44 protein-coding genes, 2 pseudogenes and 1 riboswitch are annotated in these 57,407 nt (G+C 60.3%); of the genes and pseudogenes, 15 read left to right on the top strand and 31 right to left on the bottom strand.

The genetic code is table 11. The features are described from left to right. The first annotated feature begins 173 nt into the window (after window positions 1–173). Window positions 174–1,007, top strand: coding sequence for an IS3 family transposase (locus OU26_RS07510; protein WP_237743739.1), 834 nt, complete (start codon window positions 174–176; stop codon window positions 1,005–1,007). A 163-nt stretch (window positions 1,008–1,170) separates the two neighbouring features. On the opposite strand, the gene OU26_RS07505 is transcribed toward OU26_RS07510, so the two are convergent. After that, entirely contained in the window at window positions 1,171–1,479 is a 309-nt protein-coding gene (locus OU26_RS07505) for a helix-turn-helix domain-containing protein (RefSeq protein ID WP_026646933.1), read from the bottom strand. Beyond that, window positions 1,476–1,841 (bottom strand): type II toxin-antitoxin system RelE/ParE family toxin, encoded by a 366-nt coding sequence (locus tag OU26_RS07500; RefSeq protein WP_026646934.1) that lies wholly within the window; start codon window positions 1,839–1,841, stop codon window positions 1,476–1,478. Before OU26_RS07500 ends, OU26_RS07505 begins: the two co-directional genes overlap by 4 nt. Window positions 1,842–2,171: 330 nt before the next feature. Between OU26_RS07500 and OU26_RS10220 the strand changes: the two genes are divergently transcribed. Beyond that, on the top strand, window positions 2,172–2,345 hold the full coding sequence (locus OU26_RS10220; protein WP_155809203.1) for a hypothetical protein: 174 nt from the start codon (window positions 2,172–2,174) through the stop codon (window positions 2,343–2,345). A 129-nt stretch (window positions 2,346–2,474) separates the two neighbouring features. On the opposite strand, the gene OU26_RS07490 is transcribed toward OU26_RS10220, so the two are convergent. Next, the gene (locus OU26_RS07490) at window positions 2,475–2,837 is read right to left on the bottom strand and encodes an FxLYD domain-containing protein (RefSeq protein WP_026646936.1); all 363 of its coding nucleotides are present in this window, start codon (window positions 2,835–2,837) and stop codon (window positions 2,475–2,477) included. A gap of 51 nt (window positions 2,838–2,888) precedes the next feature. Continuing rightward, entirely contained in the window at window positions 2,889–3,179 is a 291-nt protein-coding gene (locus tag OU26_RS07485; RefSeq protein WP_026646937.1) for a hypothetical protein, read from the bottom strand. A 77-nt stretch (window positions 3,180–3,256) separates the two neighbouring features. On the opposite strand from OU26_RS07485, the gene OU26_RS07480 reads away from it, so the two are divergent. From OU26_RS07480 to OU26_RS07470, 3 genes are all read left to right on the top strand, one after another. After that, a complete protein-coding gene (locus OU26_RS07480) occupies window positions 3,257–4,633 on the top strand; it encodes a helicase-related protein (protein WP_160257606.1) in 1,377 nt (458 codons plus the stop codon). A gap of 100 nt (window positions 4,634–4,733) precedes the next feature. Next, the gene (locus OU26_RS07475) at window positions 4,734–6,407 is read left to right on the top strand and encodes a DUF262 domain-containing protein (RefSeq protein ID WP_051591948.1); all 1,674 of its coding nucleotides are present in this window, start codon (window positions 4,734–4,736) and stop codon (window positions 6,405–6,407) included. A gap of 479 nt (window positions 6,408–6,886) precedes the next feature. Beyond that, a complete protein-coding gene (locus OU26_RS07470) occupies window positions 6,887–7,144 on the top strand; it encodes a MerR family transcriptional regulator (RefSeq protein ID WP_051592983.1) in 258 nt (85 codons plus the stop codon). A 147-nt stretch (window positions 7,145–7,291) separates the two neighbouring features. Here the strand turns inward: OU26_RS07470 and glnA are convergent, their stop codons facing one another. The 4 genes from glnA to OU26_RS07450 all read right to left on the bottom strand — a co-directional run bounded on the left by glnA (window position 7,292) and on the right by OU26_RS07450 (window position 12,094). After that, window positions 7,292–8,728 (bottom strand): type I glutamate--ammonia ligase, encoded by a 1,437-nt coding sequence (gene glnA, locus OU26_RS07465; RefSeq protein WP_026646939.1) that lies wholly within the window; start codon window positions 8,726–8,728, stop codon window positions 7,292–7,294. 269 nt (window positions 8,729–8,997) lie between these two features. Next, window positions 8,998–9,780 (bottom strand): DUF4191 domain-containing protein, encoded by a 783-nt coding sequence (locus OU26_RS07460; protein ID WP_026646940.1) that lies wholly within the window; start codon window positions 9,778–9,780, stop codon window positions 8,998–9,000. Between the two features lie 80 nt (window positions 9,781–9,860). Next, window positions 9,861–11,342 (bottom strand): dihydrolipoyl dehydrogenase family protein, encoded by a 1,482-nt coding sequence (locus OU26_RS07455; RefSeq protein WP_026646941.1) that lies wholly within the window; start codon window positions 11,340–11,342, stop codon window positions 9,861–9,863. Window positions 11,343–11,491: 149 nt separating this feature from the next. After that, the gene (locus OU26_RS07450; protein ID WP_026646942.1) at window positions 11,492–12,094 is read right to left on the bottom strand and encodes a DUF3043 domain-containing protein; all 603 of its coding nucleotides are present in this window, start codon (window positions 12,092–12,094) and stop codon (window positions 11,492–11,494) included. Window positions 12,095–12,257: 163 nt separating this feature from the next. Between OU26_RS07450 and OU26_RS07445 the strand changes: the two genes are divergently transcribed. Further along, on the top strand, window positions 12,258–13,625 hold the full coding sequence (locus OU26_RS07445; RefSeq protein WP_026646943.1) for a dipeptidase: 1,368 nt from the start codon (window positions 12,258–12,260) through the stop codon (window positions 13,623–13,625). 109 nt (window positions 13,626–13,734) lie between these two features. Here the strand turns inward: OU26_RS07445 and OU26_RS07440 are convergent, their stop codons facing one another. The 6 genes from OU26_RS07440 to OU26_RS07415 all read right to left on the bottom strand — a co-directional run bounded on the left by OU26_RS07440 (window position 13,735) and on the right by OU26_RS07415 (window position 24,315). After that, complete coding sequence (locus tag OU26_RS07440) at window positions 13,735–14,580, bottom strand: energy-coupling factor transporter transmembrane component T family protein (protein ID WP_026646944.1); 846 nt, start codon at window positions 14,578–14,580, stop codon at window positions 13,735–13,737. A gap of 34 nt (window positions 14,581–14,614) precedes the next feature. After that, the gene (locus OU26_RS07435) at window positions 14,615–16,105 is read right to left on the bottom strand and encodes an ABC transporter ATP-binding protein (protein ID WP_026646945.1); all 1,491 of its coding nucleotides are present in this window, start codon (window positions 16,103–16,105) and stop codon (window positions 14,615–14,617) included. Window positions 16,106–16,219: 114 nt separating this feature from the next. Further along, a complete protein-coding gene (locus OU26_RS07430) occupies window positions 16,220–16,834 on the bottom strand; it encodes an ECF transporter S component (RefSeq protein ID WP_026646946.1) in 615 nt (204 codons plus the stop codon). Window positions 16,835–17,059: 225 nt separating this feature from the next. After that, a complete protein-coding gene (locus OU26_RS07425) occupies window positions 17,060–18,181 on the bottom strand; it encodes an Mrp/NBP35 family ATP-binding protein (RefSeq protein ID WP_026646947.1) in 1,122 nt (373 codons plus the stop codon). 65 nt (window positions 18,182–18,246) lie between these two features. Further along, window positions 18,247–20,919, bottom strand: coding sequence for an NAD-dependent DNA ligase LigA (ligA, locus tag OU26_RS07420; protein WP_026646948.1), 2,673 nt, complete (start codon window positions 20,917–20,919; stop codon window positions 18,247–18,249). A 90-nt stretch (window positions 20,920–21,009) separates the two neighbouring features. Next, window positions 21,010–24,315: a tetratricopeptide repeat protein gene (locus OU26_RS07415; protein ID WP_026646949.1), complete on the bottom strand. Its 3,306-nt coding sequence runs from the start codon at window positions 24,313–24,315 to the stop codon at window positions 21,010–21,012. A gap of 104 nt (window positions 24,316–24,419) precedes the next feature. Between OU26_RS07415 and OU26_RS07410 the strand changes: the two genes are divergently transcribed. From OU26_RS07410 to OU26_RS07400, 3 genes and pseudogenes are all read left to right on the top strand, one after another. Beyond that, entirely contained in the window at window positions 24,420–26,597 is a 2,178-nt protein-coding gene (locus OU26_RS07410; RefSeq protein WP_237743740.1) for a hypothetical protein, read from the top strand. 133 nt (window positions 26,598–26,730) lie between these two features. After that, window positions 26,731–28,277: pseudogene (locus tag OU26_RS09535) on the top strand (aryl-sulfate sulfotransferase). An 84-nt stretch (window positions 28,278–28,361) separates the two neighbouring features. Continuing rightward, entirely contained in the window at window positions 28,362–29,162 is an 801-nt protein-coding gene (locus OU26_RS07400) for an ATP-binding cassette domain-containing protein (protein ID WP_026646951.1), read from the top strand. Window positions 29,163–29,218: 56 nt separating this feature from the next. Here the strand turns inward: OU26_RS07400 and OU26_RS07395 are convergent, their stop codons facing one another. The 9 genes from OU26_RS07395 to OU26_RS07355 all read right to left on the bottom strand — a co-directional run bounded on the left by OU26_RS07395 (window position 29,219) and on the right by OU26_RS07355 (window position 43,212). Continuing rightward, window positions 29,219–30,385, bottom strand: coding sequence for a pyridoxal phosphate-dependent aminotransferase (locus tag OU26_RS07395; RefSeq protein WP_026646952.1), 1,167 nt, complete (start codon window positions 30,383–30,385; stop codon window positions 29,219–29,221). Between the two features lie 111 nt (window positions 30,386–30,496). After that, window positions 30,497–31,264: a polyphosphate--glucose phosphotransferase gene (gene ppgK / locus OU26_RS07390; protein WP_026646953.1), complete on the bottom strand. Its 768-nt coding sequence runs from the start codon at window positions 31,262–31,264 to the stop codon at window positions 30,497–30,499. Window positions 31,265–31,494: 230 nt separating this feature from the next. After that, a complete protein-coding gene (locus tag OU26_RS07385) occupies window positions 31,495–32,508 on the bottom strand; it encodes a glycosyltransferase family 2 protein (protein WP_026646954.1) in 1,014 nt (337 codons plus the stop codon). A gap of 211 nt (window positions 32,509–32,719) precedes the next feature. Further along, window positions 32,720–33,025, bottom strand: a complete 306-nt coding sequence (locus OU26_RS07380; protein WP_026646955.1) for a YhbY family RNA-binding protein — start codon at window positions 33,023–33,025, stop codon at window positions 32,720–32,722. A gap of 63 nt (window positions 33,026–33,088) precedes the next feature. After that, window positions 33,089–34,444, bottom strand: a complete 1,356-nt coding sequence (locus tag OU26_RS07375; RefSeq protein WP_026646956.1) for a metal-dependent hydrolase family protein — start codon at window positions 34,442–34,444, stop codon at window positions 33,089–33,091. A gap of 126 nt (window positions 34,445–34,570) precedes the next feature. Next, window positions 34,571–36,871: an energy-coupling factor transporter ATPase gene (locus OU26_RS07370; protein WP_026646957.1), complete on the bottom strand. Its 2,301-nt coding sequence runs from the start codon at window positions 36,869–36,871 to the stop codon at window positions 34,571–34,573. Between the two features lie 90 nt (window positions 36,872–36,961). After that, complete coding sequence (locus OU26_RS07365) at window positions 36,962–37,576, bottom strand: ECF transporter S component (RefSeq protein ID WP_026646958.1); 615 nt, start codon at window positions 37,574–37,576, stop codon at window positions 36,962–36,964. Between the two features lie 5 nt (window positions 37,577–37,581). Continuing rightward, a riboswitch (FMN riboswitch) is annotated at window positions 37,582–37,734 on the bottom strand. Window positions 37,735–37,859: 125 nt separating this feature from the next. Beyond that, entirely contained in the window at window positions 37,860–41,666 is a 3,807-nt protein-coding gene (locus OU26_RS07360; RefSeq protein WP_237743741.1) for a DEAD/DEAH box helicase, read from the bottom strand. Between the two features lie 118 nt (window positions 41,667–41,784). Beyond that, complete coding sequence (locus OU26_RS07355; protein ID WP_026646960.1) at window positions 41,785–43,212, bottom strand: C1 family peptidase; 1,428 nt, start codon at window positions 43,210–43,212, stop codon at window positions 41,785–41,787. Window positions 43,213–43,351: 139 nt separating this feature from the next. On the opposite strand from OU26_RS07355, the gene OU26_RS07350 reads away from it, so the two are divergent. Further along, window positions 43,352–44,332: a GmrSD restriction endonuclease domain-containing protein gene (locus tag OU26_RS07350; RefSeq protein ID WP_026646961.1), complete on the top strand. Its 981-nt coding sequence runs from the start codon at window positions 43,352–43,354 to the stop codon at window positions 44,330–44,332. Window positions 44,333–44,456: 124 nt separating this feature from the next. On the opposite strand, the gene OU26_RS07345 is transcribed toward OU26_RS07350, so the two are convergent. The 8 genes from OU26_RS07345 to OU26_RS07310 form a co-directional block, all read right to left on the bottom strand. After that, the gene (locus OU26_RS07345) at window positions 44,457–46,139 is read right to left on the bottom strand and encodes a serine/threonine protein kinase (protein WP_026646962.1); all 1,683 of its coding nucleotides are present in this window, start codon (window positions 46,137–46,139) and stop codon (window positions 44,457–44,459) included. A 137-nt stretch (window positions 46,140–46,276) separates the two neighbouring features. Continuing rightward, the gene (locus tag OU26_RS07340; RefSeq protein WP_420312130.1) at window positions 46,277–46,702 is read right to left on the bottom strand and encodes an XRE family transcriptional regulator; all 426 of its coding nucleotides are present in this window, start codon (window positions 46,700–46,702) and stop codon (window positions 46,277–46,279) included. Between the two features lie 119 nt (window positions 46,703–46,821). Further along, entirely contained in the window at window positions 46,822–47,814 is a 993-nt protein-coding gene (locus OU26_RS07335) for a D-2-hydroxyacid dehydrogenase (protein WP_026646964.1), read from the bottom strand. A 90-nt stretch (window positions 47,815–47,904) separates the two neighbouring features. Next, window positions 47,905–48,384 (bottom strand): D-aminoacyl-tRNA deacylase, encoded by a 480-nt coding sequence (dtd, locus tag OU26_RS07330; RefSeq protein ID WP_026646965.1) that lies wholly within the window; start codon window positions 48,382–48,384, stop codon window positions 47,905–47,907. Between the two features lie 33 nt (window positions 48,385–48,417). Further along, window positions 48,418–49,089: a hypothetical protein gene (locus OU26_RS07325; RefSeq protein ID WP_051592986.1), complete on the bottom strand. Its 672-nt coding sequence runs from the start codon at window positions 49,087–49,089 to the stop codon at window positions 48,418–48,420. 113 nt (window positions 49,090–49,202) lie between these two features. Beyond that, on the bottom strand, window positions 49,203–50,510 hold the full coding sequence (locus tag OU26_RS09720; RefSeq protein WP_026646967.1) for a proline-rich domain-containing protein: 1,308 nt from the start codon (window positions 50,508–50,510) through the stop codon (window positions 49,203–49,205). After that, window positions 50,507–51,061 carry a hypothetical protein gene (locus tag OU26_RS07315; protein ID WP_026646968.1) on the bottom strand — a complete coding sequence of 185 codons (555 nt, stop codon included), beginning with the start codon at window positions 51,059–51,061 and terminating at the stop codon, window positions 50,507–50,509. Before OU26_RS07315 ends, OU26_RS09720 begins: the two co-directional genes overlap by 4 nt. Before the next feature lie 240 nt (window positions 51,062–51,301). After that, a complete protein-coding gene (locus OU26_RS07310; RefSeq protein ID WP_026646969.1) occupies window positions 51,302–52,345 on the bottom strand; it encodes a LacI family DNA-binding transcriptional regulator in 1,044 nt (347 codons plus the stop codon). Between the two features lie 245 nt (window positions 52,346–52,590). On the opposite strand from OU26_RS07310, the pseudogene OU26_RS09530 reads away from it, so the two are divergent. From OU26_RS09530 to OU26_RS07285, 5 genes and pseudogenes are all read left to right on the top strand, one after another. Next, a pseudogene (locus tag OU26_RS09530) lies at window positions 52,591–54,365 on the top strand (glycoside hydrolase family 13 protein). A 53-nt stretch (window positions 54,366–54,418) separates the two neighbouring features. After that, a complete protein-coding gene (locus OU26_RS07300) occupies window positions 54,419–55,786 on the top strand; it encodes an ABC transporter substrate-binding protein (RefSeq protein WP_011743336.1) in 1,368 nt (455 codons plus the stop codon). Between the two features lie 118 nt (window positions 55,787–55,904). Next, window positions 55,905–56,369 carry a D-aminoacyl-tRNA deacylase gene (locus tag OU26_RS07295; RefSeq protein WP_026646970.1) on the top strand — a complete coding sequence of 155 codons (465 nt, stop codon included), beginning with the start codon at window positions 55,905–55,907 and terminating at the stop codon, window positions 56,367–56,369. Between the two features lie 193 nt (window positions 56,370–56,562). Continuing rightward, on the top strand, window positions 56,563–56,823 hold the full coding sequence (locus OU26_RS07290) for a type II toxin-antitoxin system RelB/DinJ family antitoxin (protein ID WP_026646971.1): 261 nt from the start codon (window positions 56,563–56,565) through the stop codon (window positions 56,821–56,823). Beyond that, the gene (locus OU26_RS07285; protein WP_026646972.1) at window positions 56,816–57,097 is read left to right on the top strand and encodes a type II toxin-antitoxin system RelE/ParE family toxin; all 282 of its coding nucleotides are present in this window, start codon (window positions 56,816–56,818) and stop codon (window positions 57,095–57,097) included. The genes OU26_RS07290 and OU26_RS07285 overlap by 8 nt, the downstream gene beginning before the upstream one ends. The last annotated feature ends 310 nt before the right edge of the window (window positions 57,098–57,407 follow it).

Raw genomic sequence — 57,407 nt, 5'->3', positions numbered from 1 at the left:
ACTCGGCTCACATCACATTGAACACAAACACGCGACAACGGCTCCACCCGGGCCGCGGACAACCGCACGCCCGAGCGGAACGAGCTGATCGAGCCGAGGAGGCGCAACAGGCAGTTGGAGATGGAGGCGGACGTTTCAGAACAAGCGGCGCCGGTATTCGCACGAAGGCAGGCGTGATACGGGCCAACGCCGCCCGCTGCCCGATATCGGCGCGATGCAGGATACTGGGCGTTCCCCGTTCCACCTACTACTGGATGATCGGGCATCCCGGGACGGAGCGTGCGGATCCGATCGCCGGCGACGTGCGCGCGGTCCGGCGCGACAGTCGCGAACGCTACGGCGCCAGGAAGATCAAGGCCGCCCTGGAGCGGAGGGGCGTCACCGCCTCCAGGAGACGCATCGGCGGCATCATGCGCGAACAGGGCATGACGAGCGCGTACGCGCGCAAGCGGCCCAAACCGCACAAGACACGGGCCGACGAGGCCGGACTCGCGAACCTGCTGGACCGCGAGTTCGACGGCTATGCCCCACGCACGCATCTGGCGAGCGACCTGACGTACGTGAGAGTCGGGGACGGATGGGCGTACGTGTGTCTGCTGGTCGACCTGGCGGACAGGGGCATCGCCGGCCATTCCGTCGGACGGACCCGGAACGCGGGCCTGGTGCTGGGCGCGTTCGCCACCCTCGGCTTCCCGCTGACGGATATTCAGGTGTTCCACACCGACCGGGGCGGCGAGTTCGACAACACGAGGATCGACGAGCTGCTTCGCGTGTTCGGCATCAAGCGGTCGCTGTCGCGCAAGGGCAACCCCTACGACAACGCCGTGGTCGAGTCGACGAACAGGCTGTTGAAGAAGGAGCTCGTGTACCGGAACCACTACACCACGATCGAGCGACTGAGGCGCGACCTCAACGACTACGTGTGGTGGTCCGACAACCAACGACTCCACTCCACCCTCGGATACCGGAGTCCAAAAGAATTCACCGAACAAGGACTCGTCCTCTAAGGAACTGTCCAACACACCGTTGCCAATCCATCGAGGGCTAGGTAAAGGAAAGGCCCACGGCCTTATAGATAAGGTCGTGGGCCCTGGGCGCGGGACGACATGGGGACTTTCATGATCTTCCCGCCGCGTGCCGACCAACCGGGGATGGCGCCGGATGCGGGTCTCAGACGAGCCGCAGCTCCTTGCCTCCGGGCAGGGAGGCGGTGACGTGCAATGTTCCGCCGATGCCTTCGAGATAGCGTTTCAGCGTGTCCACCTTGATGTGGTCCACGTCGCCCGACTCGATGACGCTTATCCTCTTCTGGCTGACCCCCAGGGCCTGCGCCAATCGCTTCTGGGTGACGTGTTCGGCCTTGCGGGCCTCCTTGAGCTCGTAGAGCCGGATCTCCTCCAACATGCGCCGTTTCTCGGCGTCGACCTCGTCGCGGGTGATGCCGCTGTCGGCCATGAACTGCTCCGGTGTGTAGCTCATCGGTCCGTCTCCTTTCCGTACCGCTCCTCCAGCCATACGAGATAGCGCCGTTCGGCTTCAGGTATGGCCTTCCGATACCATTTGTCCCATTTCCGCTGCTTGTCTCCGCCTACCAACATGATCGCCTTCCGCTTCGGATCGAACACGAACAGTATGCGCACCTCGCTTCTGCCGGAAGATCCGGGCCTGAGCTCCTTCATCGAGGGGATGAGGCTCGACCCTTTTATCTTGCCGACTATCGGACGTTTGAGGTCAGGCCCCTGCTCCTCCAGCAATGACACGGCGGCGAGTATCTGCACCCGCGATTTATGGTCAAGCGTGTTCAGCCAATCGGCTATGGGTTCCAATTCAACTTTCCACACACCCACAAATATACCCTATAAGGTATGTCTCCGCAAATCGGCGAAACAGCAAGGACATACCGCAAAAACCACACGAGAACACATCGCCAAAGGCGACGCCCCACACCCGAGGCCGCATGGTATCCGGCACCGGCCCCGCGGACGACAAGGCATGACGGCATCACGGGCGAACGCATGGGAGAAAAGACCGAAACAACGCTAGAGTGGACGGCATGGGAGGATGATTGGTCATGCCAGAGCGAACCGCCGCGACGCATAGCCTTCCCTGATCGGGCTGCGACACCGCAATTCCGAAAACAGCCTGTCACGGTTTGCAGGTCGGCGGAGAACGTGCCCTGTTACATCGAGCTCGCCGATGCCAATCAGGAGGTCCAACCCGACCCCTCCATTGGCATCCTGGAGGGCTTCCGGCTTGTCGATGAGGAGAGCCCGGTCACTTTGGAGTTCACCGGCGGATTCGACAAGTCCGGCCAGAAGTTCATGCACACGTTCACACTGCGATAGCTCTGACCCATACGAGCGTCGGAATCATCCTTTTCCAGCTCCCCGTGTCCACCCCATCGCCCACGTGAAAAAACGCCCGCATCCCGCCTTTCGGCATGGGTGCGGGCGTTTGGCGCCTTCGGACGCCATCTATCGCAGGTCGAGCGGTGCGCCGTCGACGGCGAGCTCGTAGAGCTTGCCCGCCGAATCGCTGGGCTCCCAGCTAACCCCGGTGACCTTGACCTTGACGCCCTTCTCCAACTGGTCCGGGGAGACGATGTAGGAGGCGGCCCAGGTGCCGCCCGCCGGCGTCGGCGACTGCGCCTGGGGGTAGGTCTCGCCCACGCTGTTGCCGTCCTTGTCGAGGATGGCGATCGTGGCGCTCAGATGGTAGACGGTGGACTTCAGACCGTTCCTGATGGTGAACGTGCCCTGCGCGTACCCGTCGCCATCCACGCCGTCGCTATGGCTGTCCACGATGATGAAGTAGTCGAAGTCCGGCGCCGCCTCCATGCCCAGGACCTTACGGAGCCCGACGCTTGGACTCTCCGATGACGCGGTGGCCTAGATGGCGTCCATCTCGTCGATGGTCGCGCATTCCGCGTACTTGCCGAAGTCGACGGCGTCGGCGGAGAAGTCCCTGGCCGTGGCCTTCGCGTACTTCTCCGCATCCTTCGGCCATACGGCCTTGCCCATCTTCACGGCGGCGGCCTTCGCCTCCTTGGCGACCTTGGCGGCCGCGTCGGACGCGGCCACGCCGTCATGGCTGTAGTATTCCAGATTGAATTCATCCATGGCGTCGTTGAACGGCTTGACCAGCTCCTCGTAGTACTTGGCGGACTCCTTGCGCGTCATCAGCTTGGCGGACGTGCCAGCGGACGAATCCGCAGCCTTGGCGCCGTTCCCCGATGTGCCCGCGGCCGTGCCGCATCGTGGTGATTTGCCCCAAGAACGGCTTCGAATCGTGGGAGAAGGAATGGGTTGCCACCTTCGGCGAGAAGCTGCCTTTGAGCTGCTTCTCGCTGGGAGACCCCGCCATAGCGGCAATGTCGACCGAGCGCAGGCGAAACGCGCTGTCGCTCGACAGCGGCGCATGCAACCTGTTCACGTTCAACTACGAGTCGCTCTCGGGCTACGTGCGGGAGCTGCACGCCATCATCCCCGACCAGACCCTGCTCGTCTTCGACGAGGTGCACCGGGTGAAGGCCATCGGCGGCAGGCGCGCGGAAGCCGCGCTCGAGGCGGCCGACGGTGCTAAGTTCGTGATCGCCCTTACGGGAACGCCCATCCCGAACACCTACCAGGACATCTACAACCTGCTGCACATCCTGTACCCCGATGACTATGACACGTTCTTCGGCTACGAACCGGGCGAGCTCCGCGCGCCCGATGCAGACCTCCAGGCAAGCCTCAACGACAGCCTGGCACCCTTCTTCTGCCGAACGAACAAGGACGAGCTCGGCGTGCCGCGCCCGGAGCCCGACGAGATTGTAGAGATCGAAGCGACGCCCGACGAGGACACGCTGCTGCGCGTCCTGTACGCGTCTTGCCCCAACGCGCTCGCGAGGATCATACGCACCCTGCAGCTCGAGAGCGATCCCGAGATGCTTTGCTCAGCCGTGGACCCAGGCGACCTCGAGTACGTGCTCGACCAGGTCGGCGACGACTACTCGGATATCGACTACGTCGACTTCTCTCAGACGTTCTACGAGGCCATCGAGCGAAGCCGCCCGAGCTCGAAGCTCGTGGCGTGCGAGCGGCTCGTGGAGCGCATCGTCGCCGAAGGCCGCCCCGTCATAGTATGGTGCATCTTCGTCCGCAGCATCGCCAACCTCCGCCGCGACCTCGCCGCCATGGGGATTCCGGCAGAGGCGATCTACGGCGCCACGCCACAGGAAGAGAGGCGCGAGATTCTGAACGACTTCCGCGCGGGGCGCTTCAGGGTGCTCGTGACCAACCCGCAGACGCTTGCCGAGTCGGTCTCCCTGCACAGCGTCTGCCACGACGCGGTGTATTTCGAGTACAGCTATAACCTGGTGCACCTGCTGCAGTCGAAAGACCGCATACACCGCCTTGGCCTGCCCGACAATCAGAAGACGCGCTACTACTTCATGCGCGAAAAGTTCATGCGCGACGGCAGGGAGCTATCCCTCGATGCCGTAATCTACAATCGCTTGAAGGAGAAGGAGCAGACGATGCTCGACGCCATCGACCGCGGCTGCCTCGAGGGCGGCCACCTCGATGACGAGGACCTGCGCATCATCTTCGAGCGCCTGCTGGGAGAAGATGCCAAGAGCCTGGAATACTAAGAGGCCGAATGGCGCATTGACGATATTGGCTCATAAGTGATAACTGCGAAGGATAGATAGGGCTTTAAGGATGGATGCAGGAAAAGCAACGATAAGCGGCGTGTTCAACGGATCGCGCCTGCTCGAAATACCCTTCTACCAAAGGGCGTACGTCTGGGGAGAAGAGCAGTGGGAGCGCTTCCTCGGCGACATGGAGTTCGTCACCGCCTCGAAGCGGCCCTACTTCCTGGGCTCCATCATCCTGAAGCAGGAGTCTTCCGGCAATACCTGGTCGGAGGTATCCGAGGTGCGCACCGTCATCGACGGACAGCAGCGCCTCACCACCATGATTATCTTCTTCAAGGCGCTTTGCGCGAAAATCGGCGCCGGCAAGCTGTTCGAGCGGGACTTCATCCTTGAGACCGGCGACGTCGCTCTGAGCCACGGTAGATACGATAGAGACGATTTCAAGAAGGTCGTTGATGCCAAGGGCAGCGAGCCGATTGACGGCTCGTCGGCCATCATTGGCGCCTACAACTACTTCCTCAAAAACATCGACTCGGAACAGGTCGACAGGAACGCGATCAAGTCGAACGTTCAGTTCGTTTGCATCGATCTCACCGAGGGCGAAGACGAGCAGCAGATATTCGACACCATCAACTCGCTCGGGGTGCGCCTGACGACGGCGGAGCTCCTCAAGAACTACTTCTTCAACCACGAGAACGAGCAGGCGTTCAAGGAGTGCTGGGAAGATGTCTTCGAGCCCACGGCGGAGAAGAGGGAATATTGGGAGCAGGAGGTCGTTACCGGGCGCATCAAGCGCACGCTCGTCGATCTGTTCTTCGACGCGTTCCTCCAGATCCTGGTTCAGAACAAGGAGCGCGGCGTCACGACCGAGGACAAGCTCTTCTATTCGCGCACGTCCAACCTCTTCCAGTCCTACAAAGACTTCATCGCCAGGTACTGCGATGGGAGCAAAGATGAGGTGCTGGGTGCCATGAAGGCCTACGCCGAGGTGTTCGAGTCCACGTTCGACCCCACCTGTTGCGACAGGAACGTCTCCTCCGCGCCGTCCGCCGAGCGCATGAACGTGCTGATATTCGGTCTTAAGAATTCGACGCTCATCCCATACGTATTGTACGTCCGCAAGAACGTGGAATCGTCGGATGAGCAGGCGAAGATCTTCGCCACGCTCGAGAGCTACATCGTCCGCCGAATGCTGGTCAGGGCGACCACCAAGAACTACAACAGGCTGTTCACCTCGCTGATCCTAAACGAGGCAAAGGACGCCGCTGCGCTGAGGACTGCGCTTGCCGCCGACGCGGAGGCGACCACCTATATGCCGAGCGACCCCGAGGTGCGCGCCGCGTTCGGCGAGTCGTGCCTGTACAACCTCCAGTCCAAAGGCGTCCTCTATCTGCTGGAAAGCGCCATCAGACCGAGCATGAGCAGCACCGCGCTTCTCGGATTCAACCAGTACACCCTCGAGCATATGATGCCTAAAAAGTGGCGCAACAAGTGGGGAGCCCTTGATGACGAGGCTGCTACGCGAAGGGACAGGAAGCTCCTCACGTTCGGCAACCTCGCCATCATCACTCATTCGCTCAACGCCTCCATCCGCGATGCCGAGTGGGTCGTCAAGAAGCAAGGGAAAGGATATAAGGACGGTCTGGCGCTCTGCGCCGCCGGCCTCGCCACCATGGATGGCGTCCTGGAGAAGGAATCATGGGGCGAAGAGGACATCGACGAGCGCGCGGAGTGGCTTGCCGACAAGGCCCTGACCGTCTGGTCGTAGCCTCTCCCGCGCCCCATCCCGAAAATGCTCACGTCGTCGTTGACGCGGGCTTCAGGTGCCTCTGGCACAGCCGGGGGCACCTTCATTCGCGGCTCTTCCTCCGCTGGCGTATCAACCCCCTCGCCAAGCGCCAGGAAGAATCTCATAACGACTTCGATCCTCTGCTGCAGGGTCTCGCTCAGTTCTCCGTAGGAGGCAGCCAACCGCACTTCCTTGGCCAGCTCCGTCATCGAAGCCCTCAGCGCCTTCGCACGTTCACGGGGGTGCCGATCGCCTGCACCGGGCATTCTGGCCGGTCAGAACATCGTGGTGAACGGCCATCTCCTAGCTTGACATCCTCTCCCGCTTGAAGGCGGGGATTCCCGTCGCCGGTCGGACTCCCTGAAGGACTTCCGGCCGGCGGAGCGGGGTCGCAGCGATCCAGCCGGATGCGCCGGAGCCGCAACGCCGTTGAATCCTCGCGACGCATAGCCGCTGCTATGACGGAATCGAAGAAGACACTTGAATCCGAGGGCACTACGGCCAGACCGAAGGAAAAGCCCTACGTGCCCATCGAAAACCGCCCGCTGCTGGGTGTGGATGAAGTGGAGGCTCTTACGGGCGTTCCCGCCAAAATCATCCGGGCCAACGTGCGCAACGGACTGCTGAAGGCGTGCCTGGCGGGCAGCACGACGATGCGCATCCGACGGCGGGATTTGAACGAATGGCTTGACATGTTGCCAGCGTGGCGCGCCTAAAGGAAAACCCCACTCGCGCCCGATTGTGGACGAAGTGGGGTTCTTCAGAACACCATAGGTGCAGCATAGGTGCAGCATAGGTGCAGTGGGCTATTCTGGATACCGCGAAAGCCCTACTGCCGGCTATGTTCCGCCCCTATGCGGCCGTCAGATGTGGAAGTACAGCTCGTACTCCAGCGGGGTCGGAGCCAGACGAGCCTGGTCGATTTCGCCGCGCTTGATGCCGATCCAGGTTTCAATCAGGTCATCAGTGAAGACGTCACCCGCGGTAAGGAAGTCATGATCTTCCTCGAGGGCGTCCATGGCTTCAGCCAGAGAGCTCGGAACCTGCTTGATGCCTGCGTGCTCTTCCGGCGGCAGCTCGTACAGATCCTTGTCGACCGGTGCCGGAGGCTCGATGTGGTTCAGGATGCCGTCCAAGCCAGCCATCAGCTGTGCGGAGAAGGCGAGGAACGGGTTGCAGGACGGATCCGGAGCGCGGAACTCGATACGCTTCGCAGCCGGGGAGGTGCCGGCCAGCGGAATACGGATGGCGGCGGAACGGTTACGAGCGGAGTAGACCAGGTTGACCGGCGCCTCGAAGCCCGGAACCAGACGGTGGTAGGAGTTCAGGGACGGGTTGGTGAAGGCCAGCACAGAAGAGGAGTGCTTAATCAGGCCGCCGATGTACCAGCGGGCGAGGTCAGACAGACCACCGTAGTTCTTCTCGTCATAGAACAGCGGCTTGCCATCCTTCCACAGGGACTGGTGGCAGTGCATGCCGGTGCCGTTGTCGCCTGCGATCGGCTTCGGCATGAAGGTTGCGGCCTTGCCTGCCAGAGCGGCGGTCTCGTGAACGACGTACTTGTACTTCATCAGGTCATCGCCTGCATGCTGCAGGGAGTTGAAGCGGTAGTTGATCTCCTGCTGGCCAGCGCCGGCGACCTCATGGTGGGAACGCTCGAGGATCAGGCCGACCTTCTGCAGGTTGGCGACCATGTCGTCGCGCAGATCCTGGGTGTGGTCGATCGGCGGGACCGGGAAGTAGCCGCGCTTGACGCGATTCTTGAATGCGATGTTCGGAGTGCCGTCGTCTTCGGTGTCGACGCCGGAGTTCCACGGAGCTTCGATAGAGTCGACCTCGTAGAAGGAGCGCTGCATGCTGTTCTCGAAGCGTACCTTGTCGAAGATGAAGAACTCGGCTTCCGGAGCGAAGGAAGCGGTGTCGGCGATGCCGGTGGACTTCAGATAGGCCTCGGCCTTGCCTGCAACCTGACGCGGATCGCGGGAGTACGGTTCGTCGGTCAGCGGGTCGACGATGGAGAAGGCCACGTCGAGGGTCTTGTGCTTGCGGAACGGATCGATGAATGCGGTGGAAACGTCCGGCACCAACTTCATATCGGACTCGTTGATGGCCTGGAAGCCTTCCACGGAGGAACCATCGAACGGCATGCCGTCGGTGAAGGCGTCCTTCAGGAATTCGCTTGCCGGCACGGTGAAGTGCTGCTGAACACCGATCAGATCAGTGAAGCGAACGGAGACATACTCGATGCCTTCCTTGTTGATAAGGGCCTCAGCATCAGCCTTGGTTTCAAGTGCAGTCACGGGACCGCTCCTTTCGAATAAGTAACTTACAGGCTCTTAGTCTAGGAATGTGCGTTTCGCTCACTCGCCATTTGGGTTACGAGAATGTTTCGTAATGACATATTCGAAGTGCGATTTCGCGAAAAATGGGGATTCAAGTGTTACGAACGGTCGCGTCACGCCCTTCAGCGGCGTGTCAATTAATGGACACGTATGGCTTCGAATATAGGAAAAGCTCCAATCGCACGACGCGATTGGAGCTTTTTCAACGGAATAATGCGATTCCACCGTCAGCGGCCGCGCATGGCGCGACGGCTCACGCGCTGCGGATGCATCGGGTCGACGCCCTTCGGCACGCTCATGCCGTTCTTCAGCTGCAAAGTGCGCAGACGCTCGTTAAGCACGGTGAGCTCGGTCTTGGTGAGCACAAAGCGTGTCTTCGGATGGATGGCGGCCATCAGCTTGTTCTTGTGATGGGTAGGCTCATAGCTCTTGAACTTGAGCAGAACCTTGCGCACGTTCTTGAGGCGGGTCTGGTTCTCACCGGTGCCGACATACATGCGATAGACCGGAATATCGGAACCGGCAGTCACGCCCTTGATACGCTGCTCCTGACGATCCATGGCGCGCTTGACGCGGCCGTATTCGCCTTCACCCAGCAGATAGATGCCGTTATAGCCAGTACCGCGCCAAATGGCGTCCTTGGTCTTCGGATCGACCCACACCGGCTCCTGGGGGAAATTGAATCCAGCCTTGCTAATGTTGCCGAGCACACTGATAGCCGCGCCTGGCCGGCCTTCAATCTTGGCGTAACCGACCTTGTCGGCACGCCTGGTGAGCATCATGGTGGCGAACAGCAAACCCAGCATGATGGCGAGAATCATCGAGGTAATCCAGCCAATCACATGCCACTTGAACACGATGCCGAGCACGATGAACACGACGATCGGAGCCACGAACACGCCACCGACCAGCCATGGAAGAGCCTTGTCTTCCGCATGGGTGTACTTGAAGATCTGGATGATCTGCTTAATGGTGCCCTGCTTCTTCTTTTTCTCTTCTTTACCTGCCATCGACTTCCTCACTTGGCTCAACGGTTACACACACTGGACAAGTAGTCTATCAGGAACCATGCCATTAGGTGTGCCATATATCAACGGGTATGCAAAGGCCTGCCGTCCGCCTTGAGCAGAGCCTCGCCAAGCGTCTCGCTGAATGTGGGATGCGGGTGAATCAACCGTGACGCCTCTGCAAGTGGCACCCGATTGCCGACCAACTGCTCGGCCTCCGCGATGAGATCGCTTGCTATCGGACTGACGATATGCACGCCAAGCACAACTCGCCTGCCTGGATCATCGGCGAATTCGCCACTGACAATAGTCATCGATCCACCTTCGCCGCTCATCAGCATGCGCGCATTGGACAGCATCGGATATGCCGTCTCCTCAGGCTCCAGCACATCCCCGCGGGCTTTCGCCTGGTCAAGTGTCAATCCGACGCTCGCGGCCTCCGGGAAGGAGAACACCACTTGGGGCACGGTTTCATCAAGCACCGGTTTCGGATCGAGTCCTGCAATCTTTTCGGCGATGGCGATGCCCTGTTGGAACGCACGATGCGCCAGCGCGTGGCCTGGAGTGATGTCCCCCAAAGCCCACACGCCATCAAGATTCGTATGTCCGAATCCATCGACGACGACATAGCCGTGGTCGTCAAGCGCAAGGCCGCTGGAGCGGAACCAGTCGGCGTCGGTATTGGGCACACGTCCGATGGCGGCAAGCACCACTTCGCCGTAAGCGGTGCGGTCCTCATCGGAATCGCCCTGCCGATAGTGCACAGTGGCCCCTAGGTTCGCGCCAGTGTCGACACGGTCCACCGCGGTGCGTGCGATCACGTTCACTCCCCTGCGTTTCAGCTCACGTGTCAGCGTCATCGAAGCACGGCGTTCCCATGTGGACAGCACGCGGTCCTTACGAATCAGCAGTGTCACTTCGCAACCGGCGGCATTCCACAGCGACGCGAATTCCAATGCCACCGCACCCGCACCGATAATCACCGCGCTGGAAGGCAAGGTATTCAGCTCCAACGCCTGGGTGGAATCGATCAGCGCGCCGGCGAACGGATTTCCAGGCAACGCAAGCGGACGCGATCCGGTTGCCAGCACGACGCCGTCAGCATCGACCGCAAGTTCCGTTTCAACCGGTTCGAACACGCCGGCTTCCACGGACCGCGATACCTGCGTCTCCCCCTCAGCCGGCGTGACACGTACTGTATGCGCGTTCTGCAATGCCGCGCAACCGCGGAATACGGTGACGCCGCGATGCGCCAGCAGGCCCGTCAGCCCTTTCGTCATCGTTTCCACGGTGGAGACGCGGAAATCACGCAATCTGCCGAAATCGATGCTCTGCAGCGTGGCGTTGATGCCCATGCGTTCGGCGTTATGGATGGTTTCGACGCTATGCACGGCGGTCAACAATGCCTTCGATGGGATGCATCCGCGATTGAGGCATGTGCCACCGAGCGTACCGTCACGTTCGATCAACGCCACCGATTTGCCGAGCTCCGCAGCACGCAGTGCCGTAGAGTAACCGCCGGGGCCGGCTCCGATGATAGCGATGTCGAAATGCTGTTGAACCATATTGAATCCCAATTCGTTCCTCATTGATTCGTTTGCACGCACGTGAAGTGAGCTTTTGTTCGATGCGAGCAATCGTTTTCCATGGTAATGGAAAAGCCGTCAGTTGTTCGCTGACGGCTTGAAAAATCACCGGCGGTTCTCGATACCGATCACTCCGGCCAGTGTCCACGCTTCGGGTAACGAGGCTTCGGAAGCCTCCAACGGCGAATCTGGATAGCACGGCTCCACGCATAGGAACCGGAACGCATGCCCTTGGCCACGGACTGCTCACCGAATTTCTCGATGAGCTTCTTCTTGAGCTTGTGCCACATGACCGCCACGTCGATAATCACGGCGAACAAGTAGACATACATGATCAGCATGAGCGGCAACGCCAATGCAGGCCACTTGTAGGTGACGACCATGGATCCGATCAGGATTATGAACGCGACCGGGATGAAGAACTCGCCCAGATTGAAGCGGGCATCGACGTAGTCACGGATGTAGATGCGCCACGGCAGACGTTCCGACTTCGGCATGTGGTTGATGTCGCCACTTTGCATGGCATCGTATTCGGCGTTCTCACGCTCACGCATACGAGCCTTGGCGGCTTTACGGCTTGCCTCGCGATCCTTGGGGACCAATGGACGGAGGTTCTGCGCCTGGGCGTCCTTGCGCTTCGGGGTCGGACGGCCCTTGCCAGAGGTTGGCTTCTCAACCTTCTCCGCAGCGGTCTCTTCGGCCGGCTCTTCCTTCTTGGTAAACAAACTCATGCCTATAGAGCGTAAGGTGACGTATCGACGCCCAACAAAGGTCACGACACCACCCCTGAAACCGGTTGGATGCGCCATGACAGCCGGATACAATGGTCACTCGTTACGGATATTCGACCGCGTCCATGACGCGCACATGTTGCATATAAGGAGTACCAGGATTATGGAAGATTCACGCACCGAGGAGATTCGTGCGCGCGTCGAAGCGGATTTCAGCCGCATCGTCGACGTGCTGAACAAGAAGATAGCATTGCAATCGATTTCCGCGAAAGGCATCACCGCGGATCATATGAGGCGTTCCGCCGAATTCGTTGCGGAGCAGCTGCGTGAGGTCGGCGTTGACGCCAAGGTCGCGCAATCACGCAATCCGGACGGCACGCCGGGCGCATGGGAGGTCATCGGCTCGAAAATCGTCGATGACAACGCGCCGACCGTGCTGTTGTATGCGCATCACGACGTGCAGCCGGTGCCCGATCCGAGCGCGTGGAACACCGATCCGTTCGTCGGCACTGAAATCGGTACGCGGCTGTACGGCCGTGGCTCCGCGGACGACGGCGGCGGAATCGCGATTCATTCCGGCGCGTTGAAGGCATTGGGCGACGAGCTGAAAGTGAACATCAAGGTGTTCATCGAAGGCGAGGAAGAGATGGGCTCGCCGAGTTTCATCCCATTCATCGAAGACCACAGGGACGAATTCGATTCCGATGTAATCATTGTGGCCGATTCGGGCAATTGGTCCGCTGAGATTCCGTCGCTGACCACCTCGCTGCGCGGCAACACCGATATCGACGTGCATGTCAAGGCGCTGGAACATCCGGTGCATTCCGGCCAATATGGAGGTCCGATTCTCGACGCGAACACGCTGGCAGCGATGCTGATCTCCTCCATGTATGACAAAAACGGCGATTTGGCGGTGCCCGGCATCGCCTCCGAAGAACCGGTCGGCGGCCTGCAGCGCGATATGGATGAAGCGACCGTGCGCGCGGATACGGGAACCGTCGAATCGTATCGTTTCGCCGGCACCGGCTCGTTGGCCTCTCGCCTGTGGACCAAGCCGAGCGTCACCGTCATCGGTTTCGACGCGCATCCTGTGAAGGGTTCCTTCAACGTCATCTCCCCCGAGACCACGTTCCGTCTGAGCCTGCGCACCGCGCCAAACCAGCGTCCGGAAGAGGCGCAGGACGCATTGGCCAAGTTCATGGTGGAGCATGCGCCGTTCGGTGCCGAAGTGTGGGTCGACAAGCTCGACAACGGCATGGGCTGGGCCATGGATCCGAATGCTGAGGCCACCAAGGACGCCATGGACGCCATGGAGGAAGCGTTCGGTGTGGCTCCGGTCAACAAGGGCGAAGGTGGTTCCATTCCGTTCATCCCGGAACTGCAACGCATCTTCCCGAAGGCGCAGGTGCTCGTCACCGGCCCGGAGGATCCGAAGGCCAACGCACACAGCCCGAACGAATCCATCAGCCTGCCGGCGCTGAAGAACAACGTCATCACCGAAGCGCTGCTGCTCGACAAGCTCGCCAGATAGGCGCTTGCCGCGGACGGGATTTCTGATCCGCATTGACAAAAAACGCTTCCCGCGTCATCCTCATCAGGACATGCGCGGGAAGCGTTTTTTGCAATCAGCCTTCCAATCGTCAGCTGGATACGTTGCTGAACGCCCAATGCCAGTAGCCCGTGCAATACGCCGTGACCAATGCGATTGCCGGCACTGCGATGCAGATGGCATAGAACAGCCAGTCGACCGCATGCAGTTTCGATTCCCTCGCCTGGCTGCGCGGCGCGTCGGAACCGAATCCGCGGGCCTCCATGGCGGTGGCGAGTTTCGTGCCGCGTCTGATGGAGCCGACGAGCAGGCTGAACGCCTGTGAGAACACGCGTTTGATGGTGCTGCCATCGCCAAGACCGCGCGAACGGCGCGAACGGCCGAGCGCTCGCCAATCGTCCTGCAGCAACGTGAACATGCGCATGCCGGCAAGCCCGCCATATACGAAGCGTTGCGGCAGATGCAGAATCTGCACAAGACCGTCGGCGAGGTCGGTCGGATCAAGTCCCAAAGCCAGAATCACGCCCGGCACCGCGATCGCGGCGACGCGCAGGAACGTGGCCAGAGCCAGATAGAGCGAGCCTTGGGAAATGACGATTATCCCACCAAAGTTGGCCAGTATCTCACCGGAGGTCTTGCCGTACAGCGCCACGGATATGAAGCTGCCCGCCGCCGCTATCCAGACGGGCCAGGTCTTGCGCAGCACCGTCCAAGGGGCCACACCACCGATCCACAGCAGAAGCACTTCCAATCCGAACGCCACGGATGCCGAAACGATGTCCAATGTGAGGAACATCGGAATGCAAAGCAGCAGGGCACCGATGAAACGGCTCACCGGATTGAGCTTCGCCACGAACCATGATGGCGATGCCGGTCTCGCATCCTTGCGGCGGTTCCCGCGGGACACCACGGTGATGGTCTCCACCTGTTCATTCATGGTCTGTACACCGTTGTCGTTGGTCTCTTCCATATCACTCCCCCACGCTGACCAGAATGCGACGCGCGCCCAACGCCGTGATGAGCGGCTCGTCATGGGTGATCACGATTACCGCGCATCCTTGGTCACGTACACCGGCGATAAGCCGAACCATGCTGGTCCATGTGGTGAAATCCTGTCCGAACGTCGGTTCGTCCATGACCAGCACCTTCGGCGCGTCCGCAAGCATGGACGCCACGGACAGCCTTCTTTTTTCGCCGCCTGATAAGGTAAATGGATTCGCCTTGGCGAAACGGGATAGCTGCAGCCGTTCCAACAGAGTGTCCGCGATGGCGTATGCCTCCTCATCGGACTTTCCCATGGTTTTGGGTCCGATGGCCACTTCGTCGCGTACGGTGGCGGCCACAAACTGGTGTTCGGGCTCTTGGAACACCATGCCGACACGGCCCAACAATTCACGGCTTTTCCATGTGATCACATTGTTTTCACGATGGTCGGGCACGAGATTGTCCGCCATGCGCACCTTTCCGGAGATCGGTCTGAGCAGCCCCGCCAAAGTAAGGCCAAGCGTGGATTTTCCCGCTCCGTTCCTACCGGTCAACGCGATTACCTCGCCGGCATGGAATTCCAGATCGACATGCTCGCCAAGGGGAAAACCATAGCCGAAACTCAAATCCTCCGTATGCAGCACAACGTCATGCAATTCATGGTGTTCCGGTCGGGGCGTGTGCATTTCTATGGCGCGTCCGGGAACCCATGCTCCGCCATCGGCAAGTGTCCGCGACATGCGGCCGAACACCTCGTCAGGAGTGCCGTCGGCTATCACTCCGCCGACGAGCGAATCCTCTTCAGGCTTGCCAAGCACGATGACGCGGTCCACCAGGTCGAGCCACACGTCGATGTGATGCTCCACCACCACCAGCGTCTCATGGGTCTGTTCGAACACTCGGCGGACGGCATCGTGCACTTCCCTGACGCCATCCGGATCAAGATTGGCGGTGGGTTCGTCAAGCAGCAGCAGCCCGGGATGCATGGCCAGCACGCCAGCCAGCGCAAGTCGCTGACGTTGGCCACCGGAAAGCCCTCTCGTCGAACGGTCGAACGGCATGTAACCAAGTCCGACGAGGTCGAGGGAGGCCCGTGCGCGTTGCCAGATCTCGCCCTTCGGCAGATTCAGGTTCTCACAGCCGAATGCGGTGTCATCTCCGACCCGTTCGAGAATCGTCTGCGAATCCGGATCCTGAAGCACGAGACCGCAACGGCCACGCGCCTCGCGGGCATCGACGCCGTCGATAAGCAGCTCGCCTTCCCGCTCGCCCTCATCATCGCCGCCAAGCACGCCGGCCATGCCGGACATCAGCGTCGATTTTCCCGTCCCGGAAGCACCGAGCAACAGCACACGCTCCCCCGGCTTGATGTCGAAGTCGACATGTCGCAACGCGAAATCCTTGCGTGAGGCATGCCTCCATCCCCAATCATGCGCGGTCACCCGGGCCGCGGTCATATTCCGAACGTCGGTGGTCATTCATCGCCCTTTCTATTGCCCGCCATGCCGCATTCCCCATCATGGTTCCGCAGCTGCACAAGAAAAATCCCGCGACACCATATCGGCATGCGGGATTCGCTCTTCATCGGCGGGTCAGACCAGTTCCTGCGTGCGGCCGGATTCGAAACGGTCAAGCACGCCGGTCTTGGCGATGGCCACCTGCAGGAGATACATCACCAAGCCCGCGAGAATCGCTCCGGAAATGATGGATGTGCCCAGGTAGATGCTTGCGCGCAGCACGCTCCAAGCCGGATTGGTGAGCCAGTAGTACAGACCGCAACCGATGCCCGCAAGAGCGCCGGAAATGGCGGTGGACAGCGGGTTCCACTTCTTGTATGCGAAGATCGCGAATCCGATTTCGGCGCCAAGGCCCTGCATGATGCCGACGATCAGGGAACCGCCGACGCCCCACTGATTGCCCATGGTGAGTTCGAGCGCCGCTGCAAGGGTCTCTGCGAACAGCGCGGCGCCGGGCTTGCGTACGATGATGGCCGCCAGAGGACCGGCGAACAGCCAGAAGACGTTGAGCAGCCCCTCAAAGCCAGGGGTCACCGCTTCGAAAATAGCCAATGGGGCGGTGCAGACGATGTCCCAGCCCCAGAAGATCACGCCGGATGCGACGGCGATGATGGCGGTCACGACGATATCGACCACGCGCCACTTGTTGCTGTGTTTACGAATTACGGAAGACCGTTCTTGCTCGGTCATGGAAAATGCGCCTCTCTCTTCGATAAGGCACGGGCATTGGGATGACATCCGTGCGCCGGCATTACCCGGTATACGTTCATACGGTCGAAGCGGTTGCTTCTTCTCAGCCATGTAGCCCCCGTGTCTACCCCTAATACTACATGCATCCCGCGATATATACCAGGATTCTCTCGTTTCGTGATTGTTGCCGAGATATGAGCCAGCGGCGATTGCTCTATCAGCCTTCTAGGCCGGCATGCGCATCAGCGATTCGGCAAGACCTTTGAAGGTATCGCCGATACCATCCGTACGCAATGCGCCTTCCTCGGTCAACACGGCCGGACGTCCAGCCTCGCCAGTTTCACGCAATTCAGGCTCCAGCGGAAGCTGCGCGAGCAACGGCACATCATAGCCGAGACTGCGTGTCAGCTGTTCGGACACACGCGCGCCCCCTCCTTCGCCGAAGATGCGCAGCTTCTCGCCCTTGTGCTCGTAATAGCTCATGTTCTCCACGACGCCGCGCACCTTCATCGGCACCTGCAGCGCCACCAGACCGGAACGCACCGCGATGTCGGAAGCGGACGGCTGTGGCGTGGTGACCACCACCAATTCGGCGTTCGGCAAGGCCTGCGCCACGGAAATGGCCATGTCGCCGGTTCCGGGAGCCAGATCAAGCAACAGCACGTCGGGTTCGCCCCACCATACGTCGGACAGGAACTGTTCCAGCGAACGCTGCAGGCGCGGGCCACGCCACAGGATGGCTCTGTCCGCTCCGGCGAACATGCCGATGGAGATCAGTTTCACACCCCATGCGTTGACCGGCATGAGCATGCCGTTCAGGTTCGTAGGCTGCGAATGCACGCCGAACAGCCGTGGCAGTGAGAAGCCGTAGATGTCCGCGTCGATGGCGGCGGTATCGTAGCCAAGCGCCGCAAACGTGGCCGCCAGATTTGCGGTGACGGACGATTTGCCCACGCCGCCTTTGCCGGACGCGATGGCGAAGATGCGGGTTTTGATGCCGGGCTTGTTGAACGGATTCTGTTTGCGCTCCGATTTGAGGCCCGCCACCAGTTGGGTGAGCTTGTCCTGGCTCATGGAGCCGACTTCGATGCTGGGCACCAGTGTGGCGTCGGGATACGAGGCGACCGCCTCATTGATTCGGTCGGTGATGGCTTGCGACAGCGGGCAGCCTTCCACTGTCAGTTCCACCCGCACGCGCACGCCGTACGTGTTATCTCCGCCTGTCATCGGTGTGACATCGATGGCGGCGATCATGCCCAAATCGGTGACGGATTTACCCAATTCGGGATCGATCACCTTGCTCAGTCGTTCATAGATGCGCGCTTCGATGGTGCGCTCGTCGCTCATGTTTCCTCCTTGTGCCGCATACCAGAGTAGCGGTTCGCGGCACGGCATGCCAGATGTTGCGGCGGTTATTCCACAGTTCCCGTGTCGAGCAGTTGTTTGAACTGATCCTCGTTGAGCATGGGAATGCCCAATTCCTCGGCCTTCGTGGCCTTCGATCCAGCGTTTTCGCCGACGACGACCCAATCCGTTTTTTTGCTGACCGATCCCGCGGCCTTGCCGCCACGCAGGATGATGGCCTCCTTGGCGGAATCACGGGAGAAGTCCTCAAGCGAGCCGGTGACCACCACAGTCTTGCCGGCCAAGGTCTGCGGCAGGCCACTGGCCTGAGCCTGCCCCACACCCACTCCGGCGGCCTTCCATGCGTCGAGCACGGCGCCGCGCCAGTCGCCGGGCTGCCGGGCGGCCGCGAACCATTTGACCACGGATTCGGCGATTTCCGGACCGATGCCGTCGATCTGCGACAGTTCATCCTCCGTGGCGTGTTCGATGGCGTCCAACGTTCCGAACGCGCTGGCGATGGTGCGCGCGGTGGGAGGTCCCAGACGGCGGATGGACAGCGCCACCAGCACCCGCCACAGGTCGACGTGCCGGGCCTTGTCCATTTCGTCCAGCATTTTTCTGGTGTTTTCCGCCGGACGGATGTACACGGGCTGTACGCTGGATGCGCCCCCGCGCGTCACCTTCGTTTCCTCACGGACCACTACGGCGTCGTCCGGCACGACGTATTGCGGATACTCCGCGTCCGCGTCGACGTCGGTCTCCTTGCGCTTGCGCGCCGGAGTCGGAGTCGTCCAGAACGCGGGCACCTGATGCCATAGGCCGGATCCGCCCACGCGCTTGCGCACTTTCCTGGTCTTGCCATTCGGCATGGTCGTCTCATGGATCTCGATGATCGGCGCCTCGCGCCACACGCGCACGTCCTTGAGGTCATCGGCCTTCAATGAGAACAATCCGGCCTCGCTGGACAGCACCGGCGTCTGTGGGACGGGCAGCTCAAGGCCCGTTACCGGCTCATACGGTTCTGGCTCCTCGCCGGGCTTCACAAGGATCTCGGTGATGTTCGGCGCATAGGTGTCGATGGAATCCGGACGGTCCTCCTCCGGATTCGTCAACGCGATGGCGGACTGGTCGCCCAGATGCTCGATGTCGAACGCCTTGCGGGATGCCAGGTTGATGATGCGCTCGGTCAGCTGTGCCGGGCAGGATTCCACGTTGGGACAGCGGATGTCCTTGTCCCCTTCCTTGGCGGGGGCAAGTTCGGTGCCGCAGCTCGGACAGTGCGTGGGCATTACGAACCTGCGCAGTCTGTCCTCTCGTCCCTTGCGGCGTTCCAGAACCGGGCCGACGAGTTCGGGAATGACGTCGCCGGCCTTGCGCACCACCACGGTGTCTCCGATGAGCACGCCTTTGCGCTCCACTTCGAATGGGTTGTGCAATGTGGTGCGGGATACGGTGGAGCCGGCCACATACACCGGTTTCAGTATCGCCACCGGCGTCACGCGGCCGGTGCGTCCCACCTGCACGGTGATGTCGAGCAGTTCGGTGTTGACCTCCTCCGGCGGATATTTGTAGGCGATGGCCCAACGCGGTGCGCGCGACGTGGCCCCCAGGGAACGCTGCAGGCCCAGGTCGTCGACTTTCACGACGATGCCGTCGAGCGCGTGCTCGATGTCTCCACGGTGCTCGCCGTAATAGTCGATCATGTCGAGGATTTCCTTGAAAGACGTGACCTCGCGGTTGTGAGGAGAGACCGGAACGCCCCATTTCTTATACAGCTCGTAGGCTTCGGACTGGTCGTTGACCACGTCATGGCCGTCGTCTCCACGTCCCTCGCCCCAACGCAGCGAACCGATGCCGTGCGCATAGAAGCTCAGACGGCGGGTGGCGGTGATGCGCGGATCCTTCTGTCGCAGGCTTCCGGCTGCGGCGTTGCGCGGATTGGCGAACGGCGCGCGGCCGGCATCCTCGTTCTCTGCGTTCAACGTATGGAAATCGTCCCAGCGCATGAACACCTCGCCTCGGATCTCCACGAATTCGGGAATGTCCTCTTTGGGACCGGCGAGATTCTGCGGAATGGTGGATATGGTGCGCACGTTGAGCGTGATGTCCTCGCCGGTCACGCCATCGCCGCGCGTCAATCCCTGTTCAAGCACGCCGTTGCGGTAGATGAGGTTCAGAGCAAGCCCATCGATCTTCACCTCGCAGGTCATGGGCAACGGCTTCGATTCCGGCCAATCCAACCCCTTGAGCACCCCGTCGTACCATTCGCGCAGCTCTTCAAGGGAGAACACGTCATCGAGGCTCATCATGCGGGATGGGTGCCGCACGGAGACGAAGTCATTGGAGAACGTGCCGCCCACGCGGTTGGTCGGCGATTGCGGCGAGTCAAGGGAGGGGAACTGCGTCTCAAGCGATTGCAGGCAACGCAAGCGGGCATCGTACGCGGCATCGGAGGATACGGGGGCATCGTCGATATAGTATGCGATCTGGTCCGATTCCACCCAGGCGGCCACGCGCGCCCATAGTCGTGCGGCCTCTTCGGCGTTCAACGAAGCCACGTCGAGCCTGTCGAGGCGCATGGCGTCGGCGTCGGTCGGCTGCAACGCCGCGATCCACTTCTCGCTGCCGGGAGCGAGGGAGGTCAATCCCTCGTCGGCCACGACCGCCGTGGAGCCGCCGGCGCTTTCCGGAGCGTCGAAATCCCACGCCAGTTGTTCGGAATCATCACGACTCGTCATTGCCACCGCTTTCCGTTCATTGCCGTCACGTCGTATCCGCAGATGACCACGCCGGCATCCATCGTCATGTACATGTTCGATTTGTTGTCGTCAGTTGTTCAGAGAACGCAGGAACTGCATCTGCACCACATCCGTGCCGTCGCGGTCCTCGTAATCCATGCGCATCGCCGCGACCGAGAGGGTGCGAGCCGGCACGAACATGCCCTCGTCCACGCAGACGCGCGCGGCTTTGTGCATCAATGGAGCGACCGACGTATTCGGCCATACGGGCAGGCCCGCGTCGGAAAGCACGTGGATGGCTTCCTGCACGTTCGTCGGCACCGGTATGCACTGCGATTGGGCTCGACCCATCAGTTCCTGCAGCTCGCTCTCCAACATGGGAATTCGTCCGGGGGCGATCTCCTCGCTCATGATGTACGCGGCGGCCGCAATGTCGAAGCGGTCGCACATCCATTCCGCGTAGGCGAGCCGGTAGTAGGCGAACGACGCGTCCTCACGGTCGAGGGCGACGTTCAGCGCGTTGAGGCAGGCCGCGCGCGCCGGATCCCAATCCTCGGCGCGTCCCAGCTGCACGGCGAGCTTGAGATGCGACAGCGGGTAGGCGGGCGCGTAGCGGACCATGGCGTTGAGATGGGGCAGGGCCGCATCGACGCCTTTGACCTGCGCGAGCACGTCCGCGAGCTCCATGTGCATGTAGAACAGGTTGTCGGGGATGAGCACCGTGCGTTCGTCCTTGGTGGCGAACACGCGGTTGTAGATGACGCGTTCCGCGTATGAATTGAAGTAGCGGGGCACGCCGGGGTTCGTCTCGAACGTCTGGTCCATGCGGGTCAGCGCCGTCTGGGCGGTTTCGATGGCCTGGTCGATCTCCCCGGAGAACAGCAGGTCGCGGGCCTTGAGCCTGTCGGCATCAAGCGAGTCGGCAAGCGCGAAGGAGAAGTCTGGGGTATCGTTGCCGTCGATCAGCGCGCTGGTGACTTGTGGGGCCAGCTCTGTCAGTTCGGGGTCGCTGATGGCGTTGATGATGTCCATGGCCTGTTTGGCCTTGTCGACTGATTCGATGCCGTCGCTTTGCGCGAGGCGATGGAACTCCCCTACCGCGCGTTGCAGCAGGTCGGCGCGTTGGATGGATAGTCCCATCATGTCGTCGCACCCGAAGAGCTGCGCGGTGCGGTCGTTGAAACGCAGATCGGAGAGTTCAGGCTCCTCTTGGCTGCCGGCCGGCGAGAACCGACTGTCCCTCAGGTCGAAGGTGGCGTCGATGGGCTTCAGCGCCCCCATGCCGTCCACGTCCATTTCGGCGTCGAACATGCGGTAGGTCTCGGTGGGGTCGGCGAGCCCGTTGTCCCGGATCCGCTTCAGGAATTCGTCTCGGGTGAAGGTGACGGTGACGAGGTTGCGCACGGTCGGGTTTTTGCGCAGCTGCGCCATCGGGTCGTCCTCGTCGGCGGGCAGGCCGTTGGCTTCGTCCGTGTTGGATTCCGAATCGCGCGCGATGCCGTTGCCGTCGCCGGTGGAGCCGTCCGGCACTTCGAATGCCATTTCGTCGAGGTCGATGTCCTTCATCAGGTCTTCGAATCGACTGTCGAGCGTGTCATCCGCGTCCGTATGGTCGGGCGTGCCGGAGTCGTCCGGATCCGTGATGATCTCGCTGGTTCGGGGCAGGGTCGGCCGTGACGGGTCGCCATGAAAGTCGCCGTCTTTAGGATCAGCCTTGGATCCGGCCGTACCCATGTCTCCGGTGCGGATGCGTTCGAAGGCGCTGAGCGCCTCGCTCATCAGCTCGCTGATGGCGGAGTCCTGCTCGGCGACGGCCTCCTCCAGTCCGATTGAGTCGATGTGCACCGATACGTTTTCGACGTTCGGGTCGGCGCCGAAGCTCAACGCGGCCATCATGAGTCCGACGCGCAGGTTGTAGTCGGCGCTCATGCGCGCGCGCTCGGCGACTGTCAGATCCACCCACGCGTGACGCGAGGCGTCATATCGGGTGGATGGCATCATGGACACGCCGGCTGAGGTGAAGCCGATAGCGACTTCGCCGTCATGAAGATCGCATCTGAAGTCGACGTCGAATCGGTATGGCAGGCGCATGCTGCGCAGCAGACGGGACATGGTCTGCCGGTACACCCATTCGGATCCCCCATCCGCGCTGCGGTCGTCTCCAAGCGTGTTGTTCGTGGTCGCTTCCGCGACTTCCCGTCTGAAGTCGCCTGCGATGTCCACAAGGCGGGCGGCCGCCTGGATGCCGTCATCCTGGTTCGGGTCGAGGATCGCACCGAACCGATCGTCCGGTTTCAACGCGATCAGCGCCGGATCCTCCAGTAATGCGAAGTCGATCTGAGCGGCCTGGGCTCGCGTGACCGTGTCTTCCGTGGGCAGGCTTCCGATGCGCGCGTTGCGTTCCAGCCATGAGCTGACCGCTGCGAAACGGTTGAGGTTGCCCTCGATATTGAGCGCGTGGAGCGCCGCGGGGAATGGCAGTGACGAGTCCCATGCGAAGAAGTAGCAGCCGGAGTAGCTGGATGTGTACAGATGCAGTGGCTCGGCGCCGTGCACCGGTTCAAGCCCTTGGACGGCGTCGAGCGCATGCGCCTCGCGCATCAGGTCGGCGAAATAGTCTTCCAGTCCGGAGACGCGCATGCCGTGCGAGCGCGCGCTCATGGTGTCGCGGATGGAACGGCGGATGGCGCCCATGGGGGCTTCGCGGTTGAGGCGGCGGAAGATGTTGCCGGAGCCGAAGCCGATGAGCAGACCGTTCATCTGGGGCAGCATGTATGCGGCGAAGAAGGCGATGGTGATGGCGTCCCGGTATTCGAGGTCGAAGCGCATGTCGGCGGACAGGTTGGCGCGCATCTGTTCAAGCGTGTAGCGGTTGCCTGTTTTGAGCCATGAGGCGAGCCACATCATGCGGCCGCCCGGCATGCGTCCCACGACGCCGCCTTGTATGGCGCGAACCGTTTTCGGCTTGTCTTTGACCGGATGGCCGAGTCTGGGGCCGTCGGCCAGTGTGAGCGTCTCCTCTTTGACGAAGACGAGACGCGGTTCGAGCTCCTGCGTGTCCATGTCCGGATCCGTGCCGGCGAAGACGCGCGCCTTGCCGTCGGCCAGCGCGATCTGTGCGAAGTGGTCGTTGTCGGTGAAAAGTCCGATGGAGAATGCGTGGCCGTGGGTTTGCGGCAGTTGTGCCCATCCGAGGCGTAGGTTTCCCGGTACGTCGTTGAATCCGTCGATGATGTGTCGTTTGACGAGCGGGTTGAGACGGATGGCGTTGCGGGTGAGTTCGCCAACGATGTCGTCGGGTTTGCCGAGCGCCTTGCCGAAGGGGTTGGCGTGGCCGTGTTCCGTTTTGGTCTGGTCGATGATGTGGCGCACACCTTGCCTGACGCGTTCGAGCATGGTTCGGTTGCGTTCCGGTTGGTTTGCCGGGGCAGATGGTGTGTGGTGAGACATGTGTGCCATTCTTTCAATCCGACGCGACATAAAGCCATTAGAATAATGACGTGACTTTTTCGAAGCAGCGTTTTCAGGCTCGTCGTCGTATGTGCGTGGTCATTGTAGTCGCTTTTGCGGTGATGGTGGTGGTCGAGTGCGTGTTGTGCAATATGCCGTTTTGGCGGTCGGTGGCCGCGTCGGGTGATTCCTCGGCTGCGTATAACGTGTTGGGTCCCGGTCTGGAGCGGACCGATGAGGGGCTGCTGAGGGTTGTCGATCCGACGCAGGCGTATATGCAGGTCGATGCGGATGGCTCGTCGGAGTATGTGCGTGTTGTTCCTGTTTCATCGGAGGCGTTGACCAAGGCTGTGGATGGGGGCGCGCATGTGTTGTCCACGGTCCGTGTGCGCCCTGATGTGAATCGGCTTGCCGGTCGGGTCGGGTCGGTGTCGTTGCCCTCTTCTCGTTCGGAGTATGTGCGCGCTGCCGCTTCCGGGGGGACGGTGTGCGTGCGGATTCTCGAGCCGGAGGGTTCGGTGGTTCCGTTCGAGGCGGTGCATGCGAACGTGCGCGTGCCGTTTTCGTTGAGTCCTTTGCGGATTGGCCTGATGGTGGCGTTGTTGGCGCTGGTGTTGGCTTGGCGTCCCGGTTCCGGATTGTGGCGGGTGCCGTTGGATACGTCGAGCGTGCGGCAGCGTGTGTGGCTGGGCGTGTTGCTTGCGGTGCCTTCGGCGGCCACTTTGGCGGTGGTGGTATGGCAGTTGGTGGCGGCCGCCCCGTTGAGTTTCCATGCGGATGGCATGTACACGTATGATTTCGACCAGTATGATCATGTGGCCCGGGCGCTACTTGACGGCCATACATGGTTGGATTTGGATACGCCGGATGCGTTGCGTGACGCTGCGAATCCTTATGATGTGGGCACGCGTCAGCGGCTGCTGGATCAGGGTGTGGGTCCGGTGTATTGGGATTACGCGTTCTATCGGGGGCACTGGTATTCGTATTTCGGCGTGGTGCCGGCGTTGTTGCTGTTCTTGCCGTATCGTGCGGTGACGTCGTTGTTCGTCGACGGCGGGTTGATGATGCCGTCGGGTGCTGCGGTTCCGTTGCTGATGTTGGGTTTTCTGGTGTTCGGCTGTCTGTTGGTGATCCGTATGGCGGATAGGATTCGTCCCGGCATGCCGGTGGCCGCGGTCAGTATGCTGTGCGTGTTCATGCTGTTGGCGTCCAATGGCGTATACCTGTGGTATAGGACGAACTTCTATTCGGTGCCCATCGCGGCTTCCCTGTTTTTGAGCGCTCTGGGCTTGTGGCTGTGGATGGGTGCCGTGAAGCGTGTTCCCGTTGCGGCGGATGGGGGCAACGGCGATGATGTCGCGCGGTCGTTGTCGCTTCCCCGTCTGGCTGCCGGTTCGGTGTGCATCGCGGCGAATCTGGGATGCCGTCCGCAGTTCATTGTGGTGGCGTTGCTGGCGTTGGTGATCTTCCGTCCGCAGATCGGTAAGATCCTCCGTCATGCCGTCGGCGCGAAACGGATGTCATTCGGCTCGGCATGGCGTTTGCTTCGCGCTCCGTTGGCGGCCGTGGTGCCGGCGTTGGCCGTGATCGTTCCTTTGCTGGCATACAATGCGGCCCGTTTCGGCTCGCCTTTCGATTTCGGCTCATCCTATCAGCTAACGGTCACGGACATGACCAACTACCATCAGTCGTTGTCGAATCTCGTGCTGACCGTTGTCTACTACCTGTTCCTGCCGTTGCGTTTCACGGACGCATTCCCCTTCCTTGCGGTCAGTCCGGCGCCGTTGCCGTCCTGGGAGTTCACCGAGGCGATGCCGGGAGGTCTGTTCGCGATCGCGCCGCTGGCTTTGGCCGCTGTCGCGGTTCCGTTCCTGCGTCGACGGGCGCGCGGCGCGGAGGGGCGCGGCGTGTGGGCACTGTCGGTTTCCTGTCTGGTGTTGGGGCTGCTGCTTGTCGTTCTCGACTCGCGTATGGCGGGCTTGGGATGGCGTTACATCACCGATTTCGGATGGTTGTTCGCTTTGGCCGCATTGCCCGCGCTGTCCTGCATACTGGACGTCGCACGGCCGCGTCTGCGCTGGCTGGCCAGAGCCGGGTTCCTCGCGTTGCTGCTGTTCATGATCGTCATCACACTGCTATCGCTGTTCATGCCTGGACGCGATGATGAGCTACTGCGCAACAATCCCGGCCTATTCCTGGATGTGCAGTCATGGTTTTCGATGCTGTGATGTTTTTTTCGGCAAAAATTCAGGTTTCTTTAGGTTTCCTTGCAATCTTTTTCCCGGGTTGCTTTGAGTTTCACCGACAATGGTGTCAAATGTCATTGTTTTGCTCTGAGATGAATCCTAGAAGTTGCCGACCATGAAGCCGATCCCGTCGCCACGCAGCCATCCGCGTCTTTTCCGTTGGATGGCGATCCTTCTCGCCACCGTGGTGTCCTTGGGTGTCTGCTTCGCAAGCTACGGCAACGTCGAAAGCCACCAAAGACAGCATCTTCACGGCCGAGAACCCGTACGACACCAACACCACGTCGCTGGTGGTCTACTTCACCACCGATGACGCGGTCTCCGTCTCCTATACCGTGCACGCAGACGGATACGCGGATTTCACACGCGACGCATAGCAGGAATCGCAATACAGCAAAACCCACGAATTCCAACTGCTCGGCCTCGTTCCCGACGTCACCAACACGATCACACTGACTCTCACCGACGCCAAGGGCAGCACGCGCACAAAGACCATCACACACGAAGGCCCCTCGAAACTCGGCGACGAGGAAGTTCAACTCGAACGCACCGTCACCGCCGATGACGGCGAGAATCTCGGCGACAGCCTGTACGCAATCCTCGGCAATGATTCCGATGAACAGGATTTCATGTTCTACTACGACACGAACGGCGTGCTGCGCGGCGAGATTCCCGTCCTCTACTACCGTTCGCACCGTCTGCTGTTCGATGACGACGGTCTGATGTGGTTCTCCGCGTCCACCCATCACATGGTGGGCATGAACCGGCTTGGCAAACTCGAGAAGATCCTCGACCTGGGATCCAACTACATCCTCCACCATGATTACGCGATGGACGATGACGGCAACATCGTGCTGCTCGCCACCGAACTCAGCCGCAGCGACAACGCCGTACAGGACCAAGTCATCAAACTGGACACCACGACCGGCAGCGTGACGCGACTGCTTGACTTCGGCGAAATGCTCGCCGATTACAAGGCATCCACCACGCATGCGGGCACCGACGAATCCGACTCCACCGCCAAGAACCGCTGGGACTGGCTGCACTGCAACACCATCCAGCTGCTGGACGACGGATCCGCGCTGTTCTCCGCCCGCGAAACATCCACCATCATCAAAATCGACGACCTGGAAGGCGTGCCGACATTGGATTACATGATCGGAGAGCCATCCGTATGGAACGGCACAAAGGAAGTCTCCACATTCCTCGACAAGGACGGCGACTTCCCCGACACCGGCGGACAGCACTCCATCACCTACGTCGCCGACGATTCCCTGCCGGACGGCCAGTATTACCTATACATTGTTCGACAACAACTACGGCACCGCACTGACCCGCCCCGATTTCGACTGATCGGTCATCGACGGCATCTCCACGGAATTCTCCTCCGACACCGCGCGCTCGCAATACCGCAGGTATCTGGTGGACGAGAACGCCGGCACCTACACGGAGGTCTCCTCGTTCGACGTGCCGTATTCCCCGTATGTCTCCTCCGCGCAGGAGCTTGACAACGGCAACATCCTCATCGATTCGGGCATGCAGGGACTGTTTGGACAGTATTCGCCGGATGGCAGCCTGGTCGCGCAATACAGGATGACGCTCAGCTCGAGCTACATCTACCGCGTCTACTCGTACGATTTCTCCGGATTCTATTTCGCCTGACCTCACCCTTCCGTCCAGCCAGTCTGGCGGAAGCTTCCACGGTTCCGTGAGAGGATTCGCATAGGGTCCATTACAATCGGCGGTATGGGTTTCTTCGATTCGCTGTTCGCCGGCAAGCGTTCCGCACCGGCCTCATCCGTCACGTTCCATCTTGATTCCGCCGCGCACACCTATGAGGATGGCGCCGTGGGACTGGAGGCCACCACGCTGGACATCACACCCGAATGCAGGCGCGTGGCGGTGATTGGTCTGAACGGCGCGGGCAAAACCACGCTGCTGAAACTGCTCGATGGAGCGCTGACCGCCACATCCGGAACAGTCCGTATCGAAGCGGACGGCGTCTCCTACGACCCGTCGGTGAAACGGGATCTGAAACACGTCGAGGACATGGTCGGCCGCGTACGCCGCGAGGAACTGCCGAACACGTACTACCAGGCCGCCTCCATCCGCGAAGCGGTCGAGCTGCCGCTCAAGAAGCACAAGATGCCGGAAAGCGAACGCCAGGCGATCATCGGCAATCTGTTCGCGCATTTCGATTTGGCCGCGGTATCTCGCGAGCCGGCTTCCGCGTTGGATGGGGAGAAAAGGCATCTGCTGGCGATCGCGGCCGCGTTGAGTTTCTCCCCCGCCGTGCTCGTCGCCGACGAGCCGACCAAGGGATTGGACGAAGTGTCGTCCACCCGCGTGGCGAAGGCGCTGTTCAGCTACGACAAGCAGGTTGTGTTCGCAACGCATGACACGAATCTGATCGTCCGCCCGGAATATGCGATCGACCGCACACTTGTCGTCGACGATCACAAGGTTGTGTTCGATGGTACGCCACGTGATGCGGTGGATTGCTATACGGATCTGGTCCGCTCGAAATACGAGGCGCTCAAGGCGTGAGCACGGGTCGGAGTGCCTGACTCACACGGTTCGGACAACCCGGATCGTCGGCCATTTCAGCCGATGAGTTCGTCGACGGTATCGACCACCACCCGCACATTGCGGCGGAAATCGTCCGGCTCAGGCAGCAGTGATATAGCCAGATAGCCATTGGAGGTCATGTCGAAGAAATAGCCGGGCTGTCCGGAGACGCCGTGGCGTTCGATCATACGCAGTACCAGCTCGTTCTCGTCGATCACGCTCGGCACGCGCAGCAGCACATTCCATCCTCCTTCTGCGCGCAGTACGCTGACGAGCCCCTGCCCGTCGGAGTCGAGCATGTCGTGCAACGCGGCGAGATTGCCGCGGACACGTTCCCGCACGCGTTCGGTCTGCGTGGGTGCGGCCTGCAGCAGCTCGGGAATTCGTTTGGCCACAATTTCGCTCATGGGCAGGTAATCGTCGGCGATCACGTCGAGACGGCGCTTGGCTTCCGCCACTTCCTCGGCCGGACCGGATACCTGGATCCAGCCGACTTTGGCGTGCGGCGCGGCAAGCATCTTCGAGAAGCCGTCCAATGCGAACGTGAGCGCTCCGGTCTCCCCCGCGAGACGCGCGTTGCCATCGAACGGTTCCAGATCGTAATCGTAGAACACCTCGTCGGCGATGATGGCCACGTCATGCTCCCTGCACAAGCCGACGATTGCCTCTCGTTCCGACGGTTTGACGTACGAACCCGTCGGATTGTTGGGATTGATGAGCACCAAAGCCCGTATACGGCCGCCATCCGCGCCTTCCAACGCGGCTTTCAGCTCCGCCACGTCGATGTACCAGGAGCCGTCGAACCGCTGCTGGTATTCGATCATGTCGACGCATTCGAGACGTGCGATCGATTCGATGAGCGGATAGCCGGGTTTCGGTGCGAGCACGGCGTCGCCGGCGTCGCACAGCAGTTTGATAAGCCACGAGTAGGCTTCGGAAGTTGAACTGAGGATGTACAGGTCGTCCGGCGAGCAATGGCCGATTCCCTGCATGTCAAGGAACGCGGCCAGCGCCTCACGCGCGTAGCGTTGGCCGCGCGGGTCGGCGGAGTAGATGTCCGGCACAAGATCCGGAGCCAGCGCGTGCCGTGTCGGATTGGAGTCGTTGAGCTTGCCGAGCGGTCTGCCGGCTGTTTTGGCGGTGGCTTCCGCCTTGGCGATGGGATTGGGCTCACTGATGTCGACTCTTGAGGAAAAACGCATGCTCTCCACCCTACTCCAGGGACTGCCGTCTTCCATCTGCGGCACATGGAACAACGAAAAAGGCCGTCCGACGAATCGGACGGCCTTGTGACAACCTAATCGGTCAACACATCACTTCTGCTTGGTGCTCGCGTAGTATGCGGCGCCGATGATGCCGGCCTCGTTGTGCAGCTTGGCCGCAACAATCGGGGTCTTGATGTCGATGTACGGCAGGAACTTCTCGGATACGCGGGACACGCCGCCACCGACGACGAACAGCTGCGGATCCAGATAGAACTCCATGAGGGAGTAATACTTGGTCAGGCGCTTCGCCCACTTCTTGTAGCCCATGTCGAGCTTCTCGCGGATCGAAGATGCAGCATACTTCTCGGCGTCGCCCTTGCCCTTGAGGAGTTCCAGATGGCCGAGCTCGGTGTTCGGGATGAGCTGTCCGTTGAAAATCAGCGCGGTGCCGATGCCGGTACCCAGCGTGGTGGCGATGACGAGGCCATCCTGGCCCTTCGCCGCGCCGAACTGCTGCTCGGCAAGACCGGCGGCGTCAGCGTCGTTCACCACGGTAACGGGACGGCCACAGGCTTCAGAGAACACTTCGGTGACGTCCACGCCGACCCAGGACTGGTCCAGGTTGGCCATATAGCCGAGCTTTTCGCCCACATGGATCGGAGCCGGGAACGCGATGCCGACCGGAGCGGATTCGGGAACCTCGAAGTGTTCGAGCTGCTGGCGCACAATCTCGCCGACGGCCTTCGGAGTGGAAACCTCTGGGGTGAGGATCTTCAGACGCGGTTCGGCGAATTCGCCCTTCTCGAGATTGACCGGAGCGGCCTTAATACCGGAGCCGCCAATGTCAACGCCGAACGCCTGTGCAGTTTCAATCATCTTTGACCTCTCTTCAAGGTAGTTAGTTGGGTGTATTCGAACCGGCAGATGCCATGGTAACTCGCAATATAGCCAAAAAACGCGCACGACATGCATAATCGGTGAGAGCGATTGCATAAACTGCGATGCTTAACTTAGTGAACATCGCAATAGTACGTTTTGCAAACGAATTCGTCCCGTGCCGGTGACTTCATCGACACGGGACGAACGAATGGAAACGATCCGGCGGATCACTTCAGCGGAGGCATCGGACGCCAGTCCGGATCATGCAACAGCTTGCGCGAATCCCACCAGCCCTTGGCGATCTGCACGATGCCAGTCCTGAAATGCTCACGATCCACCATCGTCAGGCGGATCAGCTCCTTCGCCGCAGTCAACAATGTGCCCAGTCCGAACAGCAGCGGACGATAGTCGCCATACGTCATGAAATAGCGAGCCATGTAGCCGCGGTTGCGCATGATGTGGTAACGGTTCATGTCGGACGTGGAGTTGAGCTGGCGCACGCCGGCGATGTCCCAGTTGCCGATCTCGCGCGTGCGGCGCAGCACCACGTCGGGCACCACGATCGGGTTGGTGACCTTGCTGGCACGATAGCCGTACATCGTGTCGTCCCAGTAGATGAAGAAGCGGGGATCCGGCAAGCCAATCTTCTCTACGATGTTGCGGCGGAACAGGCCGCCCTCGAAACACAGCGTGTCCATGACACGGTAGCCTGCGGGGCCGAATGCGGACGGGGCAATCGGATTCGGGATGCCGAGTGGAACGATGAAATCGTACTGCCAGTAGAACGGGCCGCCGTCGTAGTCGTAACGGCTACCCTGGATCACGTCATGGCGGTCGGTCCACTTGGCGAGGCGTTCGATGCCCTCCGGCATGACGGCGACGTCGTCGTCCATGACCCAGAACCATTCGGCGCCCAGCTCGTAGGCCTTCTTCACACCTGCGGAGAATCCGCCGGCTCCGCCGAGATTCTCGGTCTGCGGCGCGTAGACCACGCGGCTTTCGTTGCCGGACTGGTCGGCCACAGTGGAACCCCACCGTCCGGTGATTTTGGTGCGGAATTCCTCGACCATGCCACGGGTCTGTTCGGAATGCTCGTTGTCCACAATGACGATGCGCCATGGGGCGACGGTGAGCTTCTCGATGGATTCGAACAGGGTGGCGAGCAGCTGTTGACGCTTGTAGGTCACCACGACGATAGCCAGCTTCTCGATGGTCTTCTTCGCAACATGCTTTTCAGTCATGCGTTCCATTCTTGCACCCGCCCTCAACCATGGATGCCATTCCCTTCGCCCACGCTGTGGAATGCCATCCGACTCGTCGAGCTCGACGAAACCCCCTACGAAAAATGACGTCCCGTGATATGAAAATGTCGTTTCGCGTAAAGAACCACTGCGGCTCCCATACGAAACGACATTTCCAAGGTCGTATGCGCGACCAGCCGTCGCCTGTCGACTATTCGCGCACCAGACGGATATGCTCCACGTCGTCTCGCTTGGAACGGCGGTAAAGCACGAAACGGTTTCCGATGACCTGGACGAGTTCTGCGCCGAGCCTTTCGGCAAGCTCCTCGCCGGCCTCCTTGGCCGTCAGACCGGAGCCGTCAAGCACGGAGCACTTGATGAGCTCACGCTTTTCGATGGTCTCGTCCGCCTGCTTGACGGCGTTCTCGCTCAGGTCGTTCTTGCCGACCTGGATGAGCGGATTGAGCTTGGTGGCCAGGCCGCGCAGCTGCTTGACCTGCTTCTTGGTAAGTGCCATGTTCTTCCATTCCTATCTGTAAGTACCCGCCCCAGCCTAGCGTGAGGACGGTAAAACATGCCTTCACTCCTCGCGCCGCATCGCCTCGTCAAGCAGACGGTCGATGTCGTCGAAACGCTTCGGCGCGGGATGCCACACGGGATGTCCGCCGGCGACGACCAATTTCGGATGCGCCAAAGTGGACAGGTCGTCCAGCGGATTCGAGTCCAGCACCATCATGTCGGCGTACTTGCCTTCATCCAGCGAGCCGGTGATGCCGGATACGTTGAGGATCCTCGCATTCGTCCGGGTGGCTGCCCGCACCGCTTCGGCGGGCGTGAATCCAGCGTATTTGACCAGTAACGCCAGTTCTCGCCAAGTATTGTACTGTGTGACGAACGTCATGGCCGTGTCCGTGCCGACACCCACCAACACGCCGGCCTCATGCGCGGCGCGGGCGCCGGCAAGCATCCCGTCGACCACGGTCCTCGAATTCTCGGCTTGGATTTCGGTGATGCCGGTCACGTCGCGACCGAACGCATGTAGAGGGAATCCGGCGGAAATCGTCGGAATCAACGCCGAATATCCACGCAGCGCGTTCGGATTGTGTTTGAACGATTCGATCAGCGCATCATCGAGCCTGCTGCCATGTTCGATGGTGTCCACGCCGGCGGCCAACGCCCTGCGCACGCCTTCCGCGCTTTGCGCATGCGCGGCGACGAGGATGCCGGCGTCATGCGCCTCATCGCAGATGGCGCGCATCTGCTCGACTGTCATTTGCGGAGCGCCGGCCTCACCCAGCACCTGCGAATCGGTGACACCTCCAGTCGCCGCGATCTTCACCGCGTTCACGCCATTGGCGATGTTGCGGCGGGTGTTTGCGCGCATGTCCTGGGGCGCCTCCCCCTCCAATGCGATCAGCGGGGCTCCATGTCCATCCGGAATGGCCAGCAGCGGTCCCGAAGCGAGGATGTGCGGGCCTACCTCCTCGCCGGCGGCGATGTCATCACGCAACGCCACCGCCTCGTAGGCAATGTCGCCCAAGGTGCGGATGGTGGTGACGCCGGATTCCAGCAGCGTGCGCACACTGTTTTTCGCCGTGGCCGCCACATATGGCTTGCCGACCGGCGAATGCACGATGGCCGCGGTGATGCGCTGGCCTTTTGGCGTGGCCATTTTCGGATTGAGGGGACGTCCTTGCGAGAACAGGTGCGTATGCGCGTTGATTAGTCCCGGCATCACGTATTTTCCGGTGCCGTCAAGGACATGGTATTCATTCGGCACCGGCACGTCGGCACTCGGTGCCACGGTTTCGATGCGTCCATGCGCGCCGACGAGAATCATCATATCCGGCAGCAGGGTACCGCGTTCGTCTCCCGTGACCAGATTAATGTGCACCAATGCGAACGGTTCGATGGTTTTGGATATTCTTGACGTCATCGTCGGCTCCTTGTTTTCCGTCGGCATATCTGCCGGCTTCCAGCTTAAACCGTCAGGGGCGAACGACGCCACCGGGACACGTGAAGACACCAATGCGGACACACACGTCCCGGCTGCCCGGCTGGGTCACATCAGCGCGCCCAATGCCGTCAACACCACAAGATACGCGATGACGACGCAGCATGCGATGACATCGCCGCGGCGCATGCGCATGACCCGCCAATGCGTGCGGGCCATACCCTCCTCGTAGCATCGCGCATCCAACGCGAGACTCAGATTGTCGGCATGACGGATCGCGCCGGCGAACACGGGCACGACAATCGCCGCCAGCGCCTTGACACGATTCGCGAACGATCCGGTTTCGATGCCTCCGCCTCGCGCCGCCTGCGCGTCGATGACGGACTTCGCCTCCATGCCGAGCGTCGGCAGGAATCTCAGGGCGAGACTCATCACCAATGCGGTCTCCTGCGCATGCATGCCCAATCTGGCGAATGGCGAAAGCAATGATTCGAACGCGTCGGTCATGGCCGTCGGCGTGGTGGAATCAAGGAAGATCGCGCCGATGACGATGACCACGGCGAACCTGCACGCATATAGCACCGCGATGCGCATGCCGTCGTCGGTGATAGGAATCGGTCCGATATTCGTCACGACGTTTCCTGTGCGCACGAAGAAGACATTGAGCAGGCCGCAGAAGACGAACATCGCCAGAAACACGTGCACCGAGGCGATGAGACGGCCTACATCGATGCGTCCCGTCACAACGACCGCGCCGATGAGGATCACGGCGAGCAGCAGCTGCCAAAACGAACCTATAGCGAATGCGGAGAACATGAGAGCCAATGCGGACAGCATGCCCACGCGCGGGTCGAGGCGTTCCAGCCAGGTCCGCCGTTCGACCGCGTCGCGCGTTCCGTCGTCCATCCTGTCCTGGCCTGTGGAAGATTCCGTTCCCATTGCCGCCGAACCGGTGGACGGCACTGCCGTGGACTCCCCCAGTATGATGGTCCGATCGGCGATTTCATTCACCTCCTCCTGCGAGTGGGAGATGACCAGCATGGTCACGCCGCGCGATTTGAGCTCGTGGATGAGACCATGCACACGTGCGATGGCCTCCTCGTCGAGTCCGGCGGTCGGCTCGTCCAGCACCAGCACCTTCGGCTCGCAGGCGATCACGCCGGCGATCGCCACCAGACGTTGCTGGCCGCCCGACAGATCGAACGGGGAACGATCGCGCAGATGCTCGATATGCAGCAGTCTCATGGCCTGCATGGCCCGGTCGGCGGCTTCGGACGCCTCCAACCCCTGATTGGAGGGGCCGTACGCCACGTCTTCGGCCACGGTCTCGGCGAACAGTTGACGCTCCGGATGCTGCATGACATAGCCGACCGTGCGCCGCAGCTTCGCACGGTTCCTGCGGCTGAGCGTTTTCACCGTGCCGTTGCGTTTCGTTGCGGACACGGCGATGCCGTCGATCGCGATCGATCCTGATTTCGGTTTCGTCAACGCGCACAGCAGACGTGCCAACGTGGTTTTGCCGGCGCCGTTATGCCCCATCAGCGCCACGGTCTCGCCTTTGCCGATGGAGAACGACAGGTGGTCGAACACGTCGTGTTCGGCACCCGCGTGACGATACGACAGATCTTTCACGTCGATGATTGTCTCGCCTCGTGGCTCCAGGACGCGTTTGGGCAGGCCGACGGAGCGTATCGGCAGGCGCAGGCTTTCCCCGGCCGGCCCGTCTCCCACGATATGGCCGGATTCCAATCGGATCACGAGATCCGCATGGTCGAGCTCATCCTCATGGTGGGTAACGAGGATGACGGTGGTTCCCCGTTCCTGCAATTCGTCCAGCACGCGCATGATGTCGGCGCGGCCTGACGGATCAAGCATGGCGGTCGGCTCATCCAGCACCAGCACCTCGGAGTTCATGGCAAGCATGCCTGCGATGGCGACGCGCTGCTGCTGACCACCGCTCATACGCGTCGGATCGGAAGCCCGGGAATCCCCCATATCCACCGCGTCCAATGAGCCGGCGATACGTTTGCCTATCTCGTCATGCGCGACCGCGAGGTTCTCCGGGCCGAAGGCCACATCGTCCTCCGTGACCGTGGTGACGATCTGATCCTCGGGATTCTGGAACACGGCGCCGATGCCGCGCCGCGCCGCGCGGTAGGCTTGGGCATGCGCTCCGGCATCGTCGAACACCGCGTTGCCCAGCAATGTGACATGTCCTTCGTCGGGTGCTGTCAATCCCGCGATCACCCGCGACAACGTGGTCTTGCCCGACCCGTTCGGTCCGGTCAGGCAGATGCGTTCGCCGCGTCGGATGTCGAGGCTGACTCCGTCGAGCGCCCAAGTGGCGCCACCATCGTAGGTGAAGCGCACATCGCGTAGTTTCACGATCGGCGTATTGATCGAATCCATGGAGGTCTTCCTTCCCGAAACGGCTGGAGGAACCTTCCGGCGGATGCGGAAGGTTCCTCCATGCTCATTCCATTCGATGTCGAACGGGGCTCAACGGTTCAGCAGGTTGGAGACCGGCTTGTAGATCAGAAACGTGACCACGCCGTGTATGCTGAATTTCAGCGCGTTGAACGGCAGCAAGGCCGGTACGATAAGCGCCACCACCTGGGCGGTGGTCATGTGCGCGTAGAACGGCGTGACGATGACGTTGCCGACGATGGCCAGGACCAACGCCGCCACGGCGCCGACGATGATGCCAATCAACGCTCCTTTGCGGGTCCTGTTCCTTCTGTAGATGAGCGACGCCGGAACGGACAGCCCCAATGCCACGAGCACGGCCATCAGCGTTCCCCACGGATTGGTGAACAGGTGCGGCATGAATCCAAGCACGCTGACGATGACCGCGGCCGCCGGTCCGAAAGCGAAGCCCGCGACGAGGCTCACGATGCCGGATGGGTCGTATTTGAGCCACTGCACGCCCGGAATGATAGGAAATTCGATGAAGCTGACGGCCATGGACAGCGCCACGAACAGCGCGTACATGGCGATGCGCTTGGTGGACCAGCGTCCGGAATCGGCGACTCCTGTGGAATGGGCGTTGTCCGGGCGGGACAGCGGCTTGCCGGCTTGGTCGGATGCTGTATTGGTAGGAGAGGATACACTCATGTTGAGCTCCGTTTCTTCCATCCGGACTGTAACCGTTGGCTCCGGATTTTCACCGGATCAGCCGCTTTCGCGGGTCGCGGGCTTCGGCATGGGACCGTTATGGATGCCGGTCGTGCCGTTACCGCCAGTAAGGAATTTCACCTTCCCTGAAACTTGCCTGTCCATATATACGCCCACCCTGCGATATTCGCAAGCCGTCGGACGGTTTCGTCCTACGATTCGAAACGGGAGGGATGTCGTGCGCGTCTGTCGCGAAGCGCGCCCGTCATGCTCCCGCCGCATGTTACGACAGCAGGCCGAGCAGATCGTCCTTGCCGAGCGTTCCGATGCCTCCGGAGGCGGTTCCGTCGGTGAATTGCTGCGCCAATTCGGTTTTCTTCTCCTGCAGTTTCAGAATGCGTTCCTCGATGGTGTCCTTGGCGACGATTTGATACACGTTCACATCCTGCGTCTGGCCGATGCGGTGCGCACGGTCGGTGGCCTGGTTCTGCGCGGCCGCGTTCCACCACGGGTCGGCGTGCACCACCACGGAGGCGCCCACCAGATTCAACCCGGTGTTGCCCGCCTTGAGCGAGATGAGGAACACGGGCACGTCGTTGCCGTTGAATTCGTCGACCAGCTCGACACGGCGCTTCTTCGGCGTCTCGCCGGTGATCGTGTAATAGTCCACGCCCTGTTCGGCGAGCCTGACGCCGATGAGTTCGAGGAACGAGGTGAACTGCGAGAACACGAGCACCTTCCTGCCTTCGTCCATGCATGTGGCCACGAGTTCCGCGATGGCGTCGAGTTTGGCGGAGGCGTTCTTCGCGTCTGCGTAGACCAGCCGTGGATCGCAGCATATCTCGCGCAGCAGCGTGAATTCGGCGAGGATACGGATCTTCTTGGTGTTGAAGTCGGCATCGGCGGTTTTGGTGAGCGTGGCCCGCAACCGCTGCTCGTGTGCGGCGTAGAGTTTGCGCTGCTCGCCTTCCAACTTGACGGTGATCACGTTCTCGAATTTGTCAGGCAGGTCGGTGAGCACGTCCTTCTTCAGACGCCGTTTGATGAACAATCCGACCAGTGCCTGCAGCTTGTCCGCCATGACGGAATGCTCAGGTCCGGGCGCCATGATCGGCTGCTCGTACTTCTCGCGGAATTTCGCGTATGTGCCGAGCAGTCCCGGCATGAGGAAGTCGAAGATGCTCCACAGTTCGCTCAACCGGTTCTCGATCGGCGTTCCGGTCAACGCGAAGCGATGGTCGGCCGGTACCCGTTTGACGGCCTTCGCCAGTTTCGTGGCGTGGTTCTTGATGTACTGGGCCTCGTCGAGGGCCATCATCGCGAAATGGCAGGCAGCATAGTCGTCCACGTCCCGTCTCAGCAGGTCGTAGGATGTGATGACCACGTCGGCGCCGTCGTATGGCGTGCCGCTGTCCGTATCATCATGCCCCTTCTTGGATCGCGATGACACTGATGCGATGGCCTTGCGCCGCTGCGCCTTCGTGCCGGCGACGACTTCGACCATGAGATCGCCTGCGAATTTCTCGCATTCCGCGGCCCAGTTGTAGACGAGCGACGCCGGGCAGACGATCAGCGCGGGACCACGTCCCTTGCGCGCTTCGACGAGCGACAGCAACTGCACGGATTTGCCCAGACCCATCTCATCGGCGAGGATGCCTCCGAAGCCCTTGTCCCACAAGGTGGACAGCCATTGGAAACCTTCCACCTGGTATGGGCGGAGCACGTTCTTGAGTCGTTCAGGTACTTCATATCGTTTCGGGTCGATGATCTTCACATCGTTGACGTAATCCACGAACGAGGGGCTCTTGTCCTCGTCGCCCACTTGGGAGTCCAGCAGGAAGGCCTGGTATCCGGGAATTCTGATGGTTCCGGAGTCAAGCGTTTCCTCGTCGAGGTCAAGATCCGTGGCCACTTGGTCGAGTTCACGCAGGTCGGCTTCCTTCAGATCCACGAACGTGCCGTTTTTGAGCCTGTGGTAGCGGCGCTTCCTGCGATAGGAATCCAGCAGCGCGCCGACTTCGTTCATCGGGACTTCGTCGGCGATCGGCGAGATCTCCACGAGGTTTGAATCGATGGACAGTCCCACTTTCACGCTTGGTGGATTCGGCTGCATCATACCGTCGAATGCGGCCGTGGAGAACACCTGGCCGACCGATCTGAGAATGTCGACGCCGTCGGTGAGCATGAGCAGAATCGCCTGCTCGTCTTCCTCCTTGATACGTGCCACGTCGACGGAACTCCACGTCGGGCACAGCTGTCGCACCACCTGCACGGCGAACGATTCGCGCGACGGATCGCGTTTGACCCGCGATGCCATCGAACGTGAATCGGGGTTGATGACGCCGCGCAGCTCCTTGGCAGTCGGCACCAGCTGAAAGACGAAATCGCCGTATCTCGCCACCGCCTCGCAGGTGATGCCGTACAGGTCCCGATCCAGATAGAATTCGATCTGGCAGTCGGCGCCGACTGCATCGGCCACCTCCTGCGGAATGTCGAATCCGATGCTGGCTTCGGTGAGTTTCGGCACGATGGTCCGGACAAACATGGGCCAGTCGTTTTCGGAGATGAACACGCCGTCAGGGTCTCCGGAGCACAGATCGGGCAGCACCCGCAATGCGGGGCGCAGTTTGCCGGTGCATCTGAACAATCCGTCGATGCTCACCTTGTCCGAATCCGCGTGGTCGTCAAGCCGTTCGTGGCTCAGAATGTAGAAGCCTGCGCGCCCTTGAATCACATCTTCGATGACACGGTTCGAGGTGATGCGCACTCCGGATGCCGTGCCCTCACGCACATAGGAGGCGTTCAGCATGATGTCGGGGTCGCCGTCGATGATGTCGAGGCCGAACGGCTCTCCTCCCTCATTGACCAGTTGGATATGGCTCGGACCTGATTTTCTGGCCTGTTCGGCGTCTTCGACGAGTAGTCGCCTCAATCCTTGGGTGTCCGACTCGCGCAGGAGCGCGCGTGTCTTCGTTTCACGTTCCTCGTATTCGTCTCGTGTCACCGCACGGAACAGATCAAGCAGATCGCAGACCTCCCAATCGGTGAGGATGAGCTCGCGATCGACGCGCACCGTTCCGCCGTAATAGTATCCGTTCTGGAGCTGCGCGGCCGCACGGGAGTCGATCACCTGCTGCAGGAAGCGGAACAGTTTCAGGGAGAACGGGTCGAGCATGCCCGGCGTGTGGGTGAACGCAAGTTTCTTGCCGTATGATTCGTATCTTCCGATCCGCATGTCGGATACGAAATTCGAGATGCTTTTGAGCACGTAGCCGACGTCGGCGCAGCCGATATGCAGCGACAGGCATACAGAATCATGAACGAAGGCCAGCGTGGGATCGAGATGCACGCTTCCCGGCATGACGTCAACCGGTGAATTCGTCCTGCGTTTCACTCCGGGGGCCACGCCTTGTCCGGAAACGCCGCGCTGTTCGGCGATCAGCCGGCTTTTCGCGTCGACGATCCGTTTGAGAACCTTGAGTTGGGCGCCCTCTCCGGCATTGCCGTTGCTCGCGTCGAGAGAGCACATAGCATCGGCGAGATCGCGGGGCGTGGCAGCGGCCGCATGGAAACCTTGGAATCGTTCTGGCTGCTGCAGGAAAAGCAGCAGCACGGCGGCGACATGCTTGCACATGCCTGTGTAACGGCGGCTGTCGGAACGGGCGGGGACGTCATCGTCGGCCACGTGGCCGTAGGTCGCACCGGAGCCGAAATCGTCATAATCGTCGACGTAGTCGTAATCGTCATCGTCATCGAAACTGCGGTATTTCGGACTGTTGTGGTAGTCGAAGGTCCGACGGGTGCCGTATCCGTGCTGGGATCCGTCGAACGCGGGGCACGAGCAGTATCGCGCCAGGAACAGCCTATCACCGAGGTCGATCGTGGCCTGCACCTCATACCGGCTGGACGGCGAGGTGGTGCCGCGCACGCTGGCATGCAGGGTGATGCGGTCGGAGGAGCCATCGGTCAGGCAATGCAGGTCGGACATTTTGGAACGCCATTGGTTGACTATGCCACGAGCGCGCTGCAGCACCGGCTGTCCGCATTCGCTGCGCAATTCGTCGGAAAGCCATGCCAGAGTGTCCGTCACCTGAACCCCAATCGTTCGCACATTTGTTCTTATGCCACTGTACCAGCCCAGAGGAACAGCGAAGCCGTGGCCTGAATCCGGACCACGGCTTCGCGGAACATGTGTCGGAGACTTCGCGTCAGCGGCAACGCTTGGTCAGCGGCTGCCACGGGTCGAGCTCCACGGGCTCGGTGGTCAGCAAAGCGCGGGTGGCGTCATCGAGGTATTCCTTACGGATGATGATCTCGGTCACGTAGCGGTCGAACCATGCGTCGGATGCCACATAGTAGCCGTCCACGCCGTTGTCCTTGCCCCAGCTATTCTCCACCTTCCAGCGGTTCGGCTTGCCCTGTTCGTCAAGGTTCACGCCGGTGATGGTCATGGCATGGTTGCTCGGGCTGTCGCCGTATTCGAGGCCGTGCGCCTTGTCGAAATCGAAATCGGTGCCGAACAGCTGATCGACGCGCACGCTGTCGCAATCGAAATAGCCGGCGGAACGTAACGCGAACTGGGTGCAGTCGCAGGCGAACCAGATCGGATGGCCGGCGCTGATCTGGTCGACAGCAGCCTTCTTGAACACGTCGAGCGGCACGTTGACGAACTCCATATCCTCTGCTTCGGCCACGTTTGCGGTGTAACGGATGCGATAACGCATGTTGAATGGACGGGATGCCATCGGTACGTTGCACAACGTCACCAAATCATCGACGTCGACAGGCACATATTTTTTGTAGAATTCCATCGGCGTGATGCCAGTCTCGCGAATCTGCCTGCGCTCATCCTTGCCGGTCTTCGGCTTGTCGGACTTGTCTTCGGAGGCCTTCTCGGCGTTTTTCCTTTCATCTTTCTTGTCGTCATCGCTCACGCGCGCCAAGAAATCGAACTTCTCCGGCGGCTCGCCCAATGCGATCGCACACATGCGGTACACAGTGGACATGTCGTCTTCCTTGACCAACCGCAACTCGTCAATCGAAGCTCCAGCGGCATGACGTTCACGCAGGTCCGCGGTAAATTGGCGCAGCCTGCTGTTGAGATACTGTTTGAACGCGTCGGAATCCTTGGAATTGGCGGATTCCGGATAAGCGCTCTTCGGCACGAGACCATACTTGTCGACGAGCGTGGCAAACATCTGCCACCAACCACCGTCATCGGCCGGACCGTAGTTGATCTCCTGGAACAGACGGCTGTCGGTCGGTTCGTCGAGCGTGGCGAGCACGTTCTCAAGATACGTGTTGGATTTCTCCATCGCATCCCAGAAGAACAGGTAGGTTTCGGAGAATTCAAAGTCGTCGAGCCCCCATTTATGCATGAGCTCATAACGCAGGGTATTGAGAGCCGCGAACATCCAGCAACGACCGGAACGGCGTTGATTGGTGATGGAACCTTGCTTCAGTTCGATGGAGAAGTCACGAGGCAGGGAACGCTGCCCTTTGTAGTCGGTGGCGGCTTCGAGCACGCCCGCGGAGACCGCCGCGTTGGCGGCCACGAGATTGGCGCGATCCGCATTGAAATCCTTGGCGTACCGCGTGAGAAGTTCTGGTTTGATTGCCTTGTTGTTGTTTGTCATACGCCCGATTCTCGCCGCAAGCCTTGACCATGGCGGAAACACCTTTCAACGCGCAGGCGATTCAACCGGGATCAAAGGGATATTCTGGAAGAACTGGAGGGTTTGAGATAAGGAGCATACCATGCGACGACATGGAACGATGACGACCATACTGTCCGGATTGTTGGCCGCGAGCCTGTTGGTCGGACTGCCGGTCGGCTCGGCGTTCGCCGACGAGCCGACCGATGGCACCGGCGCGGGACAGTCCGCTACCGAGGTACTGGATACACTGGAAGTCAAGGGACGCGCCCCTAAGACGGGATACAAGCGCACGCAGTTCGGCAAGGCTTGGGCGGATGTGGATCATAACGGCTGCGACACCCGCAACGACATCCTCAATCGCGACCTGACCAGCGTGAAATACAAGTGGTTCACCCATAAGTGTGTGGTGAAGTCCGGCACACTGCATGACCCGTACACCGGCAAGGACATCAAGTTCAAGAAGGGCAAGAAGACCTCCACGGCCGTGCAGATCGACCACGTGGTGGCGTTGAGCGACGCCTGGCAGAAGGGCGCGCAGAAACTCAGCAAGACGAAGCGCACCGAGCTGGCGAACGATCCGTACAATCTGCTGGCCGTGCAGGGGCGCGCCAACCAGAAGAAATCCGATGGTGATGCCGCTACATGGCTGCCGTCCAACAAGAGTTTCCGTTGCGAGTATGCGGCACGTCAGATCGGAGTGAAGCACAAGTATTCGCTGTGGGTCACCAAGGCGGAGAAGAAGGCCATGGCCAAGATACTGTCCTCCTGCCCGACGCAAACCGTCCCCGATTACACGGGAGTGGGGAATCCTACGGCCGAAAAGACCACAGAAGAGCCGGACCAAGCCGAACAGCAGACTGAACAGCAGACTGAACAACCAGCCGAGCAGGAGCAGCAGCCGACCGAGCAGACGCAGACCCAGTCTCCGGCTCCAGCCCCCACCCCTGAACCGACGCCAGCCCCGCAACCGCAGCAGCAGAGCGTCTACTACCAGAACTGCACGGCCGCCCGCGAGGCGGGAGCTGCGCCGATCTATCAGGGGCAGCCCGGATACCGTTCCCAGTTGGACCGCGACCATGACGGAGTGGCCTGCGAATAGCCAATGCAGGCCGTTGGAGCACGAAGGTGTCGGATGGTTTTCCATCCGACACCTTTTTCATAACGGCATGCGATTCGCATGATGCGCATATGGCATGGCCGCCAAGCGCTGCGCGTCTACGACGTCACCACGGCTGCGCGTACACCTCGAACGTCGCGTATTTGGGAATCTCGTCGTTCATTTCCGTAATCGAAAAAGCTCGGGGCTCCCCCTCATCCGGCATTGGCACGAATTCCATATCCCCATACACGATCCTGCCGTTCTTGTCGCGCAGCACCAAAGCAAGCTTCACATTGCTGTATATGATTCCCGACGTGCGCGACGTCAATCGCAACTCTCCGGTGAAATTCGTGGTGTCCTCCGATTTGCTGATGTTCAGCGAATCGGAGGAAAAAGACCATTCCCCTTCAGATGTATATTGGCCCATCGAGGATTCCACCGTCTTGAATTCGACCGTGACGGGGTTTTCGCCGCCGTCTCCGGCGCTGCCTCCAACCCATACCGTTTGTCCCGCGTCAATCTGGATGACAATGCTCTTGTCGGTGAACAGGATCTTGCCGTCCTTGTCCTTGCCCACGATGGAAACCTCTGGGGCAGAAACCCCCTTATCGGCACTGGTGTTACGCAGCTCAACCGCGTAGTTCACGTATCCGTCCCGCGCGTACCATCCGCTTTCGCCGATCTCCAGCAGCTTGACGTTTTGCTGCTGGGCATCATTGTCCATCCCGGCCGATGGAACGTTCGTGTCGGACTGTTCCTGCTTTTCGGCATGCGGTTGGGACGATTCACCCGTACTTGACGACGTTCCGGAGGATTTCGGCTCCGCCGAGTCATGTCCCGGCCGTCCGATACTACCGACGCACAGGACCACAACCAGCGCGACGCATAGCAGCATCGATATAACGCCCACCACGCGCGTGGACATCGGCAAGGCGACCACCGAATCGCGCAGATGCCGCGCTGCCGTTCCAAGGCTTCCCGCGCCACGCCGTACATGGTGTCCATCCATGCCGCTTGACCGCGCCCCTTTTTGCGCAACGGGCGCTTGCGCGCGTCCCGTCAACTCGTCCATGAATTGCATGGCCGTCTGCTGTCGTGCGCTGGGTTCAAGCGCGCATGCCCGCGCGATCACGGCGCGCGTATGACCATCGACCACATCGTCGTCGTTCAGCAGACGCTCGTAATCATTGTCGGTCGGATACACGCCCGTCAGCAGATAGCCAAGCAACCGTCCAAGAGAATAGATGTCGGAACGGGAATCGGTCTGGGCGAAGCCGTATTGCTCGGCCGGCGCGAAACCCCATGTGCCGAGAATCGTCGTGTCGTGCTCCACCGGCTTCTCAGCGTGCATACGCGAGATGCCCAGATCGATGAGATGAGCCCCATCGGACGCCATGATGACATTCTTCGGCGAGATATCGCGATGCACAATGCCGTGCGCGTGCAATTCGCCGACCGCCTCGCACAATTGACCCATCACCGTGACCGCAACGTCCAACGGCATTCTGCCACGTTTCGACACCACGGATTCAAGCGATTCGCCGGCCACGTAATCGTAGATCACCACAAAGCAATCCGGCAGCTCGTAGGTGGCTTCGACGCGCGGCAGACGTGGGCTGGAACATTCACCGAGCGCCGACCAGACATTGCGGCGAGCAAGTTGAAGAGGGATTTTCTTGCGTACGAACGGCCCGGCTCCCCCGATGCCGACCAGTTCGGTGACGCCTCCGGAGCCGCGGGCGAGCACTTGGTCGACATGGTAGGCGTCATCAAGGCTCATGGCGTGCATGACCTGTTTGTCATCCATGATTTCCCCGACCTTCCGACGTTCCACGCCCCGACCGACGTCTTCGATACACGCCGGAACCATTCTCAATGATACCGTTGATGATACTGCCGGGAGCGCATCATGTCGGATGCGAACACGCGCACAAACCCCCGAACTCAGTTCGTCTGCAACAGCGGGCGCTCCCCCATACGGCACAGCTCATTGTCGGTGGCCAAACGGTCGAACGCCTTGTTGATGCACCAGATGATGATGGCGTCTCGGCGCTGCTTGCACCACAGTTCCGCCACTCCGGCGAGACGCAGCAGCCTCTGGGTCTCCCTGAGATCGCATTCGAGCCCGAAGGCGATCATGATGGCATGGTCGCGCCCCGGTTTGCTTTTGCCGGCGAAGATATCATAGACGACCGTCGCATTCACACCCGAACCACGCACCACGTCGGCGCGTTTGAGATTATGCGCCTTCATGAGCGCGAACAGATAATCGGGCAGTTCCCTTTCCACAACGGCCTGGCTGTCGAGATAGTCGGAGATGTCGGAGCTTTCCAGCAGTCGTTCGAGTAATTCTTCAGTCAGATGTTCCACGCGGTTCATCTTAGAGGACGTCCGATTCGGCCCATTCAGTTGACAACTGAAGAACTTCCGCACACCCCCGCATCATCGGTCCTCCCTTTCGGGTTTCCTTTTCCATCATCCTTATTCAGTCATCCCCTGAGCGGCATGCGGTTGTCGAGCGACTGACCGTTGGCATAGCAGCGCACATTGCCCAAGGCGATGGCGATGATGCGCCGTTCCGTGGCTTCCAAATGGTTGCCGCCCGCCACGTGTGGAGTGATCAGGCACCGTGGTTCGCGCCACAGCGGCGATTCGGCCGGCAATGGCTCCGGCTCGGTCACATCAAGCCCGGCGCCGCGGATCGCGCCGCTCGCGAGCGCTTTGGCGAGTGCTTGGTTGTCGATGGCGTCTCCTCGTCCGGCGTTGAGGATGATGGCGTTGGGTTTGAGTTTGGTGAGTCGTTGTGTGTTGAGTAGGTGGTGTGTGGCTGGGGTTGAGGGGAGGCTCATAGCGATGATGTCGGCGTATTGGAGGACGTTGTCGAGTGTTTCGATGCCGACCATGTGGTCGATGCCTGGTGTGTTGATTGTGGTGTTGCGGCGGATGCCGATGGTGGTCATGCCGGTGTTTTTGCAGAGTTGTGCGAAGTGTGATCCGATGTCTCCGGTGCCGATGCTGAGTGCGGTTTTGCCGTTGGGGCTGATGGTGCGGCCTGCGTCGTGCCATGTGGCTTGTGGGTTGTTGGCGGCGTAGATGTGGAGGTTTTTCATGATGGCCCACATCATGGCGAACATGTGTTCGGAGACGCTTTGTCCGTATGCGCCGGTGGCGTTGGTGAGCATGGAGCCGGGTTGTAGGATGCCGGGTTGTTGGTATTTGTCGACTCCGGCGCTCCAGGTTTGTAGCCATTCGAGTTTGGGGCATTGTGCGCATTGTTCGGGTGGGATGTTGCCGATGATTGCGGTGGCTTTGGTTTTGAGGTTTTCGGGGATTTCGGCTGTCCATGTCATGTTGCCGCGTTGTGTTGGGTCGCCTATGAATTCTTGTGGCGTGTTTTTGGCGGCGTGTGTGAATTGTGCGCGTTCGGTGTCGGTCAACGGTAGGCAGTTGACGATGAGTTTGTGTTCGTTCCCTGTTCCCATGCGGTTAACCCTATGTCAACGGTAGGATATGCGTTGTGTGTGTTCTGGTGTTGGTGCTGGTGGCGCGTTCTATATGCTGAACTTTGCTTTTTATATGCCGAGTTCGTCGGTGTCGAGGATGATGGTGACTGGGCCGTCGTTGGTGAGGCTTATGCGCATGTGGGCGCCGAATCGTCCTTCTTTGACGGTGAGGTTTTGGGCGCGTAGGGCGTTGTTGAGTTGGTGCCATACTTGTTCGGCGTGGTCTGGGGCGCCGGCTTTTACGAAGCTTGGGCGGTTGCCTTTGCGTATGTCCGCGTAGAGTGTGAATTGGGAGATTGATAGTATGCTGCCGTTCACATCGTGGATGGAGTGGTTCATTTTGCCGTTGTCGTCTTCGAAGACGCGTAGGTTAGTGATTTTTCGGGCGAGCCATTCCACTTGTTTTGTTCCATCCGCGTCTTCCACGCCGACGAGCAGCATGTAGCCGGCGCCGATGTGTTGCGGTTCGAATGTGGTGTCGGGTTTTCCGCTTGTTTCGTCGACCACGTCGACGGATGCCTGGCTTACTTTCTGCAGTATGATGCGCATGGCTGGCCTGTTCCTTGCTTAGTTTTCGGCTTTTCAGCCGGCGTAGTCGACGATGGCTTGCGTGACCTGTTTCAGGTAGTCGAGTGAGGTCTGCCAGTCGTCGGGCACTTCGATGGAGTGGTTGGCGCCGGCGTATGTGCGCACGTGGTCGGTGAGCAGATGCGCTTTGGCGTCGTCGTAGTAGGGGTCGGCGTCGCCGGCGCAGATCAGTGGCATCGGGCTTCCTGCCGCTCCTGGGAGAGGTGCGGGGATGATCGACTTGTGCTTGTCGAATGGCGGCGGGTTCAGTACCGGGGTGAGCAGTACGACGCGTAGGCCGAGTTTCGCGGAATGCGGGTATGAGAGTGTGGACAGTGATTTGGTGACGACCAGCAGTTGTGCTTCCTCTCCGGATTCGGCGGCGCGTTTGATCGCGGCGTCGCGCCATTCGTCCACCACGCGTTCCATGCATGCGATCATTTCCGGGAATTCGACGCTTTCCGTCAGTTTCAGGTCGAGCCGGTCCACGAACCAGCCGTTGGCCGCGAGCGCCTGCGCCGACCAGTACAGCAGCGGCCTGTCCACGGTGTAGCCGATGCCTGGCATGATGAGCACGTGTTTGCCGGTTTCGGTGTTTTTGACCCGGTTTTTGCCCCATGGGGTGACTGCGGGTGTCACGTTTTTTGTTGCCGTCGGCCGCTTGTTGTCGGTGCTGTTGCCGCCCATATCGATTCGAACCGCCTTTCCGTGCATTCCTTTTTGTCTTTTTTGCGGCGTCGGTTTTTGTGTCCGGCGTCGTTTCCGTTATGCATGTTAGGCGGCGTTGGCTACAACCGTCGTCATTCCACCTTGCATTGGTTGTTGTGGATTTTCGCGGCCATGGCGTTTGATTCGTCGTCGAAGCGGTATTGGTCTCCACGCACCATGTTCAGCTGTCCGGAGTCGGCGCCGAGGAACATGATCGCGTAACTGCTGGTCACCGCTTCGGTGCGGTCCGTGCGGCCGGACATGACGACTGGCGGCGAGGAGGTTCCGCAGCGCATGTGGATGGCGTGGTGGGCGATCTCGTGTTTTATCGTCGCCAATGCGTACGCGGTGTCCCAGTGGGATTGGTTCGAATTGGCGTATATCAGGTTCGGGGTCATGGGGCAGTACAGCGCCTGCACGTAGGTGTAGTCCTGGGGCGTACATACTTTGTCGGCGTCATAGATGTTCCAGTCGATTTCCATGCCGGCCAGTCGTGCGGCCTCTTTGGCCGCGCCGATCCAATCGTTGCCGTTGTATTGGTATTGGGCGACCTGCTGTTCGTGTTCGTCCCATGCTTTGCGCATGTTGGTTCGGGTGTCCGTGTAGACGTCGCGTTTGCCGCCTTCCTCGTCCGTGGCGACGATTTTCGCGCCTAGGCGTTCGTGCTTGTCGAATTGTTCCACGATCTGGTCCACTTGGGTTTTGCGGTAGGAGATCATGTCGTCCAGTTCCTGGATGTCGACGCTGTTGAGTTCGCTGTCCTTGGCTTTGTATTCGTCGTATGCCTGGAGCATGTGCACGTAGGCTTCGACGTATTCCCTGTTGGTTTTGTTGTAGGGCAGGTCGTTGTCCTTCAGGAAGCCTTTTTCGTCGTCCTCGACGGCCTGTTTCGTTTCTTTGGCCAGTTTGTGGATGTAGTCGATGGTGGTTTGGTAGTCCGGTCGTTCCGAGATGTTGTACCACACGTCGATGCTGCCGGCCTTGGGCTTGTTGTCGTCGATGCGTGAACCGCCGTCGGCGGTGGCTTCGTCGATTTTCTTGCTGTAGAAGATGAGGCCTCCGCCGAACAGGAGGACGACGAGTAGGACTGGTACGAGCAGGGCGCTGATGACGATTGCCACGGTTCCACCGCTGCCGATGGTTTTGCGTGGTTTGCGTGGCGGCTGGCCATATGGCAGGTTCGGCTGCATCTGCGGCATGTGGGGTGGTTCCGGCCGCCGCGGCTGACCGTATTGGCCGTATGGTTGGCCGTATTGGCCGCGTTGGGAGCTGTTGTACGGTGGCATGCCATGCTGCGGATTGCCTTGCCGGGGCGCGCCGTACCGTGGATTGCTCGGATTGTAAGGATTGTAAGGATTGCCGCCGTGCGGATTCGGATTGTACGGATTCGGAGTGCTCACAGGCTGTCGTCCTCCTCGTCGCTGCCATGCTCGTCGTGCTGCGGCGTAGCGTCCTTCGTGTCGCCGTCGCCTATCGTCTCGTCCCAATGCGCTTTCGCGTAGTCGATCTGCTGCTGCGTGAAGCCGGCTATCTTCAGCCTCATGGTGATCATCTCGTTGCCGTTGTCGTCGGCGGGATCCTCGTCCTTCAGATCGTTCAATTCCGCGTACTGCAACGCGTTGCGACCCCAGTCGACGTCGACCTGGCCCAACGCCCATGTGGCGGTCTGCTCATCGTATTCGCCCATCAGCGTGGAGCAGACCGACCACCGCGACTCGCCTTTGTGCACGTCGGTGAGCCGTTCCGCCTCCCTGACCGCCTTCTCGGAGTCGAGGCCTTCGGTGGGCTGCGCGTTCTTGATCTGGCACCATTGCGCCTGCTTCTCGCTGAGCACCTGCATGCCTTTGCTGGCCGAATTGCCCGCGATCACCGAACATGAGACGCACATGCCGACCATCAGCAGCAGGATGACGCCGAGCACAATGAACGGAACCGTTCGGCATGGGCCCATACGGCCCGTCGTTGCGCAGGTAATTCCCCATCGATTATTCCTTACGATCTGTCTTCTTCTCATTGAAGCCAATATGTTCGGATTGTACAGGATAATTGATCGGACTTTTCGCTTAAGTTGTTTTTTTCAGTTATTCCGATGTGACATCAATCGATTGACGGGCCACATGCTGAGACAGAGTACGGACTTCAATCCATCTTCCATATCATCTCGGGGGTATGGCGCGCGGTTCAACCGCCATCAGCGCGCATCCGCGGGCAGACGCACCGTGGTCCCCCGCAGCACCAGTGCTGCCTCCTGTGATTCATAGGCCGGGTTCAATGGTGTTCCGCGGAGGAGCGACAGCACTTTCCGCCCGGCGTTGCGCCCCAGTTCCAGTGGGTCCTGCCGGATGGTGGTCAGGTCGGCCACCTGCGCGATGTCGGCGTCGTCGAATCCGATGACGGAGATATCCTCGGGAACCCGCAGCCGTTGCTCGCGCAGTTCCTTGACCACTGCGATCGCCACTTGGTCCGTTTCGGCGCAGATGGCGGTCGGCATATTCGGCAGTGACAGCAGTTTGGCCACCAGTTGGGCGGCAAGGTCGCTTTTCGACAGCGTGACGCCATGCTCGTCCGCGCAGATGACCGCCGCGTCACCATCGTCGTACCCGTTCTCTTCCGCAGCTTCGAGGAACGCCTCCGTACGCTGGCTAGTGCTGTAGACCATGTCGTCAGGAATGTAGTCGCCCAGGAATGCGATGCGTGTATGCCCCAATGATCTGAGCAAACGAACCGCTTTGAACATACCGTCGAAATTGTCGATGCCGATGGCCGCGTCGCAGAACGACGCGGCGGGGATGTTGACGCCGACCGTGGGCATGTCGGTGGAGCGTAGCTCCGCGCGCGCCGTCTCGTCGAGCTGGAACGACGATATGACGATCGCGTCGGCATTGCGGTTCTTCGGCAGTTGCGCGAAGTAGCGCTCCGACTCCTTCTTATCGACGATGAACGACGGGGACACGTCATAGCCTTCCGGCCCCAGCACCTCGTACACGCCCTGCAGCACATTGGCGTTGAACCATTCGTTGAGTTTGCCGGAGCATAGCAGGATGACTCTCATGGTCTTGCCGGAGGCCAGGGAGGACGCGTTCTTCGAAAGGGTGAAGTTGAGCCGGTCCGCGGCCCGCTCGACTTTGGCGCGTGTGGCCGGGGTGACCTTGTCGACCCCGCGCAACGCGCGGGAGACCGTCGCTTGGGAGACTCCGGCAAGTTTCGCCACGTCGGCGATGGTCGCACGCGCCATGATCGCTCCTTTTGATTCATATGAAAGTTACCGCTTACATCATAGCAGAATCGTTGATTTTTCAACAAAACACGCTGAACAGGTAAGCAGATTGCCTACAATAAATGTAAGCGCTATCATTTTAATCATCAATACATCGGCCGAGGCGCCAAACCTCAGCCCCTAAACGGTAGCGTTTTCAATAGAATGAACTAATGAAAGCGCTGCCATACCCCCTCAGTACGGAGATGAAGGAAAGCATCCCGATGAGCGATGAAGCCATCAACCACCACAGCGCCGACGATCCATCACTCTGGTGGAAGCAGGCGGTCGTCTATCAGGTCTACCCGCGTTCGTTCAAAGACACAACCGGGTCGGGCCTCGGAGACATCGCAGGAGTCGCACAACAAATCCCATATCTAAAAAGACTCGGCGTGGACGCCATCTGGCTCAGCCCGTTCTATCCGTCTCAACTGGCAGACGGCGGATACGATGTGGACGACTACCGCAACGTCGACCCGAAACTCGGCACCATGGACGACTTCGACCATCTCACCAAAACCGCACATGCGGCAGGCATCAAAATAGTCGTCGACATCGTACCGAACCACTCGTCCAACCAGCATGAATGGTTCAAGGCCGCGCTTGCCGCAGGCCCCGGCTCACCGGAACGAGACCGTTATATTTTCCGTGACGGCAAAGGACCGAACGGCGACGAGCCACCCACCAACTGGATTGCCAGCTTCGGTGGATCCGCTTGGACTCGAGTGCCCGACGGACAATGGTATCTGCACATGTTTACCGTCGAACAGCCCGATTGGAATTGGAAGAATCCGGACGTGCGCGCCGATTTCATCAAGACCTTGCACTTCTGGCTCGACCATGGAGCGGACGGCTTCCGCGTGGATGTGGCGCACGGCCTGGCTAAGGATCTCGACCGTGACGATCTCGATGATTTCAAAATCATCGGAGGCGAGATGCATTGCGCCGACGGCACGCATCCGCTGTATGACAGGAACGAAGTGCACGACATCTATCGCGAATGGCGCAAGGTGTTCAACGAGTATGATCCGCCGGCATTCGCCGTCGCCGAAGCCTGGGTACCTCCGGAGCATCAATACCGGTATGCCTCGCCCGAAGAACTCGGCCAAGTGTTCAACTTCGAATTCGCCAAGAAAGACTGGATTCGCAACGACATGCACCTCGCCATCGAAGAAGGCATCGCCGCTGCGGAACGCTCCGGCTCCACCTCCACATGGGTAATGAGCAACCACGACATCCCCGCCACGTCAGCCGCTATGGGCTGCCGCAGGTGCCGGCTGCAGCCCACCACCAACTTGCCAAGGATTGGCTGCTGCGCAACGGTACCTCTTACCATGAGGATCGCGAGCTCGGCACGAAGCGTGCGCGTGCGGCCATCCTGATGGAGCTCGCGCTACCAGGTTCCGCTTATATCTACCAGGGTGAGGAGCTCGGCCTGCCAGAGGTCGCCGACATCCCGTGGGACGAGTTGGAGGATCCGACCGCGTTCAACCGCGTCCGAGACCAGATCGAAAAGGGCCGCGACGGCTGCCGCGTCCCGCTGCCTTGGAAGGCCGGGACGCCGACCTTCGGCTTCTCCCCCGCCACCAAGCATGAAGGCGCCGGCGTGGACGCGAGCCAGGCGGGCGATCCGTGCGAGAAGCCGCATCTTCCGCAACCGCAATGGTTCGCCGACTACGCCGTAGACAGGGAGGACACGGACTCCGGCTCCATGCTCAACCTATACCGCAAGGCGCTCGGACTGCGTCACGAATGGATGACGGCCGACACGACCCTGACCTGGCTCGACTGCGACCGGTCCTCCGGCAAGCCGGACGGCGCCGAGGGGCACATCGGCGGCACCATCGCCTTCCGTAGGGCCAACGGCTGGGCCAGCGTCACCAACTTCGGTGCGGAACCGGCCGAACTGCCGGCAGGCGATATCCTGCTCGTCTCCGGACCCCTCACCGACGACGGCCGTCTGCCGCAGGACACCACCGCGTGGATCGCGCTCGGCTGACCGGACCCCATCAACCGCAATTCGCATTCAACAACCAAGCAAAGGAGCACATCATGAACCGCAACATCACACGAATCGTCGCCATCGCGGCGACGCTCGCCATGGGAACATCGCTGGCGGCCTGCGGCGGCAGCAGCGCCGATTCCAGCAAGGGCCACGTGTATTTCATGAACAACAAGGCCGAGGTCGTGGACCAGTACAAGGAACTGGCCAGCATGTACACCAAGAAGACCGGCGTGCAGGTGGACATCCAGACCGGAGCCGCCGGCACGTATGACGCCACCATGAAATCCGAATTGGCCAAGGACAACGCACCAACCATGTTCAACGTCGCCGGCTTCGACCAGTTCGCCAAGTACCAGAAGTACGTCGAACCGCTGCAGGACACCGACGTGTTCAAACTGCTCAACGATACCGGCAAGGCTTATTCGTACACCATCGACGGCAATTCGTACACCCTGCCGTACGCCGCCGAATGGTACGGCATCATCTACAACAAGAAGATCATCAAGGATTATTGCGCCAAAAGTTATGCGGTGATCAAGTCCGCCGATGACATCAAGGACTACAAGACCTTGAAGCAGGTCGCCGAATCCATCGAGCAGCACAAGGACGACCTCGGCGTCGACGGCGCGTTCGCCACCCCGGGCTTGGATGCCTCCGACACGTACCGATTCGCTGCGCATATGACGCGTCTGCCGCTCTACTACGAGTATCGGGACGCGAACACCACGTTCTCGAAGACCATCAAGGGCACGTATCTCAAGAACTACAAGGACATGTTCGACCTGCAGCTCAAGACCAGCCCGACCGAGGCAAGCATGGTGAGCTCCAAGACCTACGATGACGTGACCTCCGAATTCGCGCTCGGCCAGGTGGCGTTCTACCCGAACGGCGTGTGGGCGTATTCGCAGATCAAGGGCAATGACGTGGCCGATGAGGACCTGGGCATGCTCCCCTACTACATGGGCATCAAGGGCGAGGAGGATTGCGGCCCCGTAGGAGTGTATGACGCGAGCTGGGCGGTGAACAAGAACGCCTCCGAAAAGGACAAGAAGGCCACGCTCGACTTCATCAAGTGGATGATCACCGACAACGAGGCCAAGAAGATCCTGTCCAAGGACATGGGATTCTCCGTGCCATTCACCACGTTCACCGATGACTACCAGCCGGACAATCCTCTGACCGAGGCTGCCCGAGCCTACAGCAATGACGGCAAGACCGAAGTGCGTAGCTTCACCATTCCGGATCAGCAGTGGCAGGACGACATCGCCTCCGCGCTGGTCGAATACGCACAGGGCACCGGCAAGTGGGACAAGGTGCAGAGCGCGTTCGTGGACGGCTGGTCCACCGAATGGAACAACAACGAGGAATCGCTGGGCTCCGTGCCGGAAGCGCAGAAGTTCGACGCAAAGAGCTGACGCCATCCGACTCGTGGAAAAACGGCTGGACGCCGGTAGATAACACCCCAATCTACCGGTGTCCAGCCGTTTTTTCCATGCAACGAACGTCCGATCCGCTGCCGTACACTTGGTCGTTATGAAAGTTTCCCTGCAACGCGTGTCCGAGGCGAGCGCCATCGTATTGAACGAGTTGGGCACACCGGATCCGACATTCGACATGGTGCAGATCGGGCCCGGATTGGTGCTGACCATTGAAGTGGAACCTGATGATGATGAGGGAACGCTTGCACGGATGGCGCATCGTGTGCTCACCTTGCGCTGCTTCGACGGTCCGCAAGGCCAACTGTCGTCGTCCGTTCAGGAAATGCACGGCGAGATCCTGTCGATTCCACAGCCACTCACCATACTGCGGCGTCCCGCGGTCGGCAGGCCGCAGCTGGTATCCCATGATGCCGATGACGAGCATGCGAATCTGATGTGGATTCGGTTCAACGAGGCGTTGCGCTCAGGTAATGTTCCTGTGCGTGAAGGACGGTTCGGCGCCCGCATGCGCATCGGTTCCATCGCCGACGGCCCCTTCCAATTCACTTTGCAGGAATGACCGCAACGCTTGCCAGCATGGATTCCAAAACGTCGATCGCCCTTTCCCGAAGTATGGACGCGATATTACGAACATAGAAGATCACGCCATACGGAATGCGCTCCCGTATGGCGTGATCTTGTGTATAGACAACAGCATGACATTCGCACTACAATTGCTTGTAACCGTCACCTGCATATGATGAGGAGCGACTATGAGCGACACTGCGACGATCAGTTTCCGCACGGACCCAGCGATCAAGCGAGAGGCAAAGGAACTGTATGCCGATATGGGCATGGATCTGTCAACGGCGATCAACATCTTTCTGCGCCAGTCAATCCGTGAAAACGGCATGCCTTTCAAGATCACCAGGGACAATCCAACCAGCATTGAGGCACGCCGCCAAGCGGAGAACCATAGCGGCGAATCCTTCACCAGCACGGATGCGTTGATGAAGGATCTGTTGGATGCTTAAGTCGGTTTTTCGTACAACACAGTTCAAGAAGGATTTCAAGGTTCTGCTCAAAAAGCACTATAGCCCCGATAAGCTTAGACAAGCCATTGACGCACTCATGGCTCAGAACAAGCAACTACTCAGCACAAAATACCGCGACCATCCGCTGACTGGAAATTGGAAAGGATATCGCGAAATCCATATCGAGGGTGACTGGCTTGTGATTTATCGCGTGGAGAAGCAGGAGCTGCAACTCGTGCTCACACGGACCGGGTCGCATGATGATCTGTTCTAGCGATTACCCGATTACCGACTACTTAAACAGGTCGAACAGGCTGAACGTGGTCTTCTTGTAGATGGCGTTGTACAGCTTGCGCTTGGGATGCAGCCACCCCATGCCCTTCTTGCCGTAGCCGGGGATCAGCGCCCGCTTGACCGCACGGATGGCGCGTCCCTTCGTGCGCGCGGACAGGCTCTTCTTCCAGCTGGGCTTTCACATTCCGCACTTAATGACGGCCTCTTTTCGGATGGTTACCTCACATTGTGACGCACACACGGCAAGCCGGCAAGTCGGGAGGTAGTGCCCGAAAAGTTGCGCACTTTGG

This window comes from Bifidobacterium ruminantium DSM 6489, assembly GCF_000770925.1.
In the GTDB taxonomy this organism is placed as follows: domain Bacteria; phylum Actinomycetota; class Actinomycetes; order Actinomycetales; family Bifidobacteriaceae; genus Bifidobacterium; species Bifidobacterium ruminantium.
The sequence above is the reverse complement of the archived record's forward strand: the minus strand, read 5'-3'. Positions and strand labels throughout refer to the sequence as shown.

What these genes read in the sequence shown, in the direction of transcription:
- OU26_RS07505 (WP_026646933.1), bottom strand. Translation starts at nt 1,479, where the DNA reads ATGAGCTACACACCGGAGCAGTTCATGGCCGACAGCGGCATCACCCGC.
- OU26_RS07490 (WP_026646936.1), bottom strand. Translation starts at nt 2,837, where the DNA reads ATGGAGGCGGCGCCGGACTTCGACTACTTCATCATCGTGGACAGCCAT.
- OU26_RS07485 (WP_026646937.1), bottom strand. Translation starts at nt 3,179, where the DNA reads ATGACGCGCAAGGAGTCCGCCAAGTACTACGAGGAGCTGGTCAAGCCG.
- OU26_RS07470 (WP_051592983.1), top strand. Translation starts at nt 6,887, where the DNA reads ATGACGGAATCGAAGAAGACACTTGAATCCGAGGGCACTACGGCCAGA.
- OU26_RS07460 (WP_026646940.1), bottom strand. Translation starts at nt 9,780, where the DNA reads ATGGCAGGTAAAGAAGAGAAAAAGAAGAAGCAGGGCACCATTAAGCAG.
- OU26_RS07455 (WP_026646941.1), bottom strand. Translation starts at nt 11,342, where the DNA reads ATGGTTCAACAGCATTTCGACATCGCTATCATCGGAGCCGGCCCCGGC.
- OU26_RS07450 (WP_026646942.1), bottom strand. Translation starts at nt 12,094, where the DNA reads ATGAGTTTGTTTACCAAGAAGGAAGAGCCGGCCGAAGAGACCGCTGCG.
- OU26_RS07445 (WP_026646943.1), top strand. Translation starts at nt 12,258, where the DNA reads ATGGAAGATTCACGCACCGAGGAGATTCGTGCGCGCGTCGAAGCGGAT.
- OU26_RS07440 (WP_026646944.1), bottom strand. Translation starts at nt 14,580, where the DNA reads ATGAATGAACAGGTGGAGACCATCACCGTGGTGTCCCGCGGGAACCGC.
- OU26_RS07435 (WP_026646945.1), bottom strand. Translation starts at nt 16,105, where the DNA reads ATGACCACCGACGTTCGGAATATGACCGCGGCCCGGGTGACCGCGCAT.
- OU26_RS07430 (WP_026646946.1), bottom strand. Translation starts at nt 16,834, where the DNA reads ATGACCGAGCAAGAACGGTCTTCCGTAATTCGTAAACACAGCAACAAG.
- OU26_RS07425 (WP_026646947.1), bottom strand. Translation starts at nt 18,181, where the DNA reads ATGAGCGACGAGCGCACCATCGAAGCGCGCATCTATGAACGACTGAGC.
- ligA (WP_026646948.1), bottom strand. Translation starts at nt 20,919, where the DNA reads ATGACGAGTCGTGATGATTCCGAACAACTGGCGTGGGATTTCGACGCT.
- OU26_RS07415 (WP_026646949.1), bottom strand. Translation starts at nt 24,315, where the DNA reads ATGCTCGAACGCGTCAGGCAAGGTGTGCGCCACATCATCGACCAGACC.
- OU26_RS07400 (WP_026646951.1), top strand. Translation starts at nt 28,362, where the DNA reads ATGGGTTTCTTCGATTCGCTGTTCGCCGGCAAGCGTTCCGCACCGGCC.
- OU26_RS07395 (WP_026646952.1), bottom strand. Translation starts at nt 30,385, where the DNA reads ATGCGTTTTTCCTCAAGAGTCGACATCAGTGAGCCCAATCCCATCGCC.
- ppgK (WP_026646953.1), bottom strand. Translation starts at nt 31,264, where the DNA reads ATGATTGAAACTGCACAGGCGTTCGGCGTTGACATTGGCGGCTCCGGT.
- OU26_RS07385 (WP_026646954.1), bottom strand. Translation starts at nt 32,508, where the DNA reads ATGACTGAAAAGCATGTTGCGAAGAAGACCATCGAGAAGCTGGCTATC.
- OU26_RS07380 (WP_026646955.1), bottom strand. Translation starts at nt 33,025, where the DNA reads ATGGCACTTACCAAGAAGCAGGTCAAGCAGCTGCGCGGCCTGGCCACC.
- OU26_RS07375 (WP_026646956.1), bottom strand. Translation starts at nt 34,444, where the DNA reads ATGACGTCAAGAATATCCAAAACCATCGAACCGTTCGCATTGGTGCAC.
- OU26_RS07370 (WP_026646957.1), bottom strand. Translation starts at nt 36,871, where the DNA reads ATGGATTCGATCAATACGCCGATCGTGAAACTACGCGATGTGCGCTTC.
- OU26_RS07365 (WP_026646958.1), bottom strand. Translation starts at nt 37,576, where the DNA reads ATGAGTGTATCCTCTCCTACCAATACAGCATCCGACCAAGCCGGCAAG.
- OU26_RS07355 (WP_026646960.1), bottom strand. Translation starts at nt 43,212, where the DNA reads ATGACAAACAACAACAAGGCAATCAAACCAGAACTTCTCACGCGGTAC.
- OU26_RS07350 (WP_026646961.1), top strand. Translation starts at nt 43,352, where the DNA reads ATGACGACCATACTGTCCGGATTGTTGGCCGCGAGCCTGTTGGTCGGA.
- OU26_RS07345 (WP_026646962.1), bottom strand. Translation starts at nt 46,139, where the DNA reads ATGGATGACAAACAGGTCATGCACGCCATGAGCCTTGATGACGCCTAC.
- OU26_RS07335 (WP_026646964.1), bottom strand. Translation starts at nt 47,814, where the DNA reads ATGGGAACAGGGAACGAACACAAACTCATCGTCAACTGCCTACCGTTG.
- dtd (WP_026646965.1), bottom strand. Translation starts at nt 48,384, where the DNA reads ATGCGCATCATACTGCAGAAAGTAAGCCAGGCATCCGTCGACGTGGTC.
- OU26_RS07325 (WP_051592986.1), bottom strand. Translation starts at nt 49,089, where the DNA reads ATGGGCGGCAACAGCACCGACAACAAGCGGCCGACGGCAACAAAAAAC.
- OU26_RS07315 (WP_026646968.1), bottom strand. Translation starts at nt 51,061, where the DNA reads ATGGGCCCATGCCGAACGGTTCCGTTCATTGTGCTCGGCGTCATCCTG.
- OU26_RS07310 (WP_026646969.1), bottom strand. Translation starts at nt 52,345, where the DNA reads ATGGCGCGTGCGACCATCGCCGACGTGGCGAAACTTGCCGGAGTCTCC.
- OU26_RS07300 (WP_011743336.1), top strand. Translation starts at nt 54,419, where the DNA reads ATGAACCGCAACATCACACGAATCGTCGCCATCGCGGCGACGCTCGCC.
- OU26_RS07295 (WP_026646970.1), top strand. Translation starts at nt 55,905, where the DNA reads ATGAAAGTTTCCCTGCAACGCGTGTCCGAGGCGAGCGCCATCGTATTG.
- OU26_RS07290 (WP_026646971.1), top strand. Translation starts at nt 56,563, where the DNA reads ATGAGCGACACTGCGACGATCAGTTTCCGCACGGACCCAGCGATCAAG.
- OU26_RS07285 (WP_026646972.1), top strand. Translation starts at nt 56,816, where the DNA reads ATGCTTAAGTCGGTTTTTCGTACAACACAGTTCAAGAAGGATTTCAAG.